This is a genomic window from Micromonospora sp. BQ32 (assembly GCF_059358895.1).
Genome location: NZ_JCADBI010000028.1, coordinates 1 through 51,224 on the forward strand (window position 1 = coordinate 1; position 51,224 = coordinate 51,224).

Sequence of the window (51,224 nt, forward strand, 5' to 3'; positions counted from 1 at the left end):
TGGTTCGGCTGGGCCAACGCCGTCATCTCCGAACTCGTCCCCATCGCCGCCCTACTCACCATCCGCCGACGCCGCCGCACCGGCGCTCCCATCGGCTACCCCATGGTCCTACTCATCGCCGCCGCCGGCCTCTCCCTCGCCGCCCAACTCGCCGTCGCCAAACCCGGCCCGTCCGGGTGGCTCCTGTCCGCTGTTCCCGCGCTGGCGTTCATGGCCCTGGTCAAACTCGTCCTCGCCCCCGCACCCACCGCGCAACCCATGACGGCCCCCTCTGAGCCGGGGCAGCCGATCCGCGTCCAGGTGGCCAAGCAGGTCACCACCGAGCCGACACCACCGGCCGCCATCACCCCGACACCCGAGCCAACCCCGGCCGTCACCACACCGGCCTCGGAGCCGGTCGACGTTCCCGCTCACCTGCTGCCCACTGCCCGCTTCGCGGCCGTGCAGCACGAACAAGCCACCGGCCAACCCATCACCCCCGCCGAACTGGCCGACCGACTCGACATCAGCCCGGCCGTTGCCGGGAAGCTCCTGGCCACCATCGGCGGTGTCCGATGACCATCGTCTTGGTCGACATCGAGCAGGTCACCCACACCTGCCCCGCCTACCCCAACGCCCACCCGTTCGACATCCACCGAACCCTGGTCGACGTCATCCCCGGTGGTCCCTGCCGGGCACCGGTCACCATCCGCTGCGGCCAGGTGACCACCACCATTGCGTGCCGTCGGCACGAACCGGTCAAGCGCCAGTGCGGCGCCTGCCGGGTCATCGTCACCGAACGCACCATCACCACCCGCCACCTCACCGAGGTTCGCGGCTGATGGCCTCGACGCTGGACCTCACACCCCGGACCATCACGGCCCGGGGTGTGGGCTCGAACGCCGACACCATCACGCCCGTCTACGACTACACCGCCGAAGGTTCCGCCTTCCACCGTGCCACCCAGCCGGATTACTTCGGGTGGCTGGAACACGTTCGCGCCGCTGCCGGCTGCACCCGCCCCATCCGCCTCGCCGGGCAACTTCTCACCGTCGAGCAGGGCACCGGCCGGGTGTTGGAGCAGCGGCACACCGACGCCATGCCCGACGCCGCGATCTACACCGCCTGCGGCAATCGCCGCGCGACCGTCTGCCCCGCCTGCGCCCACACCTACCAACGCGACGCCTACCAACTCCTACGCGCCGGCCTCATCGGCGGCAAAGGCGTCCCCGAATCGGTCGCGCAGCACCCGGCGGTGTTCGCCACCTTCACGGCACCCTCGTTCGGCACGGTGCACACCCGGGCGGTCAAGCGGCACACCTGCGGCAACCGCAAACGCTGCGACTGCCGGGCTGATCCGTGCCACGCCCGCCGCGCCACCGACCCCGCCGCCGGGCTCTGCCCTCACGGTCGACCGGCCGTCTGCTGGGCGCGACACGAGCCGGGTGATGCGGTGCTCGGGCAGCCGCTGTGCCTGGACTGCTACGACCACACCCACCAAGTCGTGTGGAACCTGTTCTCCGGCGAGCTGTGGCACCGCACCAAGCAAGCCGCGGAACGATGGCTCGCCAAACTCGCCCGCCGCCGGGGCATCCCCCGCGTCCACGTCGCCACCGCCTCCGGCAACATCCGCAAGGTCCCGCCGGTTCGGCTGTCGCACGGGAAGGTGGCCGAGTTTCAGGCACGCGGGGCGGTGCACTTCCACGCCCTGGTGCGCCTCGACGGCGTCCACCCTGAGGACTCAACCGTCGTCATCCCGCCACCGGCCGCGTTCACCGTTGCGGACCTCGACGACGCGATCCGGGCGGCCGTCGAACAGGTCGCCTTCACCACCCCGACCCATCCCGACCAGCCGGGCGGCTGGTCGATCGCGTGGGGTGACCCGGGCAAGGGCCTCGACATCCGACCCATCAGCTTGACCGGGGACGGTGAGGTCACTGACAGCATGGTCGCCGGCTACCTTGCCAAGTACGCCACCAAAAGCACCGAGGTAACCGGGCACCGCTCCGTCAGGCTCGACGCCGACTCCATCGGCGACTACGCCGACCCCGACGGCGACCACACCGCCCGCCTCATCGACGCCTGCTGGCACACCGGCCGACCCACCGCACTGCCCGTCCCGCTCTCGGAACGGCCCCGGGACCACCGGCCCCCACCCGGCTACGTGAAGCGCTGGGAGTGCCCCGACTGCGGCACCCACACCCACTACGCCGCCTGCCCCGTCTGCGTCGCCCACCGTCAAGCCAGCCTTGACACCCAACCGGCGGAACCAGCCAGCGACAACCCTTACGCCCGGCTGCGGCGCTGGGCGCACATGCTCGGCTTCGGCGGCCACTTCCTCACCAAAGCCCGCCGCTACTCCGTCACCTTCCAACTCCTGCGCGACACCCGCGTCACCTACCGACGCCACGAGCACGAGCACCAGGCCGACGAGCAACCCGGCACCCTCCGCGCCGTCAACCACCTCGACGACGACACCACGCTCATCGTCGGCACCCTCACCTTCGCAGGCGTCGGCTGGCACACCACCGGAGACGCACTCCTCGCCAACACCGCCGCCGCCCTCGCCCGCGAACGACGAACCACCGGCCGCGAAGAACTCGCCCACGAACTCGCCACCACCCCAGCTGGCGCTACGCCGGCCGCTGCCTGACGACCGCAAAGGATGACCGTGACTGCGCGAGAGCTTGTCGAAGAACTCTGGTCCGTTGAAGACGTTGCCGCCTTCCTGCGGGTGCCGGTGGAAACCGTCTACCGCTGGCGGAAGGTGAAGTACGGGCCGCCAGCCGCCCGCATCGGCCGGCACCTGCGCTACGACCCGGCAGAAGTCCGCGCCTGGGTCAGAAGCCGGGTGGCCTGATCATGGGCCACATCGAGGATCGCTGGTACCGCACCATCACCGGCGCGAACGGCCGAAACAGGCGCGAGAAGACCGATCGGCACGGCACCGGCAAGCGTTACCGGGTGCGCTACATCGGCCCGGACGGGCGGGAGCGGAGCCAGTCGTTTCCTGATCGCGGCAAGCGGGACGCGGAAGCCTTCCTCGTCTCGGTCGAGTCTGACAAGCTGCGCGGCGCGTATGTCGACCCGGCGGCCGGCCGGATCACCTTTGGTGAGTACGCCGGGAACTGGCTCCGTACTCGCAGCTTCGACGAGTCGACCAGAGAGACAACCGAGATCCGGGTACGCCGGCACCTGCTGCCGTACTTCGGCAACCGCCAGCTCGCCGCCATCAAGCCGGGCCACATCCGCGAATGGGACGCCGGACTCGTCGGCAAGCTGGCCCCGTCGACCCGGTCGGTGATCTTCGCCCACCTGCGCACCATCCTCGGCGCGGCCGTCGACGACGAGCGCATACCAAAGAATCCGTGCGTCGCTCGGTCGGTCAGCCAACCACGTCCGGTTGAGCGCCGCGTGGTGCCGTGGAAGCTCGATGACATCGCCCTCATCCGGGCCGGTCTGCCTGAGCGCTACCGTGCCGTCGTCGACCTCGGGGCCGGTTGTGGGATGAGACAGGGGGAGGTCTTCGGCCTGGCCGTCGACGACATCGACCTCGATGCCGGCTGGCTGCATGTCCAACGTCAGGTCAAGCTGGTCCGTCACCGGCTCGTGTTCGGTCTGCCCAAGAACAACCGGGACCGGCGGATACCGCTACCCGGATCAGTCGCTGATGCTCTCCGGCAGCACATGAAAGATCACCCGCCGCTGACCATCACCCTCCCGTGGGAGGACCCCACCAGCGCGGAGCAGGTCACCGCCAGCCTGATCCTGACCACCACCCGGCGCAAGCCGATCAACCGTTGCTGGTTCGACGCCAAAGCGTGGCGACCGGCCGTCACGGCGGCCGGCATCGTGCCGTCCAGGTCGACCGGCATGCACGCGCTCCGGCATTTCTACGCCTCGGCCCTGCTAGATGCGGGGGAGAGCATCAAGGCTCTCGCCTCCTACCTCGGCCACTCCGACCCCGGATTCACCCTCCGGGTGTACACGCACCTGATGCCGGCCAGCGAGGAACGCACCCGCAACGCCATCGATCGACTCTTTCAGCCCAATCCTGCTGACGGCCCCGACACGGCCTGAGGCGGGAGAGCGGTCGCATTCGCCCAGCTCAGAGCATGCGTACCTACCAGAATCCGGCGTACAGGTCGACTCGTCCGTCGCCCACCAGGCCAGAGCCGTGATCAAGGCTCTGACCTGGTCGTATGTTCTGACGTTGGTTGGCGTTGATGGTCAACATTGTTTGACGCCCTGGAGACGCCCTGATCTTGGGGCAGCACGTCAGCTTGGGAACTCGCTGGGGCGCCGGTCCGGGCCGAAGTCAACGGACCGCGCTCCTGGTCACGGTGCCCGTGGTTGACCGCCGTTCCCCGTGGCTTCCCGGCGCGACGGGCACGTAGGGGGCACGTAGGGGCACCCACCAACGTAACCGGCGCCACCAGCCAAGCTCAGTCAGCCGCACCAGCGCAAGCGGCTACGGGTCTGCGAGGATCGGCAGATGCCCCTCCTCGGCTATCTCAACCGCTTCCGCCCACCGGTTGATGCATCCGTGCTTGTCGACGCGACGCCGTGGCTTACTGACCCCTTGTTCTGGCCGGCGTTCCTGCTCTCCGTGGGCGGCTCCTACACGGCTGCGGTGGCCTTCGACCTCGATCCGGCAGATGTCGAGGTCTACGCGGAGGAGATGCACCAGCACGGCATCTGGCCCGTCATCTCTCTGAACCTCGCCCAAGGCCACCGCATGCACATCCTCTTCCGCAACTACGAGGACGATTCGGGATGGGACTACCTGCTTCAGCAAGCGGGATCCGACGACGTGATCACCGCCGCGTCGCTGGAGGGCGGTTTCCACGGGCCGGCACTCTCCTGGCCCGAGCTGGTCAGGACAGCGAGTCAACCGGACCCGAAGCACAGTCAGGCGGAACGTCTCCTCCTGCTCCTTCCTGCTGTGGGCGATGCCGCCATCCCGCGCGGAGCCAACCAGATGGTAGCGGCGGCCATCACCGCTGTAGGCGCTCAACGGCGACAGAACGAGGTTGCCGGGGAGCTGCTGGCCGGAAGCAATCGATTCTGGGGCGACAGCGATTGGACAGAGCAGAAGGGGCTGCCCGTCTGCCTTGGCCACCACAGCCCTCGTCACCTGGAAGCGCCGGCTGACCGCCTTGCCCTGCTGGCCGAGGCATTCGGCGGCTAGACCCGCAGCGGCTCGGTGGCAAGCCAGTCCGCGGTGTGGACTGGCGCGGCAGCCGGAAGCCCAGAGGTCGACGGCGGCCAGCCACGCCGGCTTCCGGACCGCCGTGCTCCGCCTCCTGGTCGTGGTTTACGAGCCGGTCGAACTCAGTACCAGTACGGGAGCGGCGTCCGCCGGGTGTCGGTGGCCTCCGCTCCGGCCGCGAAGCGAGCCAGGGCGGCTTGCCACCGGGCGGCCTACCACTCCCGCCCGCCGCGCGGAGCGCGGCGGCTTGATCCCAAAAAGAGGAATTCGGCAGAAGAAGCGTTGCTGTCGGTAGCTACTCCGTCGACAGGCATTGAAGGGGCCGGGTAACTTGCTTTCCGTAACCGCCAAGTATCTGACGCCTCCACTTAGAACCCGCCTGCCCAGGCGGGGCAAGTCCTGGAAGAGTCGCGTTGCTTGAAGTCGGTCCGTGGATCGCTGGGTGGAGCTGCGCCGCGGTCGCCACGGCGTCGCTCACGGTCGTTGACACGTACCCGGAAACAGGTTCGGCTGGTTGTCGGATCGGGGCCCTCGCTGGTCGTCTGGTTGGTGGAGGCGCTTCACCCGCCTCGCCCCGTAGACCGCTGTTGGAGGAACGATGAAGTACGTGCTGATGTTCGTCGACACGCCACAGTTCGCCGCCGACCTGGCCGCCATGGATGAGCCCGAGCGGAACCGGGCCTACGCCCGCGTACAGCAGTGGTTCGCCGACCACCACGACAAGATCACCCACCACGCCCACCTGATGCCGCCGGACACCGCCACCACAGTGCGGCTGGACCGGGGCGAGCCGCTTGTCTCCGATGGTCCGTTCGTGGAAGGCAAGGAGATCGTCAGCGGCTACGCCGAGATCGAGGTGGAAAACCTTGACGAGGCGCTGCGGATCGCCAGGTCCTGGCCAGCCTGCCCGATGGTGGAGATTCGCCCCATCGCCGGATGAGCCACCCGACGTACGCTGAGCTGGCCCGCGTGGTCCGCGATCACGCGGGCCAGCTCGCCGCGTCCCTGGTGCACCTGGTCGGTGATTTCAGCGCCGCCGAGGACCTCGTCCAAGACGCCGTCGAGGCCGCGCTGACCCATTGGCCGGTCGAGGGTGTTCCTGACCGGCCAGCTGCCTGGATGTACACGGTGGCCCGTCGGCGTGGTCTGGATCAGATCCGCCGCGAGCAGCGCCATCGCCGGAAGCTGGCGCTGGTGGCGTGGCCGGTCGAGCCGCCACCAGACGACCGACTTCGGCTGATCTTCACCTGCTGCCATCCGGCTCTGCCCCGGGCCGCCCAGGTCGCCCTCACGTTGCGGGTGGTCTGCGGTCTGACCACCGCGCAGATCGCCCGGGCGTTCCTCGTCCCGGAGAGCACCGTCGGGCAGCGCATCACCCGCGCCAAACGAAAGATCAGCGACGCGGCCATCCCGTACCAAATCCCGTCGGCGGACGATCTCGGCGCCCGACTCACCGAGGTCCTTGCGGTGATCTATCTGCTCTTCAACGAGGGGTACCTGTCCACGGGCGGCGACCAGGCCCAATCCCGCGACCTGGCCGACGACGCCGAGTTCCTCGCCGCTCTGCTGCATCAGCTCATGCCCACCGAACCCGAGGTCGCGGGCCTGCTCGCGCTCATCCGGCTGCACCGAGCCCGAACCAGCGCCCGCTTCGACCGGGGCGAGGAGATCGTTCAGCTCCAGCACCAGGACCGATCTCTCTGGAACCGCCGCACCATCGCCGCCGCCGGCCGGCTGATCGCCCAGGCGGCAGCGCAGAGAAGACCAGGCCCGTACCAACTTCAAGCCGCCATCGTCGCCTGCCATGCCGAGGCCGCCAGGTGGGAGGAAACCGACTGGACCCAGATCGCCGTGCTCTACGACCTGTTGCTGCGCCTGGCACCATCACCGGTCACCCGGCTCCACCGGGCAATCGCGCTGCGCTACGTCAGCGGACCGTCGGTCGCGCTCACCGAAGTCGACGCTCTGGCCGGTGAACTGAACGACTACCACCTGTTCCACGCCACCCGAGCCGAACTGCTCCGCGACCTCGGCGACGTCACCCGGGCCCGGACCGCCGACGAACGCGCCCTCGCCCTAGCCACCAACCCGGCCGAACGCTCCCTGCTGCGCCACCGCCTCAACTGGGCCTGAACTGGTATGCCGTCGCGCGCCGGCTCACATCGCTTGTGGCGGCGGCGGCTTGACCTCGTGCTGGACGATGAACTGGTGAAGGTACGGCGACCGTACTTCGACCGTCTCGTCCTCCTGGTTTTCGGGATACTGCTGCTCACCGGAGCTACCGGTATCGCGTACGCGATGATGGACATCGCCTGGGTCGGCCTGATCCTGAGCGCGGCGGCTGTGGCGCTCGGCCTGGCGACAGGTGGCCGGCTGGTGCGGGACGCGGTGTTGCCGTTCCGCGTCGATGTCGACCCGCACGGCTTGTCGGTGCGGATTCCGAAGCTCAAGCGCCACCTGCGGTGGGACGAGGTTGCCGCGGTCGTGCTCGCCGACGCTTCCGCAACTGGCGATGCTTCCGCGACCGCCGTCCGACGCATGCTGCGGGGTCCACGTTTGCTTCTGGTGCCTGCGGCCGGGGTGAGCCTGGGCGTCCCGCTGCCCGAGAAGAGCCCGGTGGACGGCCAGGCGGGCATCGAACTGTTCGAGCTCGCTGCGGTGGCCTACAAACAGGACCAGTTCGCGCGGGACCTGGCGCTGCTGGCGGGTGAGCGTTTCCAACATCTGTGCCGGCCACCGATCCAGCCGATCAGCGGGATTCCCCTGCGGCGCTTTCCGGACCAGCCCGACCGTGCCCGGCTCAAGCGGTGGCTGGACCGGCGCAGGGCCCTGCTGTTCGTCGGCTGGTACCTGCTCGTCGTCCTCCCGTCGCTGTCGCTCACCGTCGTGGCGACACAGCACAACGAGCTGCTCGGCGTCATCGTGCTGGTCGTGTCCCTGGTGGTGGTCGGCATCGTCACCACGGCTGTTCGGCACGTCACCGAGAGTTGCCGGGACCTGCTCGACGACGAAGCGATCATCGACGGCACTGACCTCGTCACCGGTGCTGATCCGGAGTCACCCCGGACCAGCCTGCTGTCCGGGATCGTCACGGTGCTGCAACCGGGTCGGCTGAAGGGCTTCGGCGATGCGTGGGTGCTGGCCCGCTCGGCAGACGAGGAACCTCCCGTTCCTCTGCTGCTCCTCGGTGATCCACGCACCGGGCTGCTCCGTGATCGGGACGACCTGCGTGCACTGGAGGTGGTCCTGCGTGGCTCTGCCGACGAACGGGACCGCGCCGCAGGTCGGCAACTCGACGAACTGGCGAACCGGGCACCGTCATCCGTCGCCTCGCCCACCATGCCCTCAGCGGGAGCCCTGCCAGCCCGCGTACACGCGACAGCCCTGTGGCAGGCGTCAAAGGGGGTGGGACGTGCTGTCGTGCTGCTCGGCGTCGTGGTCACCGTCGTGATTGCGGGCGGCTGGGTTGTCGAGGAAACGACCGTCGTGGGGCCTGCCCTGATCGTCACCGCCGTCGGCATGTCCTGCGTCTGGATCATATACGCGGTGTACCGCGTACTGGTGCTGCTCAGGGCGCTGCTGACGATTGTCGCGCGCGCGTTCCGCTGAGGCGGATACCCGGCGCAAGGCTGACCGTGCCGCCGCGGCTCGGTCAGCAGCGGGGGCGGTCGAGTGGCGCGGCGGCACCCGCGAGCGCTTCGACTGTCGCCGTCGGTGCGGCCGACTCCGTCGGCGTCGGTGAGGGCGCGGTGGTGGGACTCGGCGGGGCCGAGGGCGAGCTGCTGGGCGTGGGGGAGGCGCCGGCGAGGGTGACCGCGCTGCGTTGTACCTGCTTGGTGACCATGCGGATGCCGGTGGCGGTTGCCTGGCGTCCGTACACGTCGGTGACCCTGATGCTGTAGGGCCCGGGGCCGATCCCGCCCTCGATGGTCCAGTGGTTGTCGCTCTGCCGGGCGGCCTTGCGGAAGCCGCCGCCCGGTCCCTTCGCCTCGACCGAGCGGAGAGGGTTGCCGTGGTTGCCGACCTGAACCGCGAACCAGTATTGAGAGGCGCCCCCCTTCATCCGGAAGGTGAGCCCTCCGTCGAGCGGCGGGTTCACCACCGCCCGGTACGACACGGGCGCGATGCCCTGCGACCGGTCGGCGATCTTGGTGAACGCCTCGGTGGAGAGGTCGATCTTGCTAGGTCCGCAGCCGCCGCATTGGTCCATCACCATGACCCGGACCTTGCCCTTCGGGCCGGTCACCTCCAGGTAACTGCCGCAGGCCGCCGAGCCGGAGTACTGGGACGCGCCGAGGGCCACGTAGAGCCGGTCCGCGGGCGGGCCCGGAAAGGAGCAGTTGCCGCCCGAGCGGCCCGCGTCGTAGAAGCTGGCCTTTCCCTTGTGGACGGCGTTGCCCGTCGGCGGTGCGGCGCAGGCCGGGGTGGCGCCGCCGCGGACGGCGAGGGTGATGCCGAGGACGGCGGCCAGGACGGTGACCCCGCCGCCGGCCAACCAGTGTCTGGCTCGCCGACTCAACCGGGGCGTGCCGTTGTTGCCGGCCGGGGTGTCGTGGTCGGGGGCCGTGCCTGGTGCCGTCACGGCGCCTGATGTTGCCGCACCGCGCCGTGGCAGCGCAAAGCCGTCCCACCGATCGTCACTCGGCGGATCGGCGGTGGCGCAGTCCGTTGACGGCGGTGGCGACGACGAGGTCGGCGTACTCGGCGAGTGGCCAGGCGAGGAACCGACGGCCGGTCCGGCAGAGGCACCAGCCGTGTTGCGGCCTCCTTCTAAGGTTCCGGCCATGAACCGTCAACGGCCGAGCCGAGCCGCCCTGCGGGTGTTCTCGGCGGTCTGTCTCGTCTTTGCGATCACGGTCACGACCCTTGCCACCTGGTCAGCCTTGGACGAGCGGCGTGGATCGGAGGCAGAGGCCGAGGTGCTGGATGTTGAGCATCAAGGGGCCCGAACCTTGGTGACGGTTCAGTTCAGTACGAGCCGTGGCGAGGTCTGTGAAGCAAGCTTCCGCGTGGCAGTCAGTGCTAACCGGTCCGTGACCATCGGTGAACGCATCCGTGTCCACCATGCCAAGAATGACCCCTGCGCCAGGGTGCGCGAGGCGGGCGATCGATCCGGGTGGTTCATCCTCCTCATCGCGGTGGTAATTCTGATTGCCTTCGGCATCATGGCCTACGTCGCCTGGCGCCGGCCACGACCTCCGCTTCCACTCCGCTACGCGGGGATGCCCTGAGAAGTCGAATCAGGTCACAACCGAGGAAAGGGGCACGAGGTGAAGCCCTCCATCTCCGACGTGCAGGAGTACCTCTCACTGGAGCCGTTGGCCACGCGGATCCAGACACATCAGCGCTACAGCGAGTTCCCGGACGACGTTGAGAAGACGGTCCAGCAGGCGGTGTCGCTGTCCAGAGACGCGGATCTGCTCGATGTCGGTTGCGGCACGGGGGCCTTTCTCCGCAATCTCGCGGAACGGGGCCATCGCGGCCGGCTCGTCGGGCTGGACACCTCACCCGCGGCCGTACACGCGCTCTATGACGTCGCAGGCGTGTCGGCGCAACTCGGCAACGCGATGGACCTGCCGTACGACGCGGCGGCTTTCGATGTCGTCACGGCGCGCCACATGCTCTACCACGTTCCGGATGTGAGGCGGGCGTTGGCCGAGTGCCGGCGGGTGCTCAGGTCGGAGGGAGTCTTCGCAGCCGTGGTCAACCGCCCCGGCACGACACCTCATGTGTCCGCGCTCGTTGCCGAGCTGGTTTCGTCGGTGGGGATCGACATCCCGATCGTGCCCAACTCGCGGGTCCACAGCGACAATCTGCCCGAGATGATCGAGTCGACCTTCGGCGCGGTCGCGGTGCACCGATACGACAACGCTCTCGTCTTTGACCGTCCGGAGCCGGTCATCGCGTTCGCGGCGGCCCAACTGTCGTTCTATGGCGCCGAGCCCGACTCGGCCCTCCGCCCGGAGTTGACGCGAGCCATCGACGCGAAGGTGCGCGCCTGGTTCGCCTCCGAGGCGGGGCCATGGCGTGACCCCAAGGGCTACGTGATCTGCACGGCACGCCAGGGCTGGCAGGGCTAGTCACTCGGCGGATCGGCGGGGGCGCAGTCCGTTGAGGGCGGTGCTGACGACGAGGTCGGCGTATTCGGCGGTGAGCGGCCCGCTGCGGTGCAGCCAGCGGTTGAGTACCGGCCCCCAGATCATGTCCACCGCCACGCCGAGGTCGACGTCCTCGGCGATCTGCCCCGCCCGCTGGGCGCTGCGCAGGCGTTGCCGCTTGGCCTCCTTCAACGGTCCGTCCAACCGTTCGGCGTACGCCGCGGCCAGCTCGGGGTCGAGCGCGATCTCGGTGGCCAGCGCGCGCATCGGTTGCTCGTACCGGGGATCGTTCATCTCCTCGATCGTCGCGCGCAGCACCAGGGTCAGGTCCGCCGCCAGGTCGCCGGTGTCCGGCAGCGTCGGCGGACCACCCTCGGTGGCCTCGCTGAGCATGAGAAAGGCGTCGAAGATGACAGCGCCCTTCGACGGCCACCAGCGGTAGATGGTCTGTTTGCCGACGCCGGCCCGCGCGGCGATGCCCTCAATGCTGAGCTTCGCATACCCCGTTTCCTGAAGCAGGTCGAAGGCCGCGGTGAGGATGGCGCGTCGGGAGGTCTCTCTCCGGCGGGCCGTGTTGGGCGTCATGGGCAGAACGATACCAGCGTCCGAGACGGACCGTCTCGTCTTGACGATGGTGGGCGGCGCGGTCTAATCTCCTTTCCAAGACGAGACGGACCGTCTCGTCTCGCTTAACTGAAGTGGAGATCCACATGCGTACCTGGTTCATCACCGGCGCCAGCCGCGGGCTTGGCCGCGCCTTCGCCGACGCCGCACTCGACCGGGGCGATCGGGTGGTCGCCGCCGCCCGGACCATCACCACGGACGACTTCGACGAGAAGTACGCCGACCGGCTGCTGGCCCTGACCCTCGACGTGACCGACCGGGCGGCGGTCATCGCCGCCGTGAACACCGCCGTCGAGCACTTCGGCCGGCTCGACATCGTGGTCAACAACGCCGGCACCCTGTCCATGGGCATGATCGAAGAGTTCACCGAGGCCGAGGCGCGCGCCCAGTTCGAGGTCAACCTCTTCGGCGCGCTCTGGGTCAGCCAGGCCGTGCTGCCGCACCTGCGCGCCCAACGCTCCGGCCACATCGTGCAGGTATCCAGCATCGCCGCGCTCGGCGGCTTCCCGAGCACCGGCCTGTACAGCGCGAGCAAGTTCGCCCTGGAGGGCATGAGTGAGGCGCTGGCGATGGAGGCGGCGACCTTCGACATCAAGGTCAGCATGGTGCAGCCGGGCGGATACTGGACCGACCTCTACACCAGCGTGCGCGCCACCACCCCGATGGACGCCTACGCGCCACTGCGCGCCGAGCTGGAGCGCCAGTGGGCGGAAGGCTCGATCGACAGCGAACCCCGGCTGGCCGCCGATGCCCTGCTGCAACTGGTCGACAGCGACGACCCGCCGCTGCGGCTCCTGCTCGGGAGCATGGTGTACGACCTGGCGTTCGACATCGCCCGGCGACGGATGGACACCTGGGCGGGCTGGGAGCAGGTCAGCCGCGCCGCCGAGCGCGCCGTCGCCGAGCCCGGACATGCGCATTGAGGGGCATCGCCACCCCAACTCGCGCAATGGTCTCGCCACAATTCCGACCCCATGACCATGCCTGAATGCGGTCAGCCTGGGAAAGACCTGACCCGCACCGAGGCCGGCCGGGTCAACTGCGACCCGCGACGGATCCACGCTCAACTGCTCGTGTGGCCATCACCTTCATTCCATGATTCCCCTCGCGAGGCGCGAATTCAGACGGAGAGGAAGCACCCATGGCTGTCAAGACCATGACGCGACCCGGCACCACGGAAATCCGGCCGTTCAAGGTGGAAATCCCCGAGGCGGACCTCAAGGCGATGCGTGCGCGCGTCGCCGCCACCCGCTGGCCCGAAAAGGAAACCGTGCCGGATCAGTCGCAGGGCGTGCAGCTTGCGACGATGCAGGCCCTCGCGCGTTACTGGGAGAAGGAGTACGACTGGCGCAAGGTCGAGGCGAGGCTGAACGCCCTGCCGCAGTTCATGACCGAGATCGACGGCCTCGACATCCACTTCCTCCACATCCGTTCGAAGCACGAGGACGCCCTGCCGCTCATCGTCACGCACGGGTGGCCGGGTTCGGTGATCGAGCAGATGAAGATCATCGACCCGCTCACCAATCCCACCGCGCATGGCGCGAGCGCCTCGGACGCCTTCCATCTGGTGATCCCGTCGATGCCCGGTTACGGCTTCTCGGGTAAGCCGAGCGAGCCCGGCTGGGGCCCGCAACACATCGCCACCGCCTGGATCGAGTTGATGAGTCGCCTTGGCTACACGCGGTTCGTGGCGCAGGGCGGCGACTGGGGTGCGCTCATCACGGACCTGATGGGTCTGCAGGCGCCTCCGGAACTGATCGGCATTCACACCAACATGCCGGGTGTCTATCCGCCCGACATCGACGCGATGCTCCAGTCCGGTATCACCGGGGCGAACAACCCTCTCGGATCGCTCCCGTCCGATCTCTCGGACGATGAGAGGCGGGCCTGTGAGCAGGCGGACTTCTTCTGGAAGCATTCTAGCTACGCCCTTGAGATGGGACGCGCGCAGACGCTGACCGGATTGGCGGACTCGCCCGTCGCGTTGGCGACGTACATGCTCGACCATGACGCCGCCAGCCTGAAGCTCATTTCCGAATCCGTCGCCGGGCAGCCCCGAGGCATCACGCCGGAGGACCTCCTCGACAACATCTCGCTTTACTGGCTGACGAACACCGGAGTTTCCTCGGCTCGTCTGTATGCGGAGAACCAGCTCTCCTTCTTCGCGGCCAAGGGCGTATCGATCCCGGTCGCCGTGAGCGTGTTCCCTGACGAGCTCTACCAGGCTCCCAAGAGTTGGGCAGAGCAGGCGTATCCCAATCTCATCCACTACAACCGGCTGGACAAGGGCGGGCACTTCGCCGCCTGGGAACAGCCGCAACTCTTCTCGGAAGAGATGCGCGCCGCCTTCCGGTCGCTGCGCTAGATGGGCGTGCACCTGCCCCCGCTGAACGGGGCGGCCGAGTGGCTCAACTCCGAGCCACTCGGCCCCGCCGACCTGGGTGGGCGCGTCGTCCTGATCAACTTCTGGACGCTGACCTGCATCAACTGGCTGCGCCAGGAGCCGTACGTGCGTGCCTGGTCGCAGGCATACCGGGACGACGGGCTGGTCGTCATCGGGGTGCACACCCCGGAGTTCGGATTCGAGCACGACGTCGACTGGGTGCGGCGGGCGGTCGCGGCCCGGTCGATCGACTACCCGGTGGCGGTCGACAACGACTACGCCATCTGGCGTGCCTTCGACAACCACTACTGGCCGGCGCTCTACTTCGTCGACACCGGCGGCGTCATCCGCGACGAGCACTTCGGCGAGGGACGCTACGAACAGTCCGAGCGGGTGCTCCAGCAACTGCTCGGCATCGAGCGGGAACCCGTACCCGTCAGAGGGCTCGGCCCGGAGGCGGAGGCCGACTGGACCAACCTGCGCACGCCCGAGACGTACCTCGGTTTCAGTCGCGGCGAACACTTCGCGTCGCCGAACGGCCCGGCGCTCGACGAACGCCGCGCCTATCAGGTGCCGGAGAGCCTCGGCCTCAACCAGTGGGCGCTGGCGGGGGAGTGGACGATCGGGTCGGAGAACGTCGTGCTGGACGGGGCCGGCGGCGGCATCGCCTTCCGGTTCCACGCCCGCGACGCGCATCTCGTGCTGGCCCCCGGGGCGGGAGCGTCGATCCCGTTCCGCGTGCTGCTCGACGGTGACGTCCCGGGCCCGTCACACGGCGTCGACGTCGACGAGGACGGCAACGGCGTACTCCAGGACGGTCGGCTCTACCAGCTCGTCCGCCAGGACGGCGCGGTCCGGGAGCGGACCTTGGAGATCACGTTCGGCGAGCCCGGCGCCGAGGCGTACGCCTTCACCTTCGGCTGACGCGCAGATCGACAGTGTTCACAGTGCCGGAGACCGGTGAGAAGCTGCGCACCTGAGCGCCGGGACGCAGACGGCTGTCGGTCGCGTACCGGTCGGCGAGCGCCTTCTCCGCGGCCTCGTCGCCGTCGTCGGCTTCGAGCAACAGGGCGGCGATCTTGTCGGCGAGCGTGAGGTCGGCGTTGGCGAGGTCGTCGGTCATCGCGCCGAAGCTGTCCCACAGCAGCAGCTCGTCCTTCTGCCGATGGGCCAGTTCGTGCAGGACGTAGTTGTAGATGAACCAGGCGCCGTGGACCGGCACGTCGGGGGCCACGCCGTAGACGTCGGGATCGATCGTCCCGGCCCGGTACGCCGACCACACCCGCGCTGCCGAGTCGAAGAGCCCTGCCGTCGGGTCGATATCGTAGCCGTCGAACTGCCGGTCGCCGGCCGGGTCGAGCTCCGGGTCGGCCCAGACCCAGCGTTCGCCGTTCCAGTACTCCATCAGCACGTGATCGTGATGCCAGCCGGGGGTGAAGTAGGAGGCGAAGCCGACCCGGCTGCGGCTGGGAATGCCGTGCTGACGGAGAATCGCGATCGACAGCAGTGTGTGGTCCCGACAACAGCCGGCCACCCGGTCCACGGCCGGACGCTCAGCGGTGAGTGGCAGGGGAAAACGGGACTGGTCGGTGTCGAGGATGCGGTCCACCCAGCGGCGGTTCACCTCGTCGAGCCGGTCGACGGGCAGGTCAACTCCGCCGGCCCGGTAGTGGACGATCACGTTGCGGGCGGTCGCCGCCACGCTGGGGACGTCGGACGCCACGGCGTCCAGGAGCCCGCCGTGTCGACCGGGATCGCTGTAGGCGGAGTGTGCCCGGTAGTCATCGAGATCCATGTGAGCAGTCTCCGGTCCGCCACCGTGTCAGGGTCAAGGCGCTTTTCCGGATAGTATCGACTGCTGTGACAACGCCCGAGATCACCATCGCCACCCCGGCGGACCGCGATGCGGTGGTTCATACGCTGGTCGCCGCGTTCATCAAGGATCCGATCCTGCGGTGCCTCTTTCCCGACGAGGAAACCTATCCGCGGTACGCCGCAGTCTACTTCGGGCACCTTTTCGACAACCGGGTGCACCAGTCGTCGATCTGGACGCTCGGTGGGGGCGCGTCGGTCGCCATCTGGGAGCCACCGGCCGGGTCGTCGACCGGGTCACCGAAGGGCGTGCTCGCCGCCCACTACCCCGCCGACGTGATGGCCCGCGTCCAGGGCTACGACGACGCCGTGCACGCCGCACTGCCGACGTTCCCGTTCTGGTACCTCGGCGTCCTGGGCACCCACCCCGACAGCGCCGGACGCGGTTGGGGCCGTGCCGTCATGCGGGCCGGGCTGGACCGCGCCGCCGCCGACGGCCTGCCGGCGATCCTGGAGACCAGCAACCCGGGCAACGTCGAGCTGTACCGCCGGGCCGGCTGGGAGGTGGTGGGCTTCCTGCCGGAGCCCTTGCCCACCTGGATCATGCAGCAGCCGCCCCGCTGAGACGTCACGGTTGGCGGTGACTCGCGGCCCCGTTCTGCCGGCTGGCCGACGTGCATCCACGCCCACTGCAGATCTTGGACACTTTCCGTTCCGCGTGAACGGAAACTGTCCAAGATCTACGCGTGACCGCCGCGACGTGAGGTCATCAAGCGGCGAAGATGCGCGCGTAGATCTCGTCGATGACGTCGTTCTTCGCGAGGCTGTAGTCGCGAGGCCGGTGCGCGGTGTCCCGTGCGAGGTGGCGCTTGGTCGCGGCGTACCGCTCCCGGTCGTGCGGATGCGAGCGCAGCCAGTCGCGGAAAAGCCGGTGTCGGACCGGTTCTGGCGCACCCTGCGGCCAGACGTGCAGGTTCACGTCCTCGGCGGGGCTGAGAAGCATCCGGTGCCCGTGCCACCAGGGCTCCCGAAGGACGAGCCGGTACCCGAGCCGTTCCAGGGCGGGAAGATAGGCGGCCTCCTCGGCGGTGTCCTCGATGACGAGGTCGACATCGATGACAGGCTTGGCTGCCAGCCCCGGCACCGCCGTCGACCCCACGTGTTCCACCCCGATGATCAGCCCACCCAGGGCCTCGGTGAGCGACCACCGGACGGCGATGAACTGCTGCGCCCAGGACGGGTCGTACTCCTCGACGACGACGGACTCCCACGTCCGTGGCGGCTCGCCCACCAGGCCGGCGTCGACCTGTTCGGGGGTGCCGTGGAAACGCTGTACGACGTCCTGCGGATACTCGGCCACGTCAACCTCCTCGGGAAGCAAAGTCCGCCAGGCTACGACACGACGACCGGTGCGGCCGTACCCGACCGATGCGGGCATCGGATGTCGGGTGGGCTGCCGGCCCCGCGACCTAGCGTCGGTACTCGAAAGGGAAGGAGGCCCGGGTGCTGGATCGGCTCAACGAGGCCATGACGTACATCGAGCGTCACCTCGACCAGAAGATCGAGGTGGCCGAACTGGCGCGGATCGCGCTGACGTCGGAGTACCACTTCCGGCGGCTGTTCTCCGCACTGGCCGGGATGCCGCTGTCGGAGTACATCCGTCGGCGTCGGCTCACCGTCGCCGGTGCGGACGTGCTGGCGGGGGAGCGGACGTTGCTCGACGTCGCGGTGCGCTACGGCTACGGCTCGACGGAGGCGTTCGCCCGGGCGTTCCACGCCGTGCACGGCGTGGGGCCCGGAGAAGCTCGGCGTACGGGGGCAGCGCTGCGCGCCCAGCCCCGGATGTCCTTCCGACTCACCGTCGAAGGGAGCGGCAGCATGGAGTACCGAATCGTCGACAAGGACGCGTTCGCGCTGGTGGGGCGCAAGGCCCGGGTCCCGCTGGTGCACGAGGGGATGAACCCGGCGATCGTCGCGTTCATCCGGAGCATCGACAAGGAGACGACCGAGCGGATCGAGGCGCTCTCCGATCAGGAGCCGAAGGGGATCGTCAACGTCAGCGACAACCTCGCCGACAGCCGGCAGGAGGGCACCGAGCTGGACTACTGGCACGGCGTGGTGACCAGCGCCGTGCCGCCGGAGGACCTGGACGCGCTGCCGGTGCAGGCCGGTTCGTGGGCGGTGTTCACCACGTCGGGTGCGTTTCCGCAGGCGGTGCAGTACCTGTGGCGTGACGTGTTCACCCAGTGGTTTCCGTCCAACCCGTACCGCAGCCGACCTGGACCGGAGATCTCCCGGGTCCGGGTGTCCGCGGACGGCAGCCAGGCGGACGCCGAGCTGTGGATCCCGGTGGAGCGGGTCCCGTCCTGAGCTGCGGCGCCGGGCCGACGTGCGCACCGTCGGCCCGGCGCCTGCCGGGTCCGCCGTTCACCGCCACCGGCCCGGCGGGTGGTCGGGCAGGCGCAGGTCTGCGAGTACGCCGAAGTGGTCGCTGGCCCAGACTCCGTCGACCGGCTCGTCGAAGACCCGCTGGCAGTCCGCCACCGCCAGGTTCGGCCCGTGGGGGCCGCAGCGAACCATGACGTAGTCGATCCGACGTCCCGTCTCCAGTGGCATCGTGCCCGCCCGCACCAACGGATTGCGCGGGGTGAAGGTGTGCCCGGGATCATCAGGGTGCACCGCTGACCAGGCGTCCTGGTAGGCGACGCTGCACCCGTGCAGCGACTGGTGGCCGCGCCAGAACCGCACGCTTGCGGCGTCGACGTCGTCGTCGAAGTCGCCGACGAGGACGACGGGCAGGTCCCGTCCGGCCAGCAGCGTCTCGATGAAGGTCGCGGACCGGACGGCCTGCAACTCCCGCTCGTGGGCGTACCCGAACTGATAGGTGGGTTTGTGGTGGGCGACCAGCACGGTGCCGATGGGCGGTGGCACCTCGATCTCCACCACGACCACCGCCGACCAGGGCATGTCGACCCGGTCGGTGACCTGACGTCCCCCCACCCTATGTAGAGTTCCGATACAGTGGTCGAATGCGGATGACCATCCCGGTCGCGAAGGTGCTCGCGGCGCTGCTCGCCGAGCCCGACGAGCAGCGCTACGGGCTCGACCTGATGCGATTGACCGGCCTGCCCAGCGGCACCCTCTACCCGGTGCTGCACCGGTTGCAGGGGGCCGGCTGGCTGGCCGCCGACTGGGAGGCGATCGACCCGGTCGCGGCCGGGCGACCCGCCCGCCGCTACTACCGCCTCACCGCCGTCGGGGTGGCGCAGGCCCGCCAGGCGCTCGCCGACCTGCGGGCCGCGATCCCCGACGGCCGTTCATCGTGGGGCGGCACCGAACCCACCGGGGCACCGGCATGGTGACCCGTCGGATCGCTGAGCTGTTGCTGGGGCTGGCCGCGCGCCGCTGGCCGGCGGAGGTTCGCGACGACCTGCGCCGCGAATGGGCCGCCGAGCTGCACGTGCTCGCCGAGAGCGGACGTCGGACGAAGATGGTCGGCTTCGCCGTGAGCCTGGCCGTCAGTCGCGCCGGTGCCCCGCTCGTCGACCGCACCCTGATGCGCGGTCGGGCCGGCCGGACCGTTGCCGCACTACTGCTGTCCCCGATCGCCTGCGTCGGAATCGTGCTCGTCAGTGCCTACACCCTGTACCCGATTCAGCGTTGGTTGATGTCCGAGACCTTGTCCGACCGTACGCAGAAGCCTCTCTGGACGGCGCTCACCCTCGGGATGGCGCTGCTGCTGGCGATGTTCGCCGCGCGTTGGGCCCGACACACCGCACTCGATGGTCCGCTGCGCATCGCGGTCGGCGTGGTGCTCCCCGTCGGGGTGGCAGCGGTTCCGTTCGTCCACGTCATCTATCCGGACCGGCCGGTGGCTGCCGTACCCGGTCTCCTGCTGTGGCTGCTGGGCCTGACGCTGGCGGTCTGGGCCGCGGCGAGCTTCGCCGCCCGGGGTCGACTCCGCGCGGCCTGGTGGGTGGGCGTCGTCGGCGCCCTTGTCGCGGCCGACCTCGCGGTGATCCTCGCCATCGTCGGCACGGTGCCAGGCGGTTTCAGCGGACCCCCGCTGTCACCGGACACCGTCGACGGGATCTCCGCGCCGCTGTGGCTCTTCGTCTCCTGGACGGAGTGGAACTTCGGCCTTCCGCGGCCGGTCCAGTGGGAGATCATCCTGATCAGCGAACGGCTGTTGGTGGAACCGATGCTCTACCTGGCCTGCACGCCGTACGCGCTCGCGTACGCCATCCGGGCGGCCCGGTCGGCGCCCACCGCGGTCGCTCTGGTCCAGACGCGCAGCGCCACGGGCTGGACATACAAGGCGAGCGGAAAGCCCCCTCGGGGTCCCCGAGCGGCGAACGGGTGAGGACAACGGGAGCAATCACCGGAGCGCCGGCATGGTGACCCGCCGGATCGCCGAGCTGTTGCTGGTGTTGGCCGCGCGCCGCTGGCCCACCGACGTCCGCGACGACCTGCGCCGCGAATGGGCCGCCGAGCTGCACGTTCTCGCCGAGAGCGGTCGCTGGACGAAGATGGTCGGCTTCGCGGCGAGCCTGGCCGTCAGCCGGGCCGGCGCCCCGATCGTCGACCGCACCCTGATGCGTGGTCGAGCCGGCCGGACCGCAGCGGCGTTGCTGCTGTCACCGATCGCCTGCGTCGGGATCGTGCTCGTCAGCGCGGTGCTGATGAACGTGGTCCTTGACTGGCTGCTGCTGCCGCCGCAGGTCCAGCTACCGCTCTGGTCGTTGTCGACCGCCGGGTTGGCGGTGCTCCTGGCGGTGCACGTCGCACGCTGGGCCCGGCACACCGCCCTCGGCGGCCCACTGCGCATCGCGCTCGGCGTGGTGCTCCCCATCGGTGCGGTCATGGCCCTGGCCGGGTACACCCTCGACCCCGGCGGCATGGTCGGCGCGGTGCCCGGTCTGCTGCTCTGGCTGGCCGGCTTGACACTGATCCTCTGGGGCGCAGCGACCCTCAGCACGCGGGGGCGGGTCCGGGCGGCGTGGTGGCTGGGCATACTCGGCGCGCTCGTCGTCGCCGACCTCGCCGTCATTCTCTTCGTGGTCGGAAACATTCCCGGCTCCGGCCCCGTGATCGAGGGTACGGCGGGGGACGCCGTCGACCGGATCTCGGCGCCGCTGTGGCTCTTCGCCTGCTGGACCGATTGGAACTTCGGCCTGCCCCGGCCCACCCGTTGGGAGATCTTTCTGATCACCGACGAGGTACTGGTGGAACCCATGTTCTATCTGGCCTGCTCGCCCTACGCGCTCGCGTACGCGATCCGGGCGGCCCGGTCCGCACCCACCGCCGCGGTCGCCCTCGCGCCGACCCCGACGTCGTCGCCGGCCTGAACCGTAGGCGTCGGGAGTGGTGGCTGGCGGCCCAGCGGCCCGCGCGCCTCAGTCGGGTACGTCGTCCCACGTCGTACCCGGCTCCAGGTAACCGGTCAACTGGTTCTCGCGTAGCGCGTACGCGATGACCAGCAGGGCATGCTTGTCCAGCTCGGGCAGCCGGTCCAGCGGGAACCACCGCACGGCCAGCGACTCGTCGTCGTTGACCCGGGCGGTGCCGGCCACCAGCCGGCACAGGAACCCCAGGTTCAGGTATTCGCAGCGGTCCCCATTCGGGTACGTGTGCGGGTGCGACACGGCGCTGGACATCCGCACCGGGGCGACGTCCAGGCCCGTCTCCTCGCGTACCTCACGGACCAGCGCGGTGGCCGGCTGCTCGCCCGGCTCGACGAAACCGCTGATCACCGACCAGCGCCCGTCGTCGGCGCGCTGGCCGAGCAGCAGCTCACCGGCGTCGTTGCGGACCACCGCGCTGACGCTCGGCAGCCAGAGCAGGTCGTGGCCGACGTGCTTGCGCAACCCCAGGATGTAGTCCGGTATCGCCATCCGGCGATCATAGAGGGGCCCTACAGCGAGGCTCACCTGCGCATCTTCTGGTCTTCCAGTCCCACGCGTTTCGCCATTCCGGCCCGACGAACGCAATGCATATCTACTGTGGAGATCGTCGGCGACTTGTGCGATCCGGTGGCGGCCGGCCGGTTCGCGGTGCACAGTGATTCCCATGAGCGACAGCGGACGTGGTGGGCAGTTCTACTGGTGCACCCGGCATCACCGGGTCGAGACGGATGCCGACGTGTGTCCGGCGAAGCACGTTCTCGGCCCGTACGACTCGGCGGCCGACGCGGAGAACGCCCTGCAACGAGTGCAGGAGCGGAACGAGGCGTGGGATGCCGAGGACGCTCGTTGGGCCGGGGAAGACAGATAGGCGGCGCGGGACGGCTCGCGCCGAGGTATTTCGTGCTCCGCGAGGACGCACGCGAGAGCACGTCCCCCGAGGAGGGAACCACGATGGCCGAAGCACAGCAGGCCACCAAGCGCCCGGCCGCCCGACGCACCACCGCGAAGAAGACCGCCGCGGCGGAGCGGAACACGGCGGCGAGCCGGACCACCCCCGTGCGCAAGTCCACCACGGGTGCCGCGAAGGCACCGGCTCGCAAGGCCGCCGGCGCGGCGGGCCGCGCCCCGGCCAAGAAGACCACCACGGCGGCGAAGAAGGCCCCCGCGAAGAAGGCCACGACCAAGACCACCGCCGCGGCCAAGAAGGCCCCCGCGAAGGTCTCGACCACCACCCGCAAGACCACCACCGCCGCCAAGCGGGCCCCGGCGTCCACCGCGCGCAAGACCACCGCCGCCGCGAAGAAGACCACCGGTACGGCGAAGAAGACGGTGAGCGCGGCCAAGAAGACCACCGCCGCGGCGGCGAAGAAGACCACCGCCGCGGCGAAGGCCCCGGCGCGGAAGGCCGCGACCACGGCACCGGCGCGGAAGACCGCGACCAAGGCGTCCGCCGTCAAGCAGACGGCGGCGAAGCAGACGGCCGCGACGAAGAAGGCCGCCGCCAAGAAGGCCCCGGCGAAGAAGACCGCGTCCACCCGCCCCAGCGGCGGCGCGCGCAAGGCTCCGGCCAAGAAGGCCCCGGCCGCGAAGGTGACGGGTACCTCGTCGACCACCGCCCGCAAGGCGGCGGCGAAGAAGGCCCCGGCGAAGAAGACCGTCGCGGCCAAGGCGCCGGCCCGCAAGGTGACCGCCCGCAAGTCTCCGGCTCGCCCGGTCGCCGCCCGAGCCACCGCCCCGAGGGGGGCCCGCAGCGCCGCCCGCAAGGCGACCGGCTGAGCGCGGGCCATCCCCTCGCCGGTCGGATTTCCGGCCGGTCACCGGAAGCGGATCACCCGTGGCGCTGTCAGGATTGACCCGTGGTCATCCGACGCGTACTCGCGCCCCGCATCGACTTCGGCGCGTTGCGCCGCGAACTCGGCCTGCCCGAGGAGTTCCCGGCCGACGCCCAGCGTGAAGCCGACGAGGCGGCTGCGGCACCGCCGCAGCCGCCCGTCGACCGCACCGACATACCGTTCGTCACGGTCGACCCCGCCACCTCGCGGGACCTGGACCAGGCGATGCACCTCGCCCGCCGCCCGGGTGGGGGCTACCGGGTGCGGTACGCGATCGCCGACGTCGCCGCGCACGTCACACCGGGTGGGGCGTTGGAGGCGGAGACCTGGCGGCGGGGGCAGACCATCTACCTGCCCGACGGGAACGTGCCGCTGCACCCGCGCACCCTCAGTGAGGGTGCCGCCAGCCTGCTGCCCGACGACGACCGGGCCGCGGTGGTCTGGACCATCGACCTGGACGCCGACGGCGCCACCGTGGCCGTCGAGCTGGAACGCGCCCTGGTCCGCAGTCGCGCCAAACTCGACTACACGGGGGTGCAGGCGGCCGCCGGGGCCGGGCGGCTACCCGACCCGATCGCGCTGCTGCCGGAGATCGGCGACCGGCTCACCGCGCGTGGGTTGCGGCGCGGCGCCATCAACCTGCCGCTGCCCGAGCAGGATCTGGAGCCCGACGGTGAGGGCTGGCAGCTGGTGCTGCGCGCGCCGGTGCCGATGGAGGAGCACAACGCGCAGATCTCCCTGCTGACCGGGATGGCCGCCGCCGACATCATGCTGGCCGGCCGGGTGGGCCTGCTGCGTACGATGCCGGCACCCAAGCCGGAGGCGGTGCAGCGACTGCGGGCCGCCGCCGCGCCGCTGGGCGTGCACTGGCCGGACGACGTGGGCCCGGGGCAGGTCATCGCCGGTCTGGACGCCGCCCAGCCGCGCGCCGCCGCGTTCATCGACCAGGCGGCCGAGCTGATGCGGGGTGCCGCGTACACCGCCTTCGACGGTGAGCTGCCGGAGCAGCCGGAACATGGTGGCGTGGCGGCCGCGTACGCCCACGTGACGGCGCCGTTGCGGCGGCTGGCCGACCGGTACGCCACCGAAGTCTGCCTGGCCCTGCACACGGGCCAGCCGGTGCCCGACTGGGCCCGCGCCGCGCTGCCGCGGCTGCCCGAGGTGATGGCGAGCACCGACCGGGTTGCCTCGGCGGCCGCTCGTGGCGCCGTCGAGCTGGCCGAGGCGGCGGTGCTGGAGCACCGGGTGGGCGAGACCTTCGACGCGGCCGTCCTCGACGTCGACGCGCCGCCCAACGGCAAGTCCCGGCCCCGGCCACCCGGTGGCACCGTCGCGCTGGACGCCCCGCCGGTACGCGCCCGCTGCCTCGGCCAACTGCCGCTCGGCGAACGGGTCCGGGTCCGGCTGGTCACCGCCGACCCGGTGGCCCGGACCGTCCTGTTCGAGCTGGCCTGACGGGGCCGTCGGCGCTGGCCCGGTCCGCGCCGGCGCGGTCGCTCATGGCAGCGGGGATTCTCACAGCGCTCGGCGCTGCTGCCGGACCGAGCGGTTTGCGAGGATGAGGCCATGGCATACGACGCGAGCACGCTGCCCGACGTGTCCGGGCTGACGATCGGCATCATCGGCGGCACCGGCGACCAGGGGCGGGGCCTCGCCTACCGGTTCGCGCGGGCCGGCCAGACGGTGCTGATCGGATCCCGGTCGGCTGAGCGGGCCGCCGAGTCCGCGGCCGAGATCGCCGCCCTGCCCGGGGTGCCGGCCGGTGGGAGCGTCACCGGTGCGGCCAACGACGAGGTGGCCCGACGCAGCGACGTGGTGATCATCGCGGTGCCGTGGGACGGGCACGCCGCCACCGTCGCCGCCCTCGCCGAGCCGCTCGCCGGTCGGATCGTCGTCGACTGCGTCAACCCGCTCGGCTTCGACAAGCAGGGCCCGTACGCGCTGACCGTCGCCGAGGGCAGCGCCGTGCAGCAGGCCGCCGCGTTGCTGCCCGACTCCCGGGTCTGCGCGGCGTTCAACCACGTCAGCGCTCCGCTGTTGGCCGACCCCGAGGTCGACCGGATCGACCTGGACGTGCTGATCTGCACCGAGGACCGCGAGCTGGTCGACATCGTCGGCGCGCTCGCCGCCCGGATTCCCGGAATGCGCGGCATCTACGCCGGCCGGTTGCGCAACGCCCACCAGATCGAGGCGTTCACCGCCAACCTGATCGCCATCAACAAGCGCTACAAGGCGCACGCCGGCATCCGGGTCACCGACCTCTGACCCGAGCGGCGTGATCCACTCCGGTTCCATGACATCGCGGTGTCCCGGTGCCCGGGACACCGCGATGTCGGCAAACCCGAGTGGATCACGCCGTGCCCGGCGCTAGAAGGTGTGTTCGGCGGCGGGGAACTCGCCGCCGCGGACCTCGTCGGCGAAACGGCGGGTGGCGTCGGTGAGGGCGCCGGCCAGATCCGCGTACCGCTTGACGAAGCGGGGGGCCTTTCCGGTCCGCAGCCCGGCCATGTCCTGCCAGACCAGCACCTGCGCGTCGGTGTCCGGGCCCGCGCCGATGCCCACCGTGGGGATCGGTAGCTCGTTGGTGATCCGCTTGGCCACCTCGCCGGGCACCATCTCCAGCACCACCGCGAACGCGCCCGCCTCGGCCACCGCCCGTGCGTCGGCCAGCACCTCGTCGGCGGCGTCGCCGCGACCCTGCACGCGGTAGCCGCCCAGGGTGTGCTCGCTCTGCGGGGTGAAACCGATGTGCGCCATCACCGGAATGCCGGCGCCGACGATCGCGGCGATCTGCGCGGCGTTGCGGCGACCACCCTCCAGCTTCACCGCGTGACAGCCACCCTCCTTCATGAACCGGACGGCGGTGCGCAGCGCCTGGGCCGGGCCCTCCTCGTACGAGCCGAACGGCAGGTCACCGACGATCAGCGCCTGCCGGGTCGCCCGCACCACCGCCCGTACCAGCGGAAGCAGCTCGTCGGCGGTGATCGGCAGGGTGGTCTCGTAGCCGAACACGTTGTTCGCGGCCGAGTCGCCGACCAGCAGCACCGGCACACCGGCCTGGTCGAAGATCGACGCCGTGTACTGGTCGTACGAGGTGAGCATCGGCCACCGCTCGCCGCGTTCCTTGGCGGCCATCAGGTCGCGGGTGCGGACCCGCCGGGTGGCCGGGCCGCCGTACAACGCGGTCACCTCGTGCGGAGTGGACTCCACCATCTCTGTCTCCCTTCCTCGAGGCCGCCTGCGCGGTCCCCGGGTTCCGTCGCGATCGTCGCACCGTGAGACGGGGTGACGGCAGGGCCCAGTGCAAGATGTCACTCCACCAGCGCGGGGCCGCCGCGCCAGGCATCGCGAGGCCACCCGGGACCGCGCCGCGAGGTCACCGCGCGGCGGCGCCGGGCCGCGCCACCGACCCGGCACCCCCAGGGGTACGGCTCAGCCGTGCTCGCGCCACCGGTTGGTGATCGGCAGCCGGCGGTCCCGACCGAACGCCTTCATGGAGATCTTCGTGCCCGGCGCCGACTGCCGTCGCTTGTACTCGGCGGTATCCACCAGCCGCAGCACCTTGTCCACCACCGCCGGGTCGTGACCCGACTCGACCAGCCCGTCGCGGCCGAGGTCACCGTCGACGTAACCGATCAGGATCGGGTCCAGGACGTCGTAGTCGGGCAGGCTGTCGCTGTCGAGCTGGCCCGGGCTCAGCTCGGCGCTCGGCGGCTTGCCGATCGAGTTCTCCGGGATCGGGGCGGTCTCACCGCGCCGGGCCGCGTCCCTGTTGCGCCACTTCGCGAGCCGCCAGATCAGCGTCTTCCAGACGTCCTTGACCGGGTTGAAGCCGCCCACCGAGTCGCCGTACAGGGTGGAGTAGCCGACCGCCAGCTCACTCTTGTTGCCCGTGGTCAGCACCAGGTGGCCCTCTTGGTTCGACAGCGCCATCAGGATCACGCCACGGACCCGGGCCTGTAGGTTCTCCACGGCCACGCCGGACAGTGACAGGTTGGCCAGGAAACCGTCGACCATCGGCTGGATCGGCTCGACGCGGTAATCCAGGCCGGTGCGCTTGGCCAGGTCGGCGGCGTCCTCCCGGGAGTGCTCCGAGGAGTGCTGGCTGGGCAGCGACACCCCGACCACCCGGTCCGGCCCGAGCGCGTCGACGGCGAGCGCGGCCACCACCGCCGAGTCGATGCCGCCGGAGAGACCGAGCACCACCGACGGGAACCGGTTCTTGTTGACGTAGTCGCGCAGACCCAGCACCAGCGCCTGCCACACCTCGGCCTCGTCGGCCACCGGCTCGATCAGCCCGCCGATGGCGGCCGGGCCGGACGGCGTGGGCGGAATGCCGTCCACGGTGCTGTGCACGATCCGCATGCCGTCCGCCACCGTCTCGGTGGTTGGCGCGGTGGCGGCGGCCGGCAGCTCGACGTCGTGCACGAGCAGGTGCTCGACGAACTGCGGGGCCCGGGTGAGCAACTCACCCTCGGCGCTCACGATCATCGAGTCGCCCTCGAAGACCAGCTCGTCCTGGCCGCCGGTCATGTTGACGTACGCGATGGCGGCGCCCGCCTCGGCAGCCCGACGGCGGACCAGCGGCAGCCGGATGTCGTCCTTGTTCAGCTCGTACGGCGAGCCGTTGATGTTGACGACCAGGCCGACACCGCCCCGCCGGGCGGCGGCGAACGGACCGCCGGCCTGCCACAGGTCCTCGCAGATGGTCAACGCGACATCCACGCCGCCGATCCGCACCACGGTCAGCTCGTCACCGGAGACGAAGTACCGGTCCTCGTCGAAGACCCCGTAGTTGGGCAGGTGGTGCTTGAAGTAGCGGGCGGCCACGACGCCCCGGTGCAGCAGCGCGGCGGCGTTGCGGGCGCCCCGGCCCGGCTCGGCGTCCCCGCTGACCTGCGGAGGCCCGTCGGCGTCCAGGTAGCCGACCACGACCGGCAACTCGCCGAGACCGTCGGCGGCCAGGTCGGCGGCCAGCCGCTCCACGGCGGCCCGGGACGCGGCGACGAAGGAACGCCGGAAGACCAGGTCCTCGACCGGGTACCCGGTCAGCATCATTTCCGGGAAGAGCACCAGCTGGGCACCGGCATCGGCGGCCTGGCGAGTCCAGCTGCGGACCAGGTCGGCGTTTCCGGCGAGGTCGCCGACGCTCGGGTTGACCTGGGACAGGGCGAGACGCAGGGTGGGCATGCCTTCATCTTGCCCCAGCCTCCGGGCGACAATCCGTACCCTCGGACGAGATTGCCGCCACCTGCCGCGACGGGCGCCCGCCAGGCCGCGGCGGCAGGAGCTCGGCCGTCACGGCGACGGACGTGGCGACACGGCTGGGGCCCGCGCTCGCCGGGCGGGACACGAGGGGACGGCCGGCGGCAGTTCGCGTAACGTCTGCGTAACCAGGCCCGGGAACACTGGGCGATCAGGTCGGGTGCAGCCCGGCCAAGGCGGACAAAAGAGTGTCGCGAGGGGTTGGGGAAGTGGACCGTCAGCAGGAGTTCGTCCTCCGCACGCTGGAAGAGCGGGACATCCGGTTCGTCCGGCTGTGGTTCACCGACGTTCTGGGCACGCTCAAGAGCGTTTCGGTGGCGCCCGCCGAACTGGAGGCGGCCTTCGAGGAAGGCATCGGCTTCGACGGCTCGGCGATCGAAGGTTTCGCCCGGGTCTTCGAATCGGACATGGTGGCCATGCCCGACCCCACCACCTTCCAGGTCTTCCCCTTCGAGGGCGGGGTCAGCGGCGAGAGCGCCCGGATGTTCTGCGACATCCTGCTGCCCGACGGCGGCCCGTCCTGGGCCGACCCCCGGCACGTGCTGCGCCGCGCGCTGTCCAAGGCAGCCGAGAAGGGCTTCACCTTCTACACCCACCCCGAGATCGAGTTCTTCCTGCTGGAGAACGGTCCGCAGGACGGCTCGGTGCCCACCCCGGTCGACACCGGCGGCTACTTCGAGCACACCACCCACGCCGTGGCACGGGACTTCCGCCGCCAGGGCGTGCTGGCGCTGGAACGGATCGGCATCTCGGTGGAGTTCAGCCACCACGAGGTCGCGCCCGGCCAGCAGGAGATCGACCTGCGCTACGCCGACGCGCTGACCACCGCCGACAACATCATGACCTTCCGGCACGTGGTCAAGGAGGTCGCACTCTCCACCGGTGTGCAGGCCAGCTTCATGCCGAAGCCGTTCACCGACCAGCCGGGCAGCGGGATGCACACCCACCTGTCGCTGTTCGAGGGGGAGCGCAACGCCTTCCACGACAGCGGCGACCCGATGAAGCTGTCCAAGGTGGCGAAGTCCTTCATCGCCGGTCTGCTGGTGCACGCCCGGGAGTACACGGCGGTCACCAACCAGTGGGTCAACTCGTACAAGCGGCTCTTCCCGCAGCACCTGCCCGACCGGATCACCGAGAGCCCGGCGTACGTCTGCTGGGGTCACCTCAACCGGTCCGCGCTGGTCCGGGTGCCCGCGTACGGCAAGCCCAACTCGGCCCGGGTCGAGGTCCGCTCACTGGACTCGGCGGCCAACCCGTACCTCGCCTTCGCGGTGCTGCTCGGCGCCGGCCTCAAGGGCATCGAGGAGGGGTACGAGCTGCCGCCGGGCGCCGAGGACGACGTCTGGTCGCTGACCAGCGCGGAGCGGCGCGCCATGGGTTACGAGGCGCTGCCGGAGAACCTCGCCGAGGCGATCGACGTGATGGCCGGCTCCGAGCTGGTCGCGGAGGTGCTCGGCGAGCACGTCTTCGACTTCTTCCTGCGCAACAAGCGGGCCGAGTGGGAGCAGTACCGCCGCGAGGTCACTCCGTACGAGCGGCAGCGCTACCTGGCCCTGTAGACGCGGGGGCTGACGCCGTTGCGCGCTGCCGCTATCGTCTCGATCACCGCGCCGGTACCCCTCCGGGCGGAGAGTCGGGAGGCAAGTCGGTGCTGGAGGATCTGTTCAGCGGTGCCTGGCAGAGCGTCGTGTTCGGGATCGTCGGCGTCGGCCTCATGGCCGCCGGCTTCGGGCTCGTCGACCTGCTCACCCCGGGCCGGCTGCGAGACCTGATCTGGGTCGAGCGCAACGCCAACGCGGGGTTGCTGCTCGCCGCCAACCAGCTCGGCATCGCCGGGATCGTCTTCACCGCGATCCTGACCAGCTACAGCGACTTCGGCAAGGGGCTCGCCTCCACCGTGGTCTTCGGGCTGGTCGGGTTGGTGATCATGGCATTGGCCTTCGTGGTGCTGGACCTGCTCACCCCGGGCAAGCTCGGCGAGGTCATCTGCTCGCCCGAGCCGCACCCGGCCGCCCGGGTCAGCGCCGCCACCCATTTCGGGGCCGCGCTGATCGTCTGCGCCTGCATCGCCTGAGGCGGCTGCCCACGCCGCCGTGCGGGCGGCCGCCGGTGGGCGTCGTACCCCGGTCGTAGCGTGCCGGGCATGAACCGCACGGATCGCCTCTATGCGCTGGTCGAGGAGCTGCGGGCGGTGTCACCACGGCCGCGCAGCGCCCGCTGGCTGGCCGCGCGCTTCGAGGTGAGCAGCCGGACCATCGAACGGGACCTCGGCGCGTTGCAGGAGGCCGGGGTGCCGATCTGGGCCGAGCCCGGGCGCACCGGTGGCTACGTCCTGGACCGCGCCCGCACCCTGCCGCCGGTCAACCTGACCGCCGCCGAGGCGGTGGCGATGGCCGTGGCGCTGCACCGGCTCGCCGGCTCGCCGTTCGCCGGGCCGGCCGCCACCGCGCTGCGCAAGCTGGTGGCGGTGCTGCCGGCCGCCGACGCCGCCGAGGCACACCGACTCGCCGGCCGGGTGCACCTGATCGGCGACGGGCCGACCACGCCCGTCCCGGCCACCGTCGCCGACGCGGTCGCCGCGCGGCGGGTGCTGCGCATCCGGTACGCCGACCGCGCCGGCGCCGACTCGACCCGTGACGTCGAGCCGCTCGGCTACCTGGGCAACTCCCGACACTGGTACCTGGTGGCCTGGTGCCGTCTGCGCGACGAGTTGCGGTGCTTCCGCACCGACCGGATCCGGAGCGTCTGGGCGCTGCCCGACGTGGTGCTCCGGGAGTTCCGCCCGACGGATCTCGACATCCCGCACGAACGGGTTCGCCCGCTGAGCCTGGTCTGAAACGGGCGCAGCGCGGCGGGCCCGGTGGGCCTGGCCGCTAAAAACCCCGCCGGGTGATCCGGAAACACCGACAGGACGCTGTCGCCAACGGCCCCGAGACTGCTCCAGACGACGGCCGAACGGCCGGCACGGAAGTTCTGGAGGCAGCAGATGTCCAGGTCCACCACGCCCATCACCTGGTTCGAGATCGGCACCGACCGGCCCGAGGACGCGGAGCGGTTCTACGGAGAGCTGTTCGGCTGGACCTTCGAGGAGCAGGGCTCGACCAACGGCGGGTCCTACCGCGTTACCGGGGCCGGTGGCGACACCGGGATCGGCGGGGCCATCCGGGCGACCGACGGGACGTCGCCGAACTACGCGGTGTTCTACGCCGAAGTCGCCGACGTGGCGGAGACCTGCCGACGCGCCGAAGCGGCCGGCGGCCGGGTGCTGGTGCCAGCGCGTACCGCACCGAGTGGTCTCACGTTGGCCCACCTACTCGACCCGGCGGGCAACCACCTGGGCGTGTTCGCGCCCCCACCTCAGTGATCGACTCGGTTTTCATGATGTCGCGGTGTTCGAGTGCGCGGGATGCCGCGACTTCCTGGAAACCGAGTCGATCAAGCTGCGACAGAGCCGAGCCGGCCCCGGCCCGACGGGGCGGACCAGGGCCGGCAGGGGCGTATCGAGGGCGGACCGGGGCCGACGGGGCGTACCGAGCTGGCTCCGGCCTGCCAGTGCCTGTCGGGGCCGGACCCGCCGGACTACTTGCCGGGCGTACCAGCGCCGTGGTGGCCGCCGGGGCCGCGGTGGCCACCCGGACCCGGGAAGACGCCGGCCTCGACGGCCTTGGTGATGGCGTCGGCCTGCTCCTGGGTGAGCTTGCCGTCCTTGACCGCCTGGTCCAGGCGCTGCTTGAGCGCGGCCTGCCGGTCCTCCGCAGACGGGCGCTGCGGTCGGTCGGTCGGCCGGTGCTGCTCGCGGATCTTCTCCAGTGCGGCGGTCACCTTGTCGGTGGGCACGCCGAGCTCCTTGGCGAGCGCCTCGGCGAACTCGCCCTGCCGGTCGGCCTTCGCGCCGGGAGCCGTACCCGGAGCCGCGTCGGGAGCCGCGGTGGTGCTGGCGCTCGGTGTCGGCATCGCAGTGTCGGCGGCGAACGCGATCGTCGGGGCCGCGATCCCGACGCCGAGGACGCCGGCGGTGGCCAGGCCGGCCAGCAGGTGCTTCCTACGGATGGTGCGGGACATGCTCTCCTCCAGAGGTTCGGTCATCCTGCGCTGTCGTCACCGACAGTGACCGGGCTGTCTGGGCGGAAGCCGTGGCGACCCTGTCAGCGAGCTGACAATCCTGGCCGGCGGTGGCTGAAATCGGTTGTGTCGTCGCCGGCCGAGCGGTCAGGGTGGGTGATCCACCGACGGAAGGACACCGCGGAATGACCGTCGAGATTCGGGAGATCCCCCTCGTCGAGGCGGACGCTGGGCCGTACGCCATCACGCCTGGCCCGGACGGCGCGCTGTGGCTGACGCTGGCCCATGCCGGCGGAATCGCCCGGTTGTCGCCGGACGGTGCGGTCCGCACCTACCCGCTGGAGCCGGCCGGCGGTCGCCCGTTGATCATCACGGCCGGGCCGGACGGTGCGCTCTGGTTCACCCGCTCGGGAGACGACCGGATCGGGCGGATCACCGTCGACGGCGAGCAGCGCGCCATCGCCCTGCCGGCCGGCACCGGGCCGGGCGGCATCGCGGCGGGGCCCGATGGAGCGCTCTGGTACGCCGGGATGACCTCCGACACGATCGGCCGGGTGGAGACCGACGGCACCCACCGCGCATTTCCGCTGCCGGTGACCGGCGGGTTCGCCTCGATGATCACTGCTGGCGCCGACCAGGCTCTCTGGTTCACCCTCAACCAGGCGAACGCGATCGGCCGGATCGACCTCGACGGCCGGGTCACGCTGTATCCGTTGCCCACCGCGAAGGCGGGCCCGGTCGGCATCGCCCTCGGCGACGACGGCGTCATCTGGTTCGTGGAGATCGCGGCCGGTCAGCTCGGTCGGATCGACCCGGATGGCGAGATCGTCGAGTTCCCGCTGCCGGACCGGGCGGCCCGTCCGCACGCGATCGTGGCCGACCCGGACGGCGGCGCGTGGTTCACCGAGTGGGGTGCCAACCGAATCGGCCACATCGATCCCACCGGACAAATCGAGGGCTACGCCCTACCCACCCCCAACGCCGAACCGCACGGCATCACCCGCACCCCCACCGGCATCTGGGCCGCCCTGGAGATCGGCGCAATAGCCCACCTGACCCCACCCACCATCCCGCCCACCCCCGCCTGACTCCCCGCTCGCCCCGGGTGACCCGCCCATTCCTCAGCCGCTGCCCCGCTTGATCAAGAGGTTTGCGTCAGGATCCGCTCCGAACATGACGCAAACCTCTTGATCACGGGGGCGGGGCCGGGAGGGTCGGGGGGCGGGGGGAGGGAGGGGAGGGGCGGGGTTAGTGGACTGCGGGGGTTGCGGTGAGGGTGGCGGTGGTGGTGTCGAGGGTGGCGGTCGTGCCGATGGGGACGGTCAGTTGGTTGGGGCCGTGGCCGATGGGGAGGCCGCCGAGCACCGGTACGCCCAGGTCGCCGAGGCGTTCGGTGAGTACGTCGACGATCGTGGTGTCCCAGCCGTCGCCGCAGTCGGTGAACTGCCCGACCGCCACCCCGGCCAGTCCGTCCAGCACGCCGGCCCGGCGCAGGTGGGTGAGCATCCGGTCGACCTTGTACGGGGGCTCCTGCACGTCCTCGATCAACAGCACCGCACCGGTCAGGTCGGGCAGGTCGGGGGTGCCGATCGACGCGGCGATCATGCACAGGTTGCCGCCGAGCAGGGTGCCGGTGGCGCGACCCGGAACCCGTACGCCGAAGGTCTCCTCGGTGGGGACCGCGGTGATCGACACCGGTTCGGTCGTCATCAGCGCCGCGTGCAGGGACTCGGCGGAGCGCAGCGGCGTCCGCTCGTCACGCCAGGCCGCCCCGGGGCCGTGCACCCCGGCCAGGCGGGCGCCCCGCCACAGCGCGAACTGCAACGCGGTGATGTCCGAGAAGCCGGCCACCACCTTCGGATCGCGGCGGACGGCGGCCATGTCGATGGCGTCCACGATCCGTTGGGCGCCGTAGCCGCCACGGGTGCAGATCACCCCGCGCACCTGAGGGTCGGCGAAGGCGGCGTTCAGGTCGGCGGCACGCAGGTCGTCGGTGCCGGCCAGGTAGCCGTGGCGGGCGTACGCGTTTGGCGCCGGAACCGGGCGCAGGCCCCAGCCGGTGAGCAGCTCCATGCCCCGGGCCACCCGCTCCGGCGAGGTCGGCCCGGACGGCGACACCAGCAGCACCGTGTCACCCGGGCGCAACACGGGCGGGCGTACGGCGGCGGTGTCCTCGCTGATCACAACCGCAGAGCCTAACGACCCGGCGGTGGCCTGGGACCCGGGCACGGGCGGCGGGAGGCCGCGCGGCCCGTGCCGGGGCGTGGTGCCATGCGGCGTACCGGCTAGCCTCGACGGGTGGCAACCGCGCTGGTGATCGAGAACGACCCGACGGACGACGCGCGCCGGCTGGGTGAGTGGCTGACCGAGGCTGGGCTGGAGCTGTGGGTGGTGCGCCCGCACGCCGGCGACGAGCTCCCCGCCGACCTGGAGGGGTACGCGGCGCTGGTGGTGCTCGGCGGCGACCAGCAGGCGTACCCGTTGCCGGACGGCTCGCCCGGCGCACCCTGGTTTCCCGCCGTGGAGGGCCTGCTGCGCAAGGCCGTCCGGTACCGGGTGCCGACCCTGGCGGTCTGCCTGGGCGCGCAGCTGCTCGCCACCGCGCACGCCGGGTTGGTGGAGCGCAGCCCGTCCGGGCCGGAGATCGGCCCCGGCGTGGTCGGCCGGCGCGACGCCGCCGAGAACGACCCGTTGTTCCGGTACGTGCCGTTGATCCCGGACGTGCTCCAGTGGCACGCCGACGAGATCACCGAGCTGCCTCGGGGCGCGACCCTGCTGGCCGCCTCCACCCGCTATCCGCATCAGGCGTTCCGCCTCGGTGACCGGGCGTGGGGGTTGCAGTTCCACATCGAGTGCGACGCCGCGATGATCGCCGACTGGGCCACCGACTCGGCCCAACTCGCCGAGCTGGGCTACGACCCGGAGCTGGTGGTCGCGGCCTGCGCCTCGGTGCTGCCCGACGTCGAGGAGGTCTGGCAGCCCTTCGCCGCCCGGTTCGCCGCGCTGGCCCTCGGCGAGTTGGACGACAGCACGACGCGGCGCGGCCTGCCGCTGCTCGGGCAATGAGCCGGCCGACCAGGGCGCCGGGCCGGCTCGCCCGGTACGGCTTCGGCACCGCCGAAGGCGACGGCGGCGCGCGCGCCGCGGACCTGCTCGGCTCGGAGGGGCTGCGGCTGTGGCGGCCGGCCGAGCAGGAGCCGGTCGACGAGGCCGCCGCGGAGCTGCTCGCCGCGCTGTCCCGGGCCGCCGACCCGGACCTGGCGCTGCGCCAGCTGCACCGCATCGTGGAAGCCGAAGGCCGCGCCACCGAGGGCACCGCCGCATCGCCGCTGCTCGCGGACCTGCACAACGACCCCGGGCTGCGGCGGCGGCTGATCGCGGTGCTCGGCGCGTCGTCGGCGCTCGGCGACCACCTGGTGGCCCACCCCGAGCACTACCAGGCGCTGCGGACCGCCTCGGACGGGCTCGCCCCGATCGCGGAGGGGCGGCTGGAGCCGACCGGCGGCGGTAACCCGGTGGCGGCGCTGCGGACCGCGTACCGCCTGGCGTTGTTGCGGATCGCGGCGGCCGACCTGACCGGCGGTCGCGGCCTGGAGCAGACGATGGCCGCGCTCTCCGCGCTGGCCGACGCGACGCTTTCCACGGCGTACGAGATCGCGGTCGCCGAGCTGGCGGAGGGGACCGAGCGGCCCCGGCTCGCGGTCGTGGCGATGGGCAAGTGCGGCGGCGGCGAGCTGAACTACGTCTCCGACGTGGACGTCATCTTCGTCGCCGCCGAGGACGCCGACCTGTCCGCCGCGACCCTGGTGGCGACTCGGTTGATCTACATCTGCGGGCTGGTCGCCTGGCCGGTGGACGCCGCGCTGCGCCCCGAGGGCAGCCGGGGCCCGCTGGTGCGGACCCTCGCCAGCCACCTGGCCTACTACCGGCGGTGGGCGCGCACCTGGGAGTTCCAGGCGCTGCTCAAGGCCCGCCCGGCCGCCGGTGACCTGCCGCTGGCCCAGGAGTGGATCGACCAGCTCGCGCCGCTGGTCTGGCGGGCGGCCGAACGGCCCGAGGCGGTCGAGGACGTCCGCGCCATGCGCCGCCGGATCATCGACCACATCCCGCCGAAGGAGCTTGAGCGCGAGATCAAGCGCGGCCCCGGCGGACTGCGCGACATCGAGTTCGCCGTCCAGTTGCTGCAACTCGTGCACGGTCGCGGCGACGAGACGCTGCGCCCGCCCGGCACCATCCCGGCGTTGCGCGCGCTCGTCGCCGGCGGCTATGTCGGGCGGGCCGACGGCGAGGCCCTGCTGCGCGGCTACCGCTTCCTGCGCAGCGTCGAGCACCGGCTGCAACTCCAGGGCCTGCGTCGTACGCACACCGTGCCCGCCGAGCCGGGCGCGCTGCGCTGGCTCGCCGCCGCGCTGGGTTTCACGGCCGCGCCAGGGCGCAGCGCCGTGGAGAGCTTCCGGGCCGAGTGGGTCACCCACGCCACCGAGGTACGCCGACTGCACGCCAAACTGCTCTACCGGCCGCTGCTGGAGTCGGTGGCCCGGGTACCGGCCGACGGGTTGCGGCTCACCCCGGAGGCGGCCCGGAACCGCCTGGAGATCCTCGGCTTCGCCGACCCGGCCGGTGCGTTGCGCCACCTCCAGGCGCTCACCGGCGGGGTGAGCCGCACGGCGGCCATCCAGCGCACCTTGCTGCCGGTGCTGCTCAGCGAGTTCGCCGACGCGCCGGAGCCGGACCGGGGGCTGCTCAACTACCGCAAGGTCTCCGACAAGCTGGGCAGCACCCCCTGGTATCTGCGGCTGCTGCGCGACGGCGGCCCGGTCGCCCGCCGGTTGGCCCGGGTCCTCGCCCTGTCCCGGTACGTCGCCGACCTGCTCGCCCGCGACCCGGAGGCGCTGCGGCTGCTGGCCGAGGAGAACGAGCTGGCGCCACGCGCGCCCGAGGTGCTGCGGGAGGGGTTCCTGGCGGCGGCGGCCCGGCACACCGACCCGGTCGAGGCCACCAGCGCGGTGCGCGCGCTGCGACGTCGGGAGCTGGTCCGGGTGGCCTGCGCCGACGTGCTCTGCCGGGCGGGCGCGCTCGCACCCAGCCCCACCCGGCCGGACGGCGCGAACCGGCCGGCCCCCGGGCTGTCCGACATCACCGCGGTCGGTACGGCGCTCGCCGACGTCACCGACGCCACCCTGGCCGCCGCACTGCGGGCCGCTCAGGCCAGCCAACCGGCACCAGCCGGGCTGCGGTTCGCGGTGATCGGCATGGGCCGGCTCGGCGGGTACGAGTCGAACTACCTCTCCGACGCCGACGTGCTCTTCGTCTACGACCCGCCGCCGGGCACCAGCGAGAGCGCCGCCAGCGCCGCCGCGCACGCCGTCGCCGAGGAGCTGCGCCGACTGCTCGGCGTACCCGCCCCCGACCCGCCGCTGGGCGTCGACGCCGACCTGCGGCCGGAGGGCCGCCAGGGCCCGCTGGTGCGCAGCCTCGCCGCGTACGCGCAGTACTACGTCCGCTGGTCGCGGGTGTGGGAGGCGCAGGCGCTGCTGCGCGCCCGGTTCGTCTGCGGCGACGCCGACCTGGGCGCCGAGTTCGAGGCGATGATCGAGCCGGTGCGCTACCCGGCCGACGGGCTGACCCGCGAGCAGGTCGTCGAGATCCGGCGGATCAAGGCCCGGGTGGAGACCGAACGGCTGCCGCGGGGCGCCGACCCGGCAACCCACACCAAGCTGGGGCGCGGCGGGCTGGCCGACGTGGAGTGGGCGGTGCAACTCGTCCAGCTCCGGCACGCCGGCGCGATCCCGGCGCTGCGCGGCACGCGTACCCTCGACGCCCTCGCGGCGGCCGAGCGGGCCGGCCTGATCGACCCGGCGGACGCCGCGGAGATGGCCGCCGGTTGGGCCCTGGCCGCGCAGGTCCGCAACGCGTTGATGCTGGTCCGGGGCCGGGCCGGCGACCAACTGCCCCGGCACGGGGTGGAGTTGGCCGGAGTGGCCCGACTGCTCGGCCGAGACGACCCGGGGGAGTTCCTCGACGAGTACCTGCGCACCGGCCGCCGCTCCCGCGCCGCGGCCGAACGGGTCCTCGATGCCTGACGCGTCGCCGCGCCCAACCGGGTGGCGCGCCGCGGGCACCGGGTGGGCGGTCGCGGCGGCGGTCGCCGTGGTGCTCGCCGTCGCGTTCCTCGTCGCGCCGCCGATGGGCACCGACCTCGCCGCCCAGGTGGCCCGTGCCGGGTTCACCGAGCGGTACGGGGCTGCGCCGGTCGACTTCGGCTGGTACGGCGGCGTCAACCAGTACGGCTACAGCCTCTTCACCGCCCGGTTGGGCGCGCTGATCGGGGTGCGTCCGCTGGGCGCGGTCGCCGCGGTGGTCGGCGCTGCCGCGCTGGGTTGGCTGTTCACCCGCAACCGGGCCCGCCGGCCGCTGCTGGCCGGCGTCCTCGGCGCTGTGGTGCTGGTCGGCAACCTGGCGAGTGGTCGGATCACGTTCGCGGTCGGGTTGGCGTTCGGGTTGCTGGCGCTCTGCGCGGTCAGCGCGGAACGCCCACCGCGCTGGGCCCGGTTGACGCTCGCCGCCGGCTGCGCCGCCCTGGCGACGGCGGCGAGCCCGGTCGCCGGCCTGTTCACCGGGCTGGCCGGTGCGGCGTTGCTGCTGGCCGCCCTGCGTACCGGCGACGGGCCGGGTCGACCGCTGCCCGGAGGCTGGCGGGCCGAGCGACCACTGGCCGAGGGGTTCGTCCTGGCCGTGGCGCCCGCCGTCACGCTCGCCCCGATCGCGTTCGTCTTCGGCAACGGCGGCACCCAGCCGTACTCGGCCGAGTCGATGCGCATCAACGTCGCGCTCGCGGTGCTGGTGGCGGTCGTGCTGCCGCGTCGCCGCCGGGTCTTGCGCGTCGGCGCGGCGCTCACCGTGCTGCTCCTGGTCGGGGCGTACTACCTGCCCAGCCCGATCGGGTCCAACGCGCTACGGCTGCCGATGCTGTTCGCGCTGCCCGTGCTGGCCGGGTACGCCGCGTTGCCGGGGCCGTGGCTGGCCGGGCTGCTCGCCGCGACCGTGTGGTGGCAGTCGCCGGTGATGATGAGCGACGTGACCCGGGCCGGCGCCCCGGAGAGCGCCGCGAGCTTCTACCAACCGCTCGTCGCCGAACTCGACCGGCGGCAGCCGGCCGGGCGAATCGAGGTGGTGCCGCTGCGCGATCACTGGGAGTCGGCGTACCTGCCGCCGACCGTGCCACTGGCGCGTGGGTGGGAACGCCAGGTCGACAGCGACCGCAACGCGCTGTTCTACGACGGCAGCCTGAACGCGCAGACGTACGAGCAGTGGTTACGGCACGAGGCGGTGAGCTACGTGGTGCTCGCCCCCGACGCACCCGCCGACCGGTGGGGCCGCGACGAGGCCGCGCTGATCCGCGCCGGCCTGCCGTACCTGCGGGAGGTCTGGCGAGACTCCACCTGGCGGATGTACGCCGTGGTCGATCCCACCCCGCTGGTCGGTGCCCCGGGTCAACTCGTCGCCGCCGACCGAGGAGCGGTCCGGCTGACCGCCACGCCCGGGGACGTGCCGGTCCGGGTGCGCTGGTCGCGCTGGCTCACGTTGAACGGCCCGGACGGCTGCCTGCGACCGGACGCGGACGGGTGGACCGAGGTGCGGGTCCGCACCGCCGGCGACTACACGGTCTCCAGCGGGCTGGCGCCGGCGCGCCACTGCTGACCGTCCGGGTGCCTGCCGTCGGCACCCCGCCGTGATGCTGGCAGCATGTCCGGCGTGCCTTCCCACCTCGCGCGCTGGACCGGCCTGGCCGGCTCGATGCTGCTCGCGTTCTCCGCCTTCCTCGGCGGCGCGTTCCCCAGCGGCCCCCTGCGCAGCACCCCGGTCAGCATCTGGCAGGGGCCCGACGGCCCGCTGATCCTCGCCGCCTGGGCGGTCGGCACCGGCCTGATGGCGTACGCCTGGTGGGCGTTGCGCGACGGGGGACCCTCGACGCGGTGGGCCCTGGTCACCGTCGGGCTCTGGCTGCTGCCGTTGCTGATCGCGCCGCCCTTCGGCAGCCGGGACGTGTACGCGTACGCCTGCCAGGGCGCCAGCTTCGTCGGCGGCATCAGCCCGTACGAGCAGGGCGTCTCCGCGCTGCCCTGCCCCTGGCTGGACACGGTCTCGGTCATCTGGCGCGACACCCCGGCGCCGTACGGGCCGCTGTTCGTGCTCATCGCGGGCGCCGTGGTGAAGGCCACCGGTTCGCTGACCGCCAGCATCGTGCTGTTCCGAGCGCTGTCGCTGATCGGCGTGGTCCTCACCGCGTGGGCCCTGCCGGCGCTGGCCCGTCGGGCCGGTGTACCGGCGAAGCGGGCGGTGTGGCTGGCGTTGGGTTCCCCGCTGGTTGCCGCGCACCTGGTCGGTGGCCCCCACAACGACGTGCTGATGCTCGCCGCGCTGGTCGGTGGGCTGGCCGTGGTGGCCGCACACCCGGGCCGGCGCGGAATGCTGCTGGTCGGCGGGCTGCTCCTCGGAGTCGCGGTGGCGATCAAGGTGACCGCCGTGGTGGTGGTGCCGTTCGCCGCGCTGGCGGCCACCGCCGGGCCGTACCGGATCCGCACACTGATCCGCGACGGCGGCTGGGTGGTCGGCGGCACGGCCGCCACCGTGGTCGGCGTGACCGTCGCCGGCGGGCTGGACTTCGGTTGGGTCGGCGGGCTGTCCCAGGGCGGCGCCGCCATCGCCTGGACCTCCCCGCCGACCGCCGTCGGGCAGACGGTCGGGTACGTCGCGGCGCTGTTCGGCGGCCACATCGACGCGCTGCCGGTCACCCGCGGGATCGCCGTGATCCTCCTGGCCGTACTGCTCGTCTGGCTCTGGTGGCGGGCCCGCACCCGCGACCCGCTGTACCACGCCGGCCTCGCGCTCGCCCTCACCGTCGCGCTCGCCCCCGTCGTGCACCCCTGGTACTGGACCTGGCCGCTGTTCGTGCTGGCCGCCACCGCCCAGCGCACCAGATGGTTCACCGTGGTCGCCCTGGTCGCGTCGTTCCTGGTGCTGCCCGACGGCACCGGGCTGCCCCGGTACACCAAGACGGTCGGGGCGCCGCTGATGACGCTGTTGGTGATCGTGCTGGTCATCCGGTTGGTACGGTCGGCTCGGGCGGCCCGTCAGCCGGTCGCCGCCGATTGAGGGAAGGTGCGCCGGTGACCGCTCCCGGCCCGCCTGTTCCGCCGCCGCCTGTGTCGTTGGCGTCGTCGGGTGCCCGGTACGCGGGTCTGGCCGGCGCGGTCTTGCTCGCCGTTGCCGGATACCTCGGCGGGGCGCTGCCCGACGCCCCGCTGGGCGTGACACCCGCGTCGATCTGGCGAACCCCGGGCGGCCCCGCGACGCTGACCTGCTGGCTGATCGGCACGGTGCTGCTGGTCGGGGCGTGGTGGTCACTGCGCGAGGGTGCGCCGTCGACCCGCTGGGCGTACGTCACCGCCGCGCTGTGGGCGCTACCGTTGCTGGTCGCGCCGCCGCTGGGCAGCCGGGACGTCTACTCGTACGCCTGCCAGGGCTGGACGTACGCGCACGGCGGCGACCCGTACGCCGTGGGGGTGGCCGCGGCGGGTTGCCCCTGGCTGGACACGGTGGCCCCGATCTGGCGGGACACCCCGGCACCGTACGGGCCGGTGTTCGTCCTGCTCGCGGCGTTTGCGGTCAGCCTCGGTGGCGGGCTCACCGGCACCATTGTGGCGCTGCGCGTGATCGCCGTGGCGGGGCTGCTGCTGGCCGCGCTCTGCCTGCCCGGTCTGGCGCGGGCGGCCGGGGTGCCCACCCGGCGGGCGGCCTGGTTGGCGCTGGCCGGTCCGCTGGTCGGCGTACACCTGGTGGCCGGCGCACACAACGACGCTGTGATGCTCGGCCTGCTGCTGTCCGGGCTGCTGATCGTGGTCCGTCGACCGGGTCGGCCGGCGGCGTTGTTGCTGGCCGGGGCACTGCTCGGGCTGGCGGTCACGGTGAAGGCCAGTGCCGTGGTGGTGGTGCCGTTCGCCGCGCTGGCCGGGATGCCCGACCAGTACACCGTACGGGCGTTGCTGCGCCACGGTGGTTGGCTGGCCGGCGGGCTACTCGCCGCGCTGCTGGTCACCTCGACGGTGTCCGGCCTCGGCTTCGGCTGGGTGGGCGGGCTGACCCACAGTGGCGACTCGGAGCAGTGGACGTCGCCACCCACCGCCGTGGGCTTCGTGGTGGACTACGCCGGCGCGCTGGTCGGCCGGGACCCGCAGGCGGTGCCGGTGGTCCGCGCGGTCGCGCTGCTGCTGCTCGTCGGGGTGCTGGTGGTGCTCTGGTGGCGGGCCTGGCAGACCCTGCGCCGGCTGCCCGAGGTGGCGGGTCCCGAGGTGGCGGATCCCGCGCTGGCGGGTCCCGAGGTGTCGGCTCCCGAGGTGGCGCGTTCCCGGGTTGCGTTGCACGGCGCGGCGTTGGCGCTGGTCGCCACTGTCGTCCTGTCCCCGGTCTTCCACCCCTGGTACGCGACCTGGCCGCTGGCGCTGCTCGCGCTCACCGCCGCCAGTACGACGTGGTTCGTGCTGCCCGCCGCGGCGGCAGCCTTCCTCACCCTGCCCGACGGCACCAACCTGGCCCGCGTCACCAAGGCACCCGGTGCCCTGGCGATGACCGCACTGCTCCTGACCGTGCTCGTACGCGCCCTGCGCCCCGCCCGCCGGCATCGTTGATCATGAGGTTGACGGGGCAGTCTGAACGGAACGCCTCGCCAATCTCACGATCTTGTGGCGGAGCGCGGCGGGGCGCGGCGCGGCGGGCGAAGCGAGCCGGGCCGGCTCCGCGGTGAGCGGAGCCGGCCCGGCCGGTGTTCGAGCGACTGCTCAGCAGTCGTCGTGCTTGGACTGCTCAGCAGTCGTAGTACATGGCGAACTAACCGCGCGTGGCGGTTGACCCGGGGGAGTGGCGTAGATCAAGGCGCTGAGTAGGTCGTACGCCGTATATCAACTTCCATCGTTGTCCACTGTTTCCAGGATGTCCGACTCCGCTTGATGCGTTACGTCGTGGCTTCATTTGAAGGGTTACAGGTGGGGCGAGGTTCGCTGACTACGTGGCGTGAAGGAGAACGTCGCTCTCGCTCCTCGCTGCCTGCCTGACGTCTGTCCTGGGCGTCCGGGATGCTGTAGACCATGCCGATGAACCGCCGCATGCTGCTCCTGGCCGGGATCGTCGCAGCCGGATCGGCTGGTGCAGCCTTGGTGGCAGTAACCCGAGGCGAGGGCAATCGTCGTCGGCCGGACCCCGCTGAACCATCGGGTCGGCGGGCGTTGCGGTCGGACCTCGACGTTCATTTTCGTCCAGCTTCCGAGTTCGTCTTGCCAGACGGGGTCCGAGGGATGACCAACATCCACCGAGCAGGATTGCTGCGCCTACCTACGGGACGTCTCATCGCTGCTGATCCCAGCTGGCTCCCAGGCTGGCAGCGTTCGGGCATCGCGCCCTACACCACCACGGTGCCCGCCGGGGCCTACCCGGTTACCCTGGCGCTCGTCAGGTTTCAGACCGACCAAATGCGCCCGGCCGCGATGGTCACCGCGGCCAAGCTGACGATTCGTGATGCGCCCGTCTCCACCTGGGAGTTAGCGCTACGCCCTGGTGAAAACCCGGCAACTTTGGCCGAAGATGAGTTCTTCGGCGTCGGCGTCGACGTCGCCACCGTCTGCCTCTTCGACGCGACGGTGCTCACCACGATGGCCCGGAAATCCGAAGATCAGCCTCAGCTCTTCGAGGTATGGCAGGCTGATCAGCCCGTTGAGGTCGCTGACACCGAATCGAAGGCCAACCTCATCGCGTTCCAGAGCGGCCTCGGCGACGGTCACTACCCCGTGTGGATCGGACGCACCGCAGACCGACACATCGCCTGCTTCGTGGTCGACATGCGCGTCGGATAAGCCCGCCACCCCGCGTTGCCTCCAGTCGTCCCAGGGGCCCTGGCCGACCTGGAAGCGCGGTGACGCTGCGTAGCAGTGAAGGCCCGTGATGCAAGAAAGTGTCACCCAACATCTGACATCGATCCGTCACCCATCATGTGGAGCCCGACAGAGAAGGGAGGCGAAAAGTGATCCGACAACTGATCTGCGACGGATCTCCGTCAACTGATGCGCGACAGGTCCAGCGACCTAGCTGCGTGACGCTGACGTCGCCTCCCGGCGCGCGCCGTCGCGGAGTTTCCGCCGATCCGGCATGCTGAACCCTGGCAAACCGACCCACCACTATCGGGGAAAACCGTGACGGCAGCGCAGCCCAGCCAGGCCGACCTCACCCGGGTCATGGATGCCCACCCGATACTCTGCGACTACGGTTACGGAAAGTACGCGGTGGCTGGCTTTGACCACGCTGCCGACCGGGCCGCCCTCGCTGACAACCTCGACCAGGTGCGCACCGCATACGCCTGGCTGGGCACCCTTCACCCCGCTGGCGACCGGCCCTGGCCCACCTCGTACGGGTTGAAGCACGACGGGGAACACGCCGGGATCGGGTACGTCACCAACGGCGCCATGATTGCCGCCGCCTACCTCGCTGACGTGCCCGTGCGGGTACACCCCGACTCCCCCAACCCCGAGCTCGGCGTCGCCCTCATCCCACCCAAGACGCCCGCACCGGACGGCAGTTTCACCGCGTGGCTCGCCGGCCACGCCAACGCCAACCACCCGATCGGTGGCCTGTCCCGCGACGTCGCCGGCGACGACTGCTGGCCTACCACCGGCACCGACTACCGTCAGTTTGCCGACCACCTCGCCGAGCACTTCGCCTATGAACCAGCTTGGAGGACCCTGCGGGAGGCATGGGAGGCGTACAGCGGGCACCCCGCTCCCTCGGACGACGAGGATGAGGAGTCCGTTCGAGGCGGAAGCGTGACACGACGATCGCCGGCGACGGGCCCTCCGCCCGTACTGTCGGATGCTGTCGGTAGCCTGAGAACATCGCTCGTCTACGAGCATGAACAGCAAGTCGAGCAGAGGGCGACAGTGACCGCAGTCGAGCAGGTGTTCTTGGAGTGCGAGCGAGCCCGAGCTGACGGTGACTTGATCAAGCGGGTCTCGGCCAGTGACAAGGAGTACCACTTCCAGAACTGGCTACAGGCCCGCATCGAAGCCTGCGCGCTGAACTACGACGAGCCGGGACGCAACACGTACCCCGACTTCCGATTGGTCGACCACCCGGAGGGCTACGAGGTCAAGGGCCTGGAGTTCCCAGGCCGTGAGGCCGACTACGACTCGAACTCGCAGGTGCCGACGGGCAAGCACAACGGTCGCGAGGTCTTCTACGTGTTCGGCCGTTACCCGAAGGCTGAACGCGGTGTCGATGAGTACCCGGTCGTCGACCTGGTGGTCTGCCACGGCAGCTTCCTTAACGCCAACCAGGAGTACGTCCACAAGAACAAGTCGTTCCGCGGATTCGGCTCCTACGGCGACATCCTCGTCCGCGACCGCAAGATGTACGTCGTGCCGACCCCCTTCGCTCTCGCCTCGGGCACCGCCGGTCTTGCCACGCTCATCCTCCCGGCCAACTACGAGATCCAGTCCGACCAACTCGTCCAGGTTGGCGACCTCGACCGCGTTGAGGTCGACGAGGTGCTCGTGTCCTACGAGTTCAATATGCAGACCAACGAGATGGTCACGCACAGGGAGCCGAACCCGAACGCCGGCACGGTTCACCGGTTCCACGCCTACCGGTCACGCGGGGCGGGTGACTCCAAGAAGGTCACGCTCAACGGATCCCGCTCGTGACCTCTGTCGTGCCAGCGCAGACCAGCTTGGAGTCGACGTTCCCGGCTGCGATGCTCAGCGCCGTCGGCACCAAGGAATCCTGGCGCAAGGAAGTTCACCGCCCGGCCACCAGCACGCACAAGTGGTGGGCCAAGCGGCTGGGTACCGTCTTTCGCGGCATCCTCACCTCAGCTGTCACGCCCGAAGGCGATGACGCCGCGTCCGCGTACGGCTCGGCCGTCAACCTGGCGGGTGCCGTGGTGCTCGACCCGTTCTCGGGATCGGGCGTGACGGGCGTCGAGGTGCTGAAGCTCGGTGGCCGAGCCGTCTGCTTCGACATCAACCCTGTGGCGACCCTGGTCCAGCGCCAAGCAATGCAGCCCTGGGACATGCAGGCTCTGACAACCGCGTATGCCGCCGTCGAGGCGGCTTGCCGCGAGGAGGTCGACCGCCTCCACCAGACCGAGGACGGCCGGACGGTCCTGTACTACTTCTGGGTCGCGACCGTCGAATGCCCCGACTGCTCGGACCGCGTGCGCCTGTTCGACTCACCGGTCTTTTCCAAAAACGCCTATCCGAAGCGCGTTCCGAAGGCCCAGATCGTCTGTCCGGAGTGCCTGGCGGTCCAGGAGAGCCGCTACGACTTCGAGACCGCCACCTGCCCGAACGGACACGCGATCACCCAGCGCGGGGCCGTCCGTGGCCAGGTGGCGAGCTGCCGGCACGGCCACAGCTTCAAGACCCTGTCGGCGCTCAACGGCAGCCGGCCCGATTACGAGATGTACGCGAAGGTGGTGGCGAACCGGGACGGGTCTAAGGTCTACGAGGCCATCACTGACTGGGATCGCGACCTCTACGACGAGTGCGTGGAGTTGCTCGCTGGCTGGCCTGACACGGCTGTCCTCCCGCGAGGCGAACTCGCGCGCGGCAACAACACTGACCAGGCGCTGAAGTGGAACTTCCGCCAGTGGCGCGACTTCTTCAACGCCCGTCAGCTGGTCTCACTCTCGATGATCGCGACTGCGATCCGTGACCTGCCGGGCCCGGCCGCCGAACGCGAGGCACTCTGCGCACTCTTCTCGGGCACCCTCGAGTTCAACAACCTGTTCACGTCTTTCAAGGGCGAGGGCACCGGCGCTGTCCGCCACATGTTCAGCCACCACATCCTCAAGCCGGAGCGGACGCCGCTCGAGGCCCACCCATGGGGGACGCCCCAGTCGTCGGGGGCGTTCTCGACGCTATACAAGAGCCGTCTGCAGCGTGCCCACGAGTACAAGGCGGAGCCGGCCGACCTCGTCGACGACGGCACCGATATTAACCGCGTCACCGGGCTCTCCGAGCCGTTGGCGGCGACCATCGCCGACTCCTGGGACTCGTTTTCGGCCACCACTGTCCAGGCTGCCTACGTCGCCACCAGGAACTCGGCGGACACGGACCTCCCGGAGGCGTTCGTCGATCTGGTCATCACCGACCCGCCGTACATGGACAACGTCCACTACGCCGAGCTCGCCGACTTCTTCCACGCCTGGCTCCAGGAGATGCAGCCGTACGAGGGGTACGCCCAGACGCCCACGACACGCCGGGCGGGCGAGGTCCAGCACGCGGACCCGGCCGAGTTCGGCAAGGCGATCGAGGCCGTTTGGGCGGAGTGCGCCCGGGTCCTGAAGCCTGGCGGACTGCTGGCCTTCACCTTCCACCAGGCCCGGATCAGCGGATGGGTCCAGGTGGTCGAGTCGCTGCGGCGGTCCGGCTTCGTGGTGACCGCCGTCCAGCCGGTCAAGGGCGAGATGACGACGAGCATCGTCAAGGCCGGCGCACGGGAGCCCTCGAACCTGGACAGCGTGGTGGTTTGCCGTCGGGCCGTCGACGGCGCGACCAACCCGAACCGCTCGATTGAGGAAGCGCTCGCCACTGCGCAGAAGGAGCTGGCCGCTCTGCGGGACGCCGGCGTCGACGTCGGCGCGGGCGATGTCCGTTCGGTCGTGCGCGGATCCTTGCTGGCATATTTCGCGTCCGTGGGCACATCCTTGGACGACGCCGTCACTACTCAGGTCGACGACCTGGCGACGGGGACCATCACCGCGCTGCTCGCCGCAGCCTGACCCCCGCGCCTCCTCGACCTCCGCTTCTGAGCCGTGGCAGAGGATGGGTCCATGCCTCGATCCGCGTCGTTGGACGCAGAGTGACGCCGGCACGCTGGCGCTCAGCACGCCGCATCGTGCCGGTCAGCTCGGCGCCTGGTGACGGTTGGACGGGTGGATGCGCGCCGCAGCGATCTGCTCCAGCTCCTTCTGCGACAGAAGGTAGTCTCGGCGACTGAACCCTCGCTCTCGGCCGTCCATGATGCGACGGAACTCGGACAGCATCCGCAGGTACGTGTCGAGCACGCGCGAATGCGAGTTCCCGTTGTCGTTGCGCTCCAACTGGGGCTTGAGTTCCGTCCAGCGGTCGTCGTCGCGCATCAGGAAGTCGACTCGCCGGTAAAGCCGGCCTCAAGGATCCTCGCCCGCATCAGCTGGTAGGCGAGGTCACCGTCGACGTCGTTGGCATCCTCCGGCAGCACGCGGCCGAGGATCGCACTGGACGAGCGGCTCATCCGCGCCGGCCTCGGCATCACGGTGGCGACCCTCGCGCAGGTGTTCGCCGATCACCACCCCGGTAGCCCGGCACGGTCACCGCGCCCGGGCTGCGGCTTCGCTACCCCGACGGGGTGACGGACTGCCCGATCAACGCCACCGTCCGCCCCCTGCTCTACCGGCGACGTGGCGAGGACAAGCAGGCGCTCAACGTGCTGACGCCTGACCAGTTCGCCGACCTGCACAACCTCAAGACCGCCCGGTCCCAACCGGACGGCAACCCGCAGGGCGGCCCAACCCACGCCGCCGGCCTCCCGTGAGGAACCGACCCTGTTCGGCCTCGCTGACGGGAGGGCCACGGCATGACCACCAACCCGACCAACCTCCGGCCGGCGGCCGGTGAGCCCCGGTTGGCGTCGATCGCCTCGTGGGCGGTGCTGGCCGCGTCGTTCGGCCTGTCCGCCTCCACCTGGATCGCGCTGGCCGAACTCGCCGGCTTCACCGCCCGCATCACGATCCCCGGCACCTCGGTCAGCCTCGCCCTGGCCTGGCTGATGCCCATCGCGGTCGACGGCTGCGTGGTCGTCGCCCTGGTGCTGTGGATGGCTCCCGTGCCCGCACGGGTCGCCGCGTTCGCTAAGAAGAACACCTACGGTGCGGCCGGCATCGGCATCGCCGCGCAGTCGGCGTACCACCTGCTCCAGACCAACGCCAACACCGATGAAACTTGGCGCGTGGACATGGCCGCGATCGTCGGCGCACTGCCGCCGGCCGTTGCCGGCCTGGCCGTGCACATGCGCGCCCTGATCCGCCGGGATAGCGGCCGAACCCTGACCGCTGCCACCGGCACCGGCACCAACGTCCCCGGCACCCGCCGAGACGCCAACCCCGACCGTGACCGTTCCCGCCGTCCCGGCACCGACGCCGGTTCGGCCCGAGCTGCCGACCCCGGCAGAGCTCGCCACCCGGATCAGCGCACCGCGACCGGCCCCGCCCCCGGAGCCGTCGACGCCGCGGCCCGATGCGACTGTCCGCCCCGCCCGTGCGCGCCGACCTGAGCCGGGGCCAGTACATCGATGATTGGGCGGGCCGCATCACCGTCGCGACCCTCGCCTCGCTGTGGCGGGACGCCCAACTCCACACCGACAGCACAACGGTTCGGGTGGAGCACGCTGTCCGGCTCCACATGCTGCCGGGACTGGGCGCGCAGCAGATCAAGGATGTCCGCCCGAGCCACATCCAGGGATGGGTACGGGACCGGTCGACGGTCCTCGCTCCGACCACGCTACGGGTGGTTTACACCTACCTCAGCTCGATGTTCGCCATGGCGGTGCGGGACCGGCTGATCTCGGCCAGCCCGTGCGACAAGGGCATTCGGCTTCCGCCGGTCGGCCGGGGGAGCCGGGTCCTTCCCACGGCGGAGCAGGTGCACGACCTGGCGCGTCTGCTGCCGGCCCGGTTGGCCGCGACGGTCTAACTCGCGGCCGGTTGCGGGCTGCGCCTGGGTGAAATCCTCGGCTTGGAGGTGGACGACATCGACTTCGACGTGCGGGAGGTGCACGTCCGATGCCAACTCAAGGTGCTCAAGGGCCGTCAGCCGTTCCTCGGACCGGTCAAGACCAGCACCAGCGCCCGCACCGTCGAGCTGCCTGATGTCGTGGCGGTGGCGCTACGTCAGCACCTGGCCGACGGGTGCGACGCGGTCGAAGTCGACGACGACACGGACCGTCGCCGGCCGGTCCGCCGGGCCGCACGCCTGCTGTTCAAGGGTGTCGGCGGCGAGCCCGTCAACGCGGCGACCTTCTCGCGTACGTGGGCGAGCGCCCGGGAAGCGGTCGGCCTGCCGGCGCGGTGGGGGAAACACGGACTGCGGCACTACTACGCAACAGTCCTGATCCACGCGGGGCATCGGTGAAGACGGTGCAGCTCGCGTTGGGGCACAGCACGCCGACGGTCACGCTCAACACCTACATCCACGAGTGGCCGGACGTGCTCGACCGGACCCGGCTGCTCATTGACGGGGCGCTCGGTCAACACGGAACGGCGGCCACGCCGGCTGGGAGCCGGGCATGACCGCCGTCCGTGAGGTTGTACCCAACCTGTACCCAAGATCAGTAGCGATCCTGTTGTTCCAGGTCAGAGCCTTGATCAGGCTCAGCAGTCGTAGTACATGGCGAACTCGTGCGGGGTCGGGCGCAGACGCACCGGGTCGACCTCGTTGGCGCGCTTCCAGTCGACCCAGGTGGAGATCA

Annotated in this window: 53 protein-coding genes; 41 read left to right on the top strand and 12 right to left on the bottom strand. The window is 70.9% G+C overall.

Annotated elements, in window-relative coordinates:
• The 9 genes from AC5L30_RS31525 to AC5L30_RS31565 form a co-directional block, all read left to right on the top strand.
• Positions 1-558 (top strand): hypothetical protein (locus AC5L30_RS31525; protein WP_494871798.1); only part of this gene is annotated, 558 nt, incomplete at its 5' end.
• A complete protein-coding gene (locus tag AC5L30_RS31530) occupies positions 555-821 on the top strand; it encodes a hypothetical protein (protein ID WP_494871799.1) in 267 nt (88 codons plus the stop codon). The genes AC5L30_RS31525 and AC5L30_RS31530, both read left to right, overlap by 4 nt.
• Positions 821-2,632, top strand: a complete 1,812-nt coding sequence (locus AC5L30_RS31535) for a replication initiator (protein ID WP_494871800.1) — start codon at positions 821-823, stop codon at positions 2,630-2,632. Before AC5L30_RS31530 ends, AC5L30_RS31535 begins: the two co-directional genes overlap by 1 nt.
• A 12-nt stretch (positions 2,633-2,644) precedes the next feature.
• The gene (locus AC5L30_RS31540) at positions 2,645-2,839 is read left to right on the top strand and encodes a helix-turn-helix transcriptional regulator (RefSeq protein WP_357194561.1); all 195 of its coding nucleotides are present in this window, start codon (positions 2,645-2,647) and stop codon (positions 2,837-2,839) included.
• Positions 2,840-2,841: 2 nt separating this feature from the next.
• Positions 2,842-4,059 (top strand): tyrosine-type recombinase/integrase, encoded by a 1,218-nt coding sequence (locus tag AC5L30_RS31545; RefSeq protein ID WP_494871801.1) that lies wholly within the window; start codon positions 2,842-2,844, stop codon positions 4,057-4,059.
• A gap of 415 nt (positions 4,060-4,474) precedes the next feature.
• Entirely contained in the window at positions 4,475-5,170 is a 696-nt protein-coding gene (locus tag AC5L30_RS31550; protein WP_494871802.1) for a hypothetical protein, read from the top strand.
• Between the two features lie 619 nt (positions 5,171-5,789).
• A complete protein-coding gene (locus AC5L30_RS31555) occupies positions 5,790-6,131 on the top strand; it encodes a YciI family protein (RefSeq protein ID WP_494871804.1) in 342 nt (113 codons plus the stop codon).
• Complete coding sequence (locus tag AC5L30_RS31560) at positions 6,128-7,324, top strand: RNA polymerase sigma factor (RefSeq protein WP_494871805.1); 1,197 nt, start codon at positions 6,128-6,130, stop codon at positions 7,322-7,324. The genes AC5L30_RS31555 and AC5L30_RS31560 overlap by 4 nt, the downstream gene beginning before the upstream one ends.
• A 6-nt stretch (positions 7,325-7,330) precedes the next feature.
• The gene (locus tag AC5L30_RS31565) at positions 7,331-8,800 is read left to right on the top strand and encodes a hypothetical protein (protein WP_494871806.1); all 1,470 of its coding nucleotides are present in this window, start codon (positions 7,331-7,333) and stop codon (positions 8,798-8,800) included.
• A 43-nt stretch (positions 8,801-8,843) separates the two neighbouring features.
• Here AC5L30_RS31565 and AC5L30_RS31570 read toward each other — a convergent pair whose 3' ends face one another.
• On the bottom strand, positions 8,844-9,773 hold the full coding sequence (locus AC5L30_RS31570; protein WP_494871808.1) for an expansin EXLX1 family cellulose-binding protein: 930 nt from the start codon (positions 9,771-9,773) through the stop codon (positions 8,844-8,846).
• A gap of 202 nt (positions 9,774-9,975) precedes the next feature.
• Here AC5L30_RS31570 and AC5L30_RS31575 point away from each other — a divergent pair, with 202 nt between their 5' ends.
• A complete protein-coding gene (locus AC5L30_RS31575; RefSeq protein ID WP_494871810.1) occupies positions 9,976-10,422 on the top strand; it encodes a hypothetical protein in 447 nt (148 codons plus the stop codon).
• Positions 10,423-10,461: 39 nt separating this feature from the next.
• On the top strand, positions 10,462-11,271 hold the full coding sequence (locus tag AC5L30_RS31580; protein WP_494871811.1) for a class I SAM-dependent methyltransferase: 810 nt from the start codon (positions 10,462-10,464) through the stop codon (positions 11,269-11,271).
• On the opposite strand, the gene AC5L30_RS31585 is transcribed toward AC5L30_RS31580, so the two are convergent.
• Positions 11,272-11,874, bottom strand: a complete 603-nt coding sequence (locus tag AC5L30_RS31585) for a TetR/AcrR family transcriptional regulator (protein ID WP_494871812.1) — start codon at positions 11,872-11,874, stop codon at positions 11,272-11,274.
• A gap of 125 nt (positions 11,875-11,999) precedes the next feature.
• Between AC5L30_RS31585 and AC5L30_RS31590 the strand changes: the two genes are divergently transcribed.
• The 3 genes from AC5L30_RS31590 to AC5L30_RS31600 all read left to right on the top strand — a co-directional run bounded on the left by AC5L30_RS31590 (position 12,000) and on the right by AC5L30_RS31600 (position 15,220).
• Complete coding sequence (locus tag AC5L30_RS31590; RefSeq protein ID WP_494871813.1) at positions 12,000-12,836, top strand: SDR family oxidoreductase; 837 nt, start codon at positions 12,000-12,002, stop codon at positions 12,834-12,836.
• Positions 12,837-13,054: 218 nt separating this feature from the next.
• The gene (locus AC5L30_RS31595) at positions 13,055-14,278 is read left to right on the top strand and encodes an epoxide hydrolase family protein (RefSeq protein ID WP_494871814.1); all 1,224 of its coding nucleotides are present in this window, start codon (positions 13,055-13,057) and stop codon (positions 14,276-14,278) included.
• On the top strand, positions 14,279-15,220 hold the full coding sequence (locus tag AC5L30_RS31600; protein WP_494871815.1) for a redoxin domain-containing protein: 942 nt from the start codon (positions 14,279-14,281) through the stop codon (positions 15,218-15,220).
• Here the strand turns inward: AC5L30_RS31600 and AC5L30_RS31605 are convergent.
• Positions 15,207-16,091, bottom strand: a complete 885-nt coding sequence (locus AC5L30_RS31605; protein ID WP_494871816.1) for a transglutaminase domain-containing protein — start codon at positions 16,089-16,091, stop codon at positions 15,207-15,209. The two genes, AC5L30_RS31600 and AC5L30_RS31605, sit on opposite strands and share 14 nt — an antisense overlap.
• Before the next feature lie 65 nt (positions 16,092-16,156).
• Here AC5L30_RS31605 and AC5L30_RS31610 point away from each other — a divergent pair, with 65 nt between their 5' ends.
• Positions 16,157-16,732 (top strand): GNAT family N-acetyltransferase, encoded by a 576-nt coding sequence (locus AC5L30_RS31610; protein WP_494871817.1) that lies wholly within the window; start codon positions 16,157-16,159, stop codon positions 16,730-16,732.
• Between the two features lie 145 nt (positions 16,733-16,877).
• On the opposite strand, the gene AC5L30_RS31615 is transcribed toward AC5L30_RS31610, so the two are convergent.
• On the bottom strand, positions 16,878-17,468 hold the full coding sequence (locus AC5L30_RS31615; RefSeq protein ID WP_494871819.1) for a GrpB family protein: 591 nt from the start codon (positions 17,466-17,468) through the stop codon (positions 16,878-16,880).
• A 143-nt stretch (positions 17,469-17,611) separates the two neighbouring features.
• On the opposite strand from AC5L30_RS31615, the gene AC5L30_RS31620 reads away from it, so the two are divergent.
• Positions 17,612-18,478, top strand: coding sequence for a GyrI-like domain-containing protein (locus tag AC5L30_RS31620; RefSeq protein ID WP_494871821.1), 867 nt, complete (start codon positions 17,612-17,614; stop codon positions 18,476-18,478).
• A 57-nt stretch (positions 18,479-18,535) separates the two neighbouring features.
• On the opposite strand, the gene AC5L30_RS31625 is transcribed toward AC5L30_RS31620, so the two are convergent.
• Positions 18,536-19,108: an endonuclease/exonuclease/phosphatase family protein gene (locus AC5L30_RS31625; protein ID WP_494871822.1), complete on the bottom strand. Its 573-nt coding sequence runs from the start codon at positions 19,106-19,108 to the stop codon at positions 18,536-18,538.
• Between the two features lie 29 nt (positions 19,109-19,137).
• Here AC5L30_RS31625 and AC5L30_RS31630 point away from each other — a divergent pair, with 29 nt between their 5' ends.
• From AC5L30_RS31630 to AC5L30_RS31640, 3 genes are read left to right on the top strand one after another with little or no spacing between them, the layout of a single operon-like run.
• A complete protein-coding gene (locus AC5L30_RS31630) occupies positions 19,138-19,470 on the top strand; it encodes a PadR family transcriptional regulator (RefSeq protein ID WP_494871823.1) in 333 nt (110 codons plus the stop codon).
• A complete protein-coding gene (locus tag AC5L30_RS31635; RefSeq protein WP_494871824.1) occupies positions 19,464-20,471 on the top strand; it encodes a hypothetical protein in 1,008 nt (335 codons plus the stop codon). The genes AC5L30_RS31630 and AC5L30_RS31635 overlap by 7 nt, the downstream gene beginning before the upstream one ends.
• A gap of 31 nt (positions 20,472-20,502) precedes the next feature.
• Entirely contained in the window at positions 20,503-21,456 is a 954-nt protein-coding gene (locus AC5L30_RS31640) for a hypothetical protein (RefSeq protein ID WP_494871825.1), read from the top strand.
• A gap of 48 nt (positions 21,457-21,504) precedes the next feature.
• Here the strand turns inward: AC5L30_RS31640 and AC5L30_RS31645 are convergent, their stop codons facing one another.
• Positions 21,505-22,002 carry an NUDIX hydrolase gene (locus AC5L30_RS31645; protein ID WP_494871826.1) on the bottom strand — a complete coding sequence of 166 codons (498 nt, stop codon included), beginning with the start codon at positions 22,000-22,002 and terminating at the stop codon, positions 21,505-21,507.
• A gap of 175 nt (positions 22,003-22,177) precedes the next feature.
• On the opposite strand from AC5L30_RS31645, the gene AC5L30_RS31650 reads away from it, so the two are divergent.
• The 4 genes from AC5L30_RS31650 to npdG all read left to right on the top strand — a co-directional run bounded on the left by AC5L30_RS31650 (position 22,178) and on the right by npdG (position 25,610).
• Positions 22,178-22,381 (top strand): hypothetical protein, encoded by a 204-nt coding sequence (locus AC5L30_RS31650; RefSeq protein ID WP_109820768.1) that lies wholly within the window; start codon positions 22,178-22,180, stop codon positions 22,379-22,381.
• Between the two features lie 83 nt (positions 22,382-22,464).
• On the top strand, positions 22,465-23,289 hold the full coding sequence (locus tag AC5L30_RS31655) for a histone (RefSeq protein WP_494871827.1): 825 nt from the start codon (positions 22,465-22,467) through the stop codon (positions 23,287-23,289).
• An 80-nt stretch (positions 23,290-23,369) separates the two neighbouring features.
• Positions 23,370-24,800, top strand: coding sequence for an RNB domain-containing ribonuclease (locus AC5L30_RS31660; RefSeq protein ID WP_494871828.1), 1,431 nt, complete (start codon positions 23,370-23,372; stop codon positions 24,798-24,800).
• A gap of 111 nt (positions 24,801-24,911) precedes the next feature.
• Positions 24,912-25,610 carry an NADPH-dependent F420 reductase gene (gene npdG / locus AC5L30_RS31665; RefSeq protein ID WP_494871829.1) on the top strand — a complete coding sequence of 233 codons (699 nt, stop codon included), beginning with the start codon at positions 24,912-24,914 and terminating at the stop codon, positions 25,608-25,610.
• Between the two features lie 102 nt (positions 25,611-25,712).
• Here the strand turns inward: npdG and panB are convergent, their stop codons facing one another.
• Both panB and AC5L30_RS31675 read right to left on the bottom strand, forming a co-directional pair.
• Entirely contained in the window at positions 25,713-26,558 is an 846-nt protein-coding gene (panB, locus tag AC5L30_RS31670) for a 3-methyl-2-oxobutanoate hydroxymethyltransferase (protein ID WP_494871830.1), read from the bottom strand.
• Positions 26,559-26,777: 219 nt separating this feature from the next.
• Positions 26,778-28,535, bottom strand: a complete 1,758-nt coding sequence (locus AC5L30_RS31675) for an NAD+ synthase (RefSeq protein ID WP_494871832.1) — start codon at positions 28,533-28,535, stop codon at positions 26,778-26,780.
• Positions 28,536-28,819: 284 nt separating this feature from the next.
• On the opposite strand from AC5L30_RS31675, the gene glnA reads away from it, so the two are divergent.
• From glnA to AC5L30_RS31695, 4 genes are all read left to right on the top strand, one after another.
• Positions 28,820-30,169, top strand: coding sequence for a type I glutamate--ammonia ligase (gene glnA, locus AC5L30_RS31680; RefSeq protein WP_091409557.1), 1,350 nt, complete (start codon positions 28,820-28,822; stop codon positions 30,167-30,169).
• Positions 30,170-30,258: 89 nt separating this feature from the next.
• On the top strand, positions 30,259-30,684 hold the full coding sequence (locus tag AC5L30_RS31685) for a DUF350 domain-containing protein (protein WP_494871834.1): 426 nt from the start codon (positions 30,259-30,261) through the stop codon (positions 30,682-30,684).
• Between the two features lie 69 nt (positions 30,685-30,753).
• Positions 30,754-31,446 carry a helix-turn-helix transcriptional regulator gene (locus tag AC5L30_RS31690; RefSeq protein WP_494871836.1) on the top strand — a complete coding sequence of 231 codons (693 nt, stop codon included), beginning with the start codon at positions 30,754-30,756 and terminating at the stop codon, positions 31,444-31,446.
• A 150-nt stretch (positions 31,447-31,596) separates the two neighbouring features.
• On the top strand, positions 31,597-31,974 hold the full coding sequence (locus AC5L30_RS31695; protein WP_494871837.1) for a VOC family protein: 378 nt from the start codon (positions 31,597-31,599) through the stop codon (positions 31,972-31,974).
• A 215-nt stretch (positions 31,975-32,189) separates the two neighbouring features.
• On the opposite strand, the gene AC5L30_RS31700 is transcribed toward AC5L30_RS31695, so the two are convergent.
• Positions 32,190-32,672: a hypothetical protein gene (locus AC5L30_RS31700; RefSeq protein ID WP_494871865.1), complete on the bottom strand. Its 483-nt coding sequence runs from the start codon at positions 32,670-32,672 to the stop codon at positions 32,190-32,192.
• A 185-nt stretch (positions 32,673-32,857) separates the two neighbouring features.
• Here AC5L30_RS31700 and AC5L30_RS31705 point away from each other — a divergent pair, with 185 nt between their 5' ends.
• On the top strand, positions 32,858-33,760 hold the full coding sequence (locus AC5L30_RS31705; protein ID WP_494871839.1) for a Vgb family protein: 903 nt from the start codon (positions 32,858-32,860) through the stop codon (positions 33,758-33,760).
• A gap of 160 nt (positions 33,761-33,920) precedes the next feature.
• On the opposite strand, the gene AC5L30_RS31710 is transcribed toward AC5L30_RS31705, so the two are convergent.
• The gene (locus AC5L30_RS31710; RefSeq protein WP_494871841.1) at positions 33,921-34,856 is read right to left on the bottom strand and encodes a S66 peptidase family protein; all 936 of its coding nucleotides are present in this window, start codon (positions 34,854-34,856) and stop codon (positions 33,921-33,923) included.
• A 114-nt stretch (positions 34,857-34,970) separates the two neighbouring features.
• Between AC5L30_RS31710 and AC5L30_RS31715 the strand changes: the two genes are divergently transcribed.
• From AC5L30_RS31715 to AC5L30_RS31750, 8 genes are all read left to right on the top strand, one after another.
• The gene (locus tag AC5L30_RS31715; protein WP_494871842.1) at positions 34,971-35,738 is read left to right on the top strand and encodes a type 1 glutamine amidotransferase; all 768 of its coding nucleotides are present in this window, start codon (positions 34,971-34,973) and stop codon (positions 35,736-35,738) included.
• Positions 35,735-38,755 carry a bifunctional [glutamine synthetase] adenylyltransferase/[glutamine synthetase]-adenylyl-L-tyrosine phosphorylase gene (locus tag AC5L30_RS31720; RefSeq protein ID WP_494871844.1) on the top strand — a complete coding sequence of 1,007 codons (3,021 nt, stop codon included), beginning with the start codon at positions 35,735-35,737 and terminating at the stop codon, positions 38,753-38,755. Before AC5L30_RS31715 ends, AC5L30_RS31720 begins: the two co-directional genes overlap by 4 nt.
• Positions 38,748-40,373, top strand: coding sequence for a hypothetical protein (locus AC5L30_RS31725; RefSeq protein ID WP_494871846.1), 1,626 nt, complete (start codon positions 38,748-38,750; stop codon positions 40,371-40,373). The genes AC5L30_RS31720 and AC5L30_RS31725 overlap by 8 nt, the downstream gene beginning before the upstream one ends.
• A 54-nt stretch (positions 40,374-40,427) precedes the next feature.
• Positions 40,428-41,828 (top strand): polyprenol phosphomannose-dependent alpha 1,6 mannosyltransferase MptB, encoded by a 1,401-nt coding sequence (mptB, locus tag AC5L30_RS31730; protein ID WP_494871848.1) that lies wholly within the window; start codon positions 40,428-40,430, stop codon positions 41,826-41,828.
• A gap of 14 nt (positions 41,829-41,842) precedes the next feature.
• Positions 41,843-43,360 (top strand): polyprenol phosphomannose-dependent alpha 1,6 mannosyltransferase MptB, encoded by a 1,518-nt coding sequence (gene mptB, locus AC5L30_RS31735; RefSeq protein WP_494871849.1) that lies wholly within the window; start codon positions 41,843-41,845, stop codon positions 43,358-43,360.
• Between the two features lie 663 nt (positions 43,361-44,023).
• Positions 44,024-44,578 (top strand): DUF4241 domain-containing protein, encoded by a 555-nt coding sequence (locus AC5L30_RS31740; RefSeq protein ID WP_494871850.1) that lies wholly within the window; start codon positions 44,024-44,026, stop codon positions 44,576-44,578.
• Positions 44,579-45,184: 606 nt separating this feature from the next.
• On the top strand, positions 45,185-46,417 hold the full coding sequence (locus AC5L30_RS31745) for a YozE family protein (RefSeq protein ID WP_494871852.1): 1,233 nt from the start codon (positions 45,185-45,187) through the stop codon (positions 46,415-46,417).
• Entirely contained in the window at positions 46,414-48,498 is a 2,085-nt protein-coding gene (locus AC5L30_RS31750) for a hypothetical protein (RefSeq protein ID WP_494871853.1), read from the top strand. The genes AC5L30_RS31745 and AC5L30_RS31750 overlap by 4 nt, the downstream gene beginning before the upstream one ends.
• Positions 48,499-48,621: 123 nt before the next feature.
• Here AC5L30_RS31750 and AC5L30_RS31755 read toward each other — a convergent pair whose 3' ends face one another.
• Both AC5L30_RS31755 and AC5L30_RS31760 read right to left on the bottom strand, forming a co-directional pair.
• Positions 48,622-48,858: a YfbU family protein gene (locus tag AC5L30_RS31755; RefSeq protein WP_494871854.1), complete on the bottom strand. Its 237-nt coding sequence runs from the start codon at positions 48,856-48,858 to the stop codon at positions 48,622-48,624.
• Complete coding sequence (locus AC5L30_RS31760) at positions 48,858-48,992, bottom strand: hypothetical protein (protein ID WP_494871856.1); 135 nt, start codon at positions 48,990-48,992, stop codon at positions 48,858-48,860. The genes AC5L30_RS31755 and AC5L30_RS31760 overlap by 1 nt, the downstream gene beginning before the upstream one ends.
• 114 nt (positions 48,993-49,106) lie before the next feature.
• On the opposite strand from AC5L30_RS31760, the gene AC5L30_RS31765 reads away from it, so the two are divergent.
• The 5 genes from AC5L30_RS31765 to AC5L30_RS31785 are packed head-to-tail and all read left to right on the top strand — an operon-like array spanning position 49,107 to position 51,045.
• Positions 49,107-49,292, top strand: a complete 186-nt coding sequence (locus AC5L30_RS31765; RefSeq protein ID WP_494871858.1) for a hypothetical protein — start codon at positions 49,107-49,109, stop codon at positions 49,290-49,292.
• 42 nt (positions 49,293-49,334) lie between these two features.
• On the top strand, positions 49,335-50,030 hold the full coding sequence (locus AC5L30_RS31770) for a hypothetical protein (RefSeq protein ID WP_494871860.1): 696 nt from the start codon (positions 49,335-49,337) through the stop codon (positions 50,028-50,030).
• Positions 50,015-50,449: a hypothetical protein gene (locus tag AC5L30_RS31775; RefSeq protein ID WP_494871861.1), complete on the top strand. Its 435-nt coding sequence runs from the start codon at positions 50,015-50,017 to the stop codon at positions 50,447-50,449. Before AC5L30_RS31770 ends, AC5L30_RS31775 begins: the two co-directional genes overlap by 16 nt.
• A 48-nt stretch (positions 50,450-50,497) precedes the next feature.
• Entirely contained in the window at positions 50,498-50,887 is a 390-nt protein-coding gene (locus AC5L30_RS31780; protein WP_494871862.1) for a tyrosine-type recombinase/integrase, read from the top strand.
• Positions 50,884-51,045, top strand: a complete 162-nt coding sequence (locus tag AC5L30_RS31785; protein WP_494871864.1) for a hypothetical protein — start codon at positions 50,884-50,886, stop codon at positions 51,043-51,045. Before AC5L30_RS31780 ends, AC5L30_RS31785 begins: the two co-directional genes overlap by 4 nt.
• Positions 51,046-51,224 lie beyond the last annotated feature (179 nt).

Excerpts from the sequence above, each read along its gene's own strand:
- AC5L30_RS31530 (WP_494871799.1), top strand. The coding sequence starts at position 555 with ATGACCATCGTCTTGGTCGACATCGAGCAGGTCACCCACACCTGCCCC.
- AC5L30_RS31535 (WP_494871800.1), top strand. The coding sequence starts at position 821 with ATGGCCTCGACGCTGGACCTCACACCCCGGACCATCACGGCCCGGGGT.
- AC5L30_RS31540 (WP_357194561.1), top strand. The coding sequence starts at position 2,645 with ATGACCGTGACTGCGCGAGAGCTTGTCGAAGAACTCTGGTCCGTTGAA.
- AC5L30_RS31545 (WP_494871801.1), top strand. The coding sequence starts at position 2,842 with ATGGGCCACATCGAGGATCGCTGGTACCGCACCATCACCGGCGCGAAC.
- AC5L30_RS31550 (WP_494871802.1), top strand. The coding sequence starts at position 4,475 with ATGCCCCTCCTCGGCTATCTCAACCGCTTCCGCCCACCGGTTGATGCA.
- AC5L30_RS31555 (WP_494871804.1), top strand. The coding sequence starts at position 5,790 with ATGAAGTACGTGCTGATGTTCGTCGACACGCCACAGTTCGCCGCCGAC.
- AC5L30_RS31560 (WP_494871805.1), top strand. The coding sequence starts at position 6,128 with ATGAGCCACCCGACGTACGCTGAGCTGGCCCGCGTGGTCCGCGATCAC.
- AC5L30_RS31565 (WP_494871806.1), top strand. The coding sequence starts at position 7,331 with ATGCCGTCGCGCGCCGGCTCACATCGCTTGTGGCGGCGGCGGCTTGAC.
- AC5L30_RS31575 (WP_494871810.1), top strand. The coding sequence starts at position 9,976 with ATGAACCGTCAACGGCCGAGCCGAGCCGCCCTGCGGGTGTTCTCGGCG.
- AC5L30_RS31585 (WP_494871812.1), bottom strand. The coding sequence starts at position 11,874 with ATGACGCCCAACACGGCCCGCCGGAGAGAGACCTCCCGACGCGCCATC.
- AC5L30_RS31590 (WP_494871813.1), top strand. The coding sequence starts at position 12,000 with ATGCGTACCTGGTTCATCACCGGCGCCAGCCGCGGGCTTGGCCGCGCC.
- AC5L30_RS31595 (WP_494871814.1), top strand. The coding sequence starts at position 13,055 with ATGGCTGTCAAGACCATGACGCGACCCGGCACCACGGAAATCCGGCCG.
- AC5L30_RS31600 (WP_494871815.1), top strand. The coding sequence starts at position 14,279 with ATGGGCGTGCACCTGCCCCCGCTGAACGGGGCGGCCGAGTGGCTCAAC.
- AC5L30_RS31605 (WP_494871816.1), bottom strand. The coding sequence starts at position 16,091 with ATGGATCTCGATGACTACCGGGCACACTCCGCCTACAGCGATCCCGGT.
- AC5L30_RS31630 (WP_494871823.1), top strand. The coding sequence starts at position 19,138 with ATGCGGATGACCATCCCGGTCGCGAAGGTGCTCGCGGCGCTGCTCGCC.
- AC5L30_RS31635 (WP_494871824.1), top strand. The coding sequence starts at position 19,464 with ATGGTGACCCGTCGGATCGCTGAGCTGTTGCTGGGGCTGGCCGCGCGC.
- AC5L30_RS31640 (WP_494871825.1), top strand. The coding sequence starts at position 20,503 with ATGGTGACCCGCCGGATCGCCGAGCTGTTGCTGGTGTTGGCCGCGCGC.
- AC5L30_RS31645 (WP_494871826.1), bottom strand. The coding sequence starts at position 22,002 with ATGGCGATACCGGACTACATCCTGGGGTTGCGCAAGCACGTCGGCCAC.
- AC5L30_RS31650 (WP_109820768.1), top strand. The coding sequence starts at position 22,178 with ATGAGCGACAGCGGACGTGGTGGGCAGTTCTACTGGTGCACCCGGCAT.
- AC5L30_RS31655 (WP_494871827.1), top strand. The coding sequence starts at position 22,465 with ATGGCCGAAGCACAGCAGGCCACCAAGCGCCCGGCCGCCCGACGCACC.
- npdG (WP_494871829.1), top strand. The coding sequence starts at position 24,912 with ATGGCATACGACGCGAGCACGCTGCCCGACGTGTCCGGGCTGACGATC.
- panB (WP_494871830.1), bottom strand. The coding sequence starts at position 26,558 with ATGGTGGAGTCCACTCCGCACGAGGTGACCGCGTTGTACGGCGGCCCG.
- AC5L30_RS31675 (WP_494871832.1), bottom strand. The coding sequence starts at position 28,535 with ATGCCCACCCTGCGTCTCGCCCTGTCCCAGGTCAACCCGAGCGTCGGC.
- AC5L30_RS31690 (WP_494871836.1), top strand. The coding sequence starts at position 30,754 with ATGAACCGCACGGATCGCCTCTATGCGCTGGTCGAGGAGCTGCGGGCG.
- AC5L30_RS31695 (WP_494871837.1), top strand. The coding sequence starts at position 31,597 with ATGTCCAGGTCCACCACGCCCATCACCTGGTTCGAGATCGGCACCGAC.
- AC5L30_RS31700 (WP_494871865.1), bottom strand. The coding sequence starts at position 32,672 with ATGTCCCGCACCATCCGTAGGAAGCACCTGCTGGCCGGCCTGGCCACC.
- AC5L30_RS31705 (WP_494871839.1), top strand. The coding sequence starts at position 32,858 with ATGACCGTCGAGATTCGGGAGATCCCCCTCGTCGAGGCGGACGCTGGG.
- AC5L30_RS31720 (WP_494871844.1), top strand. The coding sequence starts at position 35,735 with ATGAGCCGGCCGACCAGGGCGCCGGGCCGGCTCGCCCGGTACGGCTTC.
- AC5L30_RS31725 (WP_494871846.1), top strand. The coding sequence starts at position 38,748 with ATGCCTGACGCGTCGCCGCGCCCAACCGGGTGGCGCGCCGCGGGCACC.
- AC5L30_RS31740 (WP_494871850.1), top strand. The coding sequence starts at position 44,024 with ATGACCAACATCCACCGAGCAGGATTGCTGCGCCTACCTACGGGACGT.
- AC5L30_RS31745 (WP_494871852.1), top strand. The coding sequence starts at position 45,185 with ATGATTGCCGCCGCCTACCTCGCTGACGTGCCCGTGCGGGTACACCCC.
- AC5L30_RS31755 (WP_494871854.1), bottom strand. The coding sequence starts at position 48,858 with ATGCGCGACGACGACCGCTGGACGGAACTCAAGCCCCAGTTGGAGCGC.
- AC5L30_RS31760 (WP_494871856.1), bottom strand. The coding sequence starts at position 48,992 with ATGAGCCGCTCGTCCAGTGCGATCCTCGGCCGCGTGCTGCCGGAGGAT.
- AC5L30_RS31770 (WP_494871860.1), top strand. The coding sequence starts at position 49,335 with ATGACCACCAACCCGACCAACCTCCGGCCGGCGGCCGGTGAGCCCCGG.